At 71.9% G+C, this 49,452-nt stretch carries 39 protein-coding genes; 21 read left to right on the top strand and 18 right to left on the bottom strand.

The genetic code is table 11. The annotated features are described in order from the left end of the window. Nucleotides 1-714: 714 nt before the first annotated feature. The gene (locus SOM11_RS13375; protein WP_320478334.1) at nucleotides 715-2,790 is read left to right on the top strand and encodes a DEAD/DEAH box helicase; all 2,076 of its coding nucleotides are present in this window, start codon (nucleotides 715-717) and stop codon (nucleotides 2,788-2,790) included. A 170-nt stretch (nucleotides 2,791-2,960) separates the two neighbouring features. Here the strand turns inward: SOM11_RS13375 and SOM11_RS13380 are convergent, their stop codons facing one another. Both SOM11_RS13380 and SOM11_RS13385 read right to left on the bottom strand, forming a co-directional pair. Further along, nucleotides 2,961-3,467 (bottom strand): mycothiol transferase, encoded by a 507-nt coding sequence (locus SOM11_RS13380; protein WP_320478335.1) that lies wholly within the window; start codon nucleotides 3,465-3,467, stop codon nucleotides 2,961-2,963. A gap of 33 nt (nucleotides 3,468-3,500) precedes the next feature. Then, nucleotides 3,501-4,004 carry a MarR family winged helix-turn-helix transcriptional regulator gene (locus SOM11_RS13385; protein WP_192060833.1) on the bottom strand — a complete coding sequence of 168 codons (504 nt, stop codon included), beginning with the start codon at nucleotides 4,002-4,004 and terminating at the stop codon, nucleotides 3,501-3,503. Nucleotides 4,005-4,248: 244 nt separating this feature from the next. Between SOM11_RS13385 and SOM11_RS13390 the strand changes: the two genes are divergently transcribed. The 3 genes from SOM11_RS13390 to SOM11_RS13400 all read left to right on the top strand — a co-directional run bounded on the left by SOM11_RS13390 (nucleotide 4,249) and on the right by SOM11_RS13400 (nucleotide 7,890). After that, nucleotides 4,249-4,848 carry a hypothetical protein gene (locus tag SOM11_RS13390; RefSeq protein ID WP_192060832.1) on the top strand — a complete coding sequence of 200 codons (600 nt, stop codon included), beginning with the start codon at nucleotides 4,249-4,251 and terminating at the stop codon, nucleotides 4,846-4,848. A 433-nt stretch (nucleotides 4,849-5,281) separates the two neighbouring features. Continuing rightward, nucleotides 5,282-6,871 carry a signal peptidase I gene (locus SOM11_RS13395; protein ID WP_320478336.1) on the top strand — a complete coding sequence of 530 codons (1,590 nt, stop codon included), beginning with the start codon at nucleotides 5,282-5,284 and terminating at the stop codon, nucleotides 6,869-6,871. A 35-nt stretch (nucleotides 6,872-6,906) separates the two neighbouring features. Beyond that, nucleotides 6,907-7,890, top strand: a complete 984-nt coding sequence (locus tag SOM11_RS13400) for a magnesium and cobalt transport protein CorA (protein WP_192060830.1) — start codon at nucleotides 6,907-6,909, stop codon at nucleotides 7,888-7,890. Nucleotides 7,891-8,014: 124 nt separating this feature from the next. Here the strand turns inward: SOM11_RS13400 and SOM11_RS13405 are convergent, their stop codons facing one another. From SOM11_RS13405 to SOM11_RS13430, 6 genes are all read right to left on the bottom strand, one after another. Continuing rightward, nucleotides 8,015-10,108 (bottom strand): acyltransferase family protein, encoded by a 2,094-nt coding sequence (locus SOM11_RS13405; protein WP_320478337.1) that lies wholly within the window; start codon nucleotides 10,106-10,108, stop codon nucleotides 8,015-8,017. 88 nt (nucleotides 10,109-10,196) lie between these two features. Beyond that, complete coding sequence (locus SOM11_RS13410; protein ID WP_320478338.1) at nucleotides 10,197-12,581, bottom strand: GNAT family N-acetyltransferase; 2,385 nt, start codon at nucleotides 12,579-12,581, stop codon at nucleotides 10,197-10,199. After that, entirely contained in the window at nucleotides 12,578-13,954 is a 1,377-nt protein-coding gene (locus SOM11_RS13415) for a lysine N(6)-hydroxylase/L-ornithine N(5)-oxygenase family protein (RefSeq protein ID WP_320478339.1), read from the bottom strand. Before SOM11_RS13415 ends, SOM11_RS13410 begins: the two co-directional genes overlap by 4 nt. Continuing rightward, on the bottom strand, nucleotides 13,951-15,501 hold the full coding sequence (locus SOM11_RS13420) for a pyridoxal phosphate-dependent decarboxylase family protein (RefSeq protein ID WP_320478340.1): 1,551 nt from the start codon (nucleotides 15,499-15,501) through the stop codon (nucleotides 13,951-13,953). Before SOM11_RS13420 ends, SOM11_RS13415 begins: the two co-directional genes overlap by 4 nt. Before the next feature lie 186 nt (nucleotides 15,502-15,687). Then, nucleotides 15,688-17,868 carry an alpha-galactosidase gene (locus tag SOM11_RS13425; protein WP_192060825.1) on the bottom strand — a complete coding sequence of 727 codons (2,181 nt, stop codon included), beginning with the start codon at nucleotides 17,866-17,868 and terminating at the stop codon, nucleotides 15,688-15,690. Between the two features lie 343 nt (nucleotides 17,869-18,211). Further along, nucleotides 18,212-19,015, bottom strand: coding sequence for a FadR/GntR family transcriptional regulator (locus SOM11_RS13430; RefSeq protein WP_192060824.1), 804 nt, complete (start codon nucleotides 19,013-19,015; stop codon nucleotides 18,212-18,214). 94 nt (nucleotides 19,016-19,109) lie between these two features. On the opposite strand from SOM11_RS13430, the gene SOM11_RS13435 reads away from it, so the two are divergent. From SOM11_RS13435 to SOM11_RS13445, 3 genes are all read left to right on the top strand, one after another. Beyond that, nucleotides 19,110-20,015 (top strand): proline iminopeptidase-family hydrolase, encoded by a 906-nt coding sequence (locus SOM11_RS13435; protein WP_320478341.1) that lies wholly within the window; start codon nucleotides 19,110-19,112, stop codon nucleotides 20,013-20,015. A gap of 109 nt (nucleotides 20,016-20,124) precedes the next feature. Continuing rightward, nucleotides 20,125-21,588, top strand: a complete 1,464-nt coding sequence (locus SOM11_RS13440; protein ID WP_320478342.1) for an APC family permease — start codon at nucleotides 20,125-20,127, stop codon at nucleotides 21,586-21,588. After that, on the top strand, nucleotides 21,585-22,592 hold the full coding sequence (locus SOM11_RS13445; protein WP_192060821.1) for an acetamidase/formamidase family protein: 1,008 nt from the start codon (nucleotides 21,585-21,587) through the stop codon (nucleotides 22,590-22,592). Before SOM11_RS13440 ends, SOM11_RS13445 begins: the two co-directional genes overlap by 4 nt. A gap of 20 nt (nucleotides 22,593-22,612) precedes the next feature. Here the strand turns inward: SOM11_RS13445 and SOM11_RS13450 are convergent, their stop codons facing one another. Continuing rightward, complete coding sequence (locus SOM11_RS13450) at nucleotides 22,613-23,338, bottom strand: hypothetical protein (RefSeq protein ID WP_192060820.1); 726 nt, start codon at nucleotides 23,336-23,338, stop codon at nucleotides 22,613-22,615. A 153-nt stretch (nucleotides 23,339-23,491) separates the two neighbouring features. Further along, nucleotides 23,492-24,655: a M20/M25/M40 family metallo-hydrolase gene (locus SOM11_RS13455; RefSeq protein WP_320478343.1), complete on the bottom strand. Its 1,164-nt coding sequence runs from the start codon at nucleotides 24,653-24,655 to the stop codon at nucleotides 23,492-23,494. A gap of 84 nt (nucleotides 24,656-24,739) precedes the next feature. Between SOM11_RS13455 and SOM11_RS13460 the strand changes: the two genes are divergently transcribed. The 4 genes from SOM11_RS13460 (at nucleotide 24,740) to SOM11_RS13475 (ending at nucleotide 29,765) form a co-directional block, all read left to right on the top strand. Continuing rightward, nucleotides 24,740-25,927: an exonuclease subunit SbcD gene (locus SOM11_RS13460; protein ID WP_320478344.1), complete on the top strand. Its 1,188-nt coding sequence runs from the start codon at nucleotides 24,740-24,742 to the stop codon at nucleotides 25,925-25,927. Then, nucleotides 25,924-29,010 carry an SMC family ATPase gene (locus SOM11_RS13465; protein WP_320478345.1) on the top strand — a complete coding sequence of 1,029 codons (3,087 nt, stop codon included), beginning with the start codon at nucleotides 25,924-25,926 and terminating at the stop codon, nucleotides 29,008-29,010. Before SOM11_RS13460 ends, SOM11_RS13465 begins: the two co-directional genes overlap by 4 nt. 222 nt (nucleotides 29,011-29,232) lie before the next feature. After that, nucleotides 29,233-29,556: an ATP-dependent DNA ligase gene (locus SOM11_RS13470; protein ID WP_320478346.1), complete on the top strand. Its 324-nt coding sequence runs from the start codon at nucleotides 29,233-29,235 to the stop codon at nucleotides 29,554-29,556. After that, nucleotides 29,553-29,765, top strand: a complete 213-nt coding sequence (locus tag SOM11_RS13475) for a hypothetical protein (RefSeq protein WP_192060816.1) — start codon at nucleotides 29,553-29,555, stop codon at nucleotides 29,763-29,765. Before SOM11_RS13470 ends, SOM11_RS13475 begins: the two co-directional genes overlap by 4 nt. A gap of 81 nt (nucleotides 29,766-29,846) precedes the next feature. Here the strand turns inward: SOM11_RS13475 and SOM11_RS13480 are convergent, their stop codons facing one another. Next, nucleotides 29,847-30,116 carry a hypothetical protein gene (locus SOM11_RS13480; protein WP_192060815.1) on the bottom strand — a complete coding sequence of 90 codons (270 nt, stop codon included), beginning with the start codon at nucleotides 30,114-30,116 and terminating at the stop codon, nucleotides 29,847-29,849. Between the two features lie 206 nt (nucleotides 30,117-30,322). Between SOM11_RS13480 and nhaA the strand changes: the two genes are divergently transcribed. The 5 genes from nhaA (at nucleotide 30,323) to SOM11_RS13505 (ending at nucleotide 36,613) form a co-directional block, all read left to right on the top strand. Next, on the top strand, nucleotides 30,323-31,621 hold the full coding sequence (gene nhaA, locus SOM11_RS13485; protein WP_414655468.1) for a Na+/H+ antiporter NhaA: 1,299 nt from the start codon (nucleotides 30,323-30,325) through the stop codon (nucleotides 31,619-31,621). A gap of 64 nt (nucleotides 31,622-31,685) precedes the next feature. Continuing rightward, a complete protein-coding gene (locus SOM11_RS13490; RefSeq protein ID WP_320478348.1) occupies nucleotides 31,686-33,551 on the top strand; it encodes a BCCT family transporter in 1,866 nt (621 codons plus the stop codon). Between the two features lie 146 nt (nucleotides 33,552-33,697). Further along, nucleotides 33,698-34,945, top strand: coding sequence for a DUF2254 domain-containing protein (locus tag SOM11_RS13495; RefSeq protein WP_320478349.1), 1,248 nt, complete (start codon nucleotides 33,698-33,700; stop codon nucleotides 34,943-34,945). A 97-nt stretch (nucleotides 34,946-35,042) separates the two neighbouring features. After that, complete coding sequence (locus tag SOM11_RS13500) at nucleotides 35,043-35,732, top strand: DUF4232 domain-containing protein (RefSeq protein WP_192060811.1); 690 nt, start codon at nucleotides 35,043-35,045, stop codon at nucleotides 35,730-35,732. Between the two features lie 71 nt (nucleotides 35,733-35,803). Next, nucleotides 35,804-36,613 (top strand): CPBP family intramembrane glutamic endopeptidase, encoded by an 810-nt coding sequence (locus SOM11_RS13505; protein WP_244637111.1) that lies wholly within the window; start codon nucleotides 35,804-35,806, stop codon nucleotides 36,611-36,613. Between the two features lie 139 nt (nucleotides 36,614-36,752). Here SOM11_RS13505 and SOM11_RS13510 read toward each other — a convergent pair whose 3' ends face one another. The 4 genes from SOM11_RS13510 to SOM11_RS13525 all read right to left on the bottom strand — a co-directional run bounded on the left by SOM11_RS13510 (nucleotide 36,753) and on the right by SOM11_RS13525 (nucleotide 38,757). Then, complete coding sequence (locus tag SOM11_RS13510) at nucleotides 36,753-37,301, bottom strand: HAAS signaling domain-containing protein (protein WP_192060809.1); 549 nt, start codon at nucleotides 37,299-37,301, stop codon at nucleotides 36,753-36,755. Further along, nucleotides 37,294-37,629: a PadR family transcriptional regulator gene (locus tag SOM11_RS13515; protein ID WP_320478350.1), complete on the bottom strand. Its 336-nt coding sequence runs from the start codon at nucleotides 37,627-37,629 to the stop codon at nucleotides 37,294-37,296. The genes SOM11_RS13510 and SOM11_RS13515 overlap by 8 nt, the downstream gene beginning before the upstream one ends. Nucleotides 37,630-37,751: 122 nt before the next feature. Beyond that, nucleotides 37,752-38,168, bottom strand: coding sequence for a hypothetical protein (locus SOM11_RS13520; protein ID WP_192060808.1), 417 nt, complete (start codon nucleotides 38,166-38,168; stop codon nucleotides 37,752-37,754). Nucleotides 38,169-38,181: 13 nt separating this feature from the next. Next, on the bottom strand, nucleotides 38,182-38,757 hold the full coding sequence (locus SOM11_RS13525) for an RNA polymerase sigma factor (RefSeq protein ID WP_192060807.1): 576 nt from the start codon (nucleotides 38,755-38,757) through the stop codon (nucleotides 38,182-38,184). A gap of 220 nt (nucleotides 38,758-38,977) precedes the next feature. On the opposite strand from SOM11_RS13525, the gene SOM11_RS13530 reads away from it, so the two are divergent. Both SOM11_RS13530 and SOM11_RS13535 read left to right on the top strand, forming a co-directional pair. Next, a complete protein-coding gene (locus SOM11_RS13530; RefSeq protein ID WP_320478351.1) occupies nucleotides 38,978-39,916 on the top strand; it encodes a helix-turn-helix transcriptional regulator in 939 nt (312 codons plus the stop codon). After that, nucleotides 39,913-40,881 (top strand): aldo/keto reductase, encoded by a 969-nt coding sequence (locus tag SOM11_RS13535; RefSeq protein ID WP_320478352.1) that lies wholly within the window; start codon nucleotides 39,913-39,915, stop codon nucleotides 40,879-40,881. Before SOM11_RS13530 ends, SOM11_RS13535 begins: the two co-directional genes overlap by 4 nt. A 119-nt stretch (nucleotides 40,882-41,000) precedes the next feature. Here the strand turns inward: SOM11_RS13535 and SOM11_RS13540 are convergent, their stop codons facing one another. From SOM11_RS13540 to SOM11_RS13550, 3 genes are all read right to left on the bottom strand, one after another. After that, entirely contained in the window at nucleotides 41,001-41,261 is a 261-nt protein-coding gene (locus SOM11_RS13540; RefSeq protein WP_192060804.1) for a DUF6458 family protein, read from the bottom strand. A gap of 436 nt (nucleotides 41,262-41,697) precedes the next feature. Beyond that, nucleotides 41,698-42,471, bottom strand: a complete 774-nt coding sequence (aroD, locus tag SOM11_RS13545; RefSeq protein ID WP_320478353.1) for a type I 3-dehydroquinate dehydratase — start codon at nucleotides 42,469-42,471, stop codon at nucleotides 41,698-41,700. 1 nt (nucleotide 42,472) lies between these two features. Beyond that, nucleotides 42,473-43,426 (bottom strand): shikimate dehydrogenase, encoded by a 954-nt coding sequence (locus SOM11_RS13550; protein WP_320478354.1) that lies wholly within the window; start codon nucleotides 43,424-43,426, stop codon nucleotides 42,473-42,475. A 194-nt stretch (nucleotides 43,427-43,620) separates the two neighbouring features. Here SOM11_RS13550 and SOM11_RS13555 point away from each other — a divergent pair, with 194 nt between their 5' ends. The 3 genes from SOM11_RS13555 (at nucleotide 43,621) to recQ (ending at nucleotide 49,408) form a co-directional block, all read left to right on the top strand. Continuing rightward, entirely contained in the window at nucleotides 43,621-46,170 is a 2,550-nt protein-coding gene (locus SOM11_RS13555; protein WP_320478355.1) for a 5'-nucleotidase C-terminal domain-containing protein, read from the top strand. Nucleotides 46,171-46,300: 130 nt separating this feature from the next. Continuing rightward, complete coding sequence (locus tag SOM11_RS13560) at nucleotides 46,301-47,266, top strand: type II CAAX prenyl endopeptidase Rce1 family protein (RefSeq protein WP_320478356.1); 966 nt, start codon at nucleotides 46,301-46,303, stop codon at nucleotides 47,264-47,266. A gap of 9 nt (nucleotides 47,267-47,275) precedes the next feature. Next, entirely contained in the window at nucleotides 47,276-49,408 is a 2,133-nt protein-coding gene (recQ, locus tag SOM11_RS13565; protein ID WP_320478357.1) for a DNA helicase RecQ, read from the top strand. Nucleotides 49,409-49,452: the final 44 nt, after the last annotated feature.

Genomic DNA, 49,452 nt, shown 5'->3' on the forward strand with positions numbered 1-49,452 from the left:
GGTGTTTGCGGGCGTGTTCGGCGGGGGTGGGCGTGTGGGGGCGCCCGGTGGCGACGGAGTCGCCCGGAGTGGGCCGCGAAGCGCCGCCACAGCCCTGGTGCGGGGGAGATGCGCTCGGCGGGTGGGGCGCGTTGTGTGTGGGGTCGGGGTGGGCGGTTCGGTGTTTGCGGGCGTGTTCGGCGGGGGTGGGCGTGTGGGGGCGCCCGGGGGCGACGGAGTCGCCCGGAGCTGTGGTGTGGAGGAGATGCGCTCGGCGGGTGGGGCGCGTTGTGTGTGGGGTCAGGGTGGGCGGTTCGGTGTTTGCGGGCGTGTTCGGCGGGGGTGGGCGTGTGGGGGCGCCCGGTGGCGACGGAGTCGCCCGGAGTGGGCCGCGAAGCGCCGCCACCGCCCTGGTGCGGGGGAGACGCGCTGCGGGCGCACGGTGTCTTGACCCATGGGGCCCGTCTTCTCGAAACGGGGCGCGCGGCCGCGCGTACAGGGGGCTTTTGCCGGAGGCGCGGGTCGGGTATCGTGGTCCGGTCGGCTCAAGACACCGCGCCTGTGGCGCGACTGCACCACCCGCTCGTCACGACGGGGGTGCGCATGAGGGTTTGTAAGTCTTGTGGGCCGGATTCCCGTCGGATCTCGACGGGATGAATTCACGATGGTGAACGGTCCTGGTCAACGGCTGCCCGGGTATTTCTTCGCGTCATCCGCAAGCCCGGAAAGAAACCCATGCCCCCTTACGACAAGACCCCCTCGCGCGCCAAGAGCAACGATTCGCGCGGCACCGGCTCGAAGAGCCCCAAGCACCGCGGCCACCGCGCCGACGAGGCCGGCGCCCCCGAGCGCAAGCAGCGCTGGAACGCCGACTCCCGCGCCGAGCGACGCGGCGACGCCCCCCGCGGCGCCGGCGCCGGCCGCCCCAACTGGGAGCCCCGCGAGAAGACCGGCAACAGCCGCTTCGCCCCCCGCGACCACGACGCCCGCAACGGCGAGCGCGGCCGTGACGGCGGACGCGACGCCGCCCGCGGCTGGGGCCGCGACGGGGGCAAGGAGGCCGCCCGCGCCGGGCGTGACAACCGCCCCTCGCGCGGCTACGACCGCGCCCCGCGCTCGTACGACCGCGACGACCGCCCGGCCCGTGACGATCGCGCCCCGCGTTCGTGCGACCGCGGCGACCGCCCGGCTCGCGACGATCGTGCGCCTCGTTCCTACGACCGTCCGACGCGCAGCGACCGCCCGGCGCGTGACGATCGCGCCCCCCGTTCGTACGACCGCGACGATCGCGCTCCTCGTTCGTACGACCGCGGCGACCGCCCTGCGCGTGACGATCGCGCCCCCCGCTCGTACGACCGCGGCGACCGCCCGGCTCGCGACGATCGCGCTCCTCGTTCGTACGACCGCGGCGGCCGCCCCACGCGCAACGACCGCGGCGACCGCCCCACGCGCACCGATCGCGCCCCGCGCTCGTTCGACCGCGCCGACCGCGACTCGCGGTCCGAGCGTCCCAGCGACTTCTACCCCAAGCGGAACTCCGCAGCGGGCCCGCACTACTCGCCCGAAGACGACGTCAAGCTCGAGAAGCTGCAGGCCGAGGTCGTCACGGCGGCCGACGTCGAGGGCGTGAGCTTCGGCGACCTCGGTCTCGGCGACAACATCGAGCGCCAGCTCGCGTCGATGGGCGCCGCGGCGCCGTTCGCCATCCAGGCGGCGACGATCCCCGACGTGCTGAAGGGCCGCGACGTCCTCGGCCGCGGTCGCACCGGCTCGGGCAAGACCATCGCCTTCGGCGCCCCGCTCGTCGAGAAGCTGATGGAGAACAACGGCGCCAAGGGTCGCAAGCCGGGCCGCAAGCCCCGCGCGCTCATCCTGGCCCCGACGCGCGAGCTCGCGATGCAGATCGACCGCACCGTGCAGCCCATCGCCCGCTCGGTCGGCCTCTTCACCACGCAGGTCTACGGCGGTGTGCCCCAGGCCCGCCAGGTCGGTGCGATCAACCGCGGCGTCGACATCATCATCGGCACGCCCGGCCGCATCGAGGACCTCATCGACCAGGGCCGACTCGACCTCAGCGAGGTCGTCATCACGGTGCTCGACGAGGCCGACCACATGTGCGACCTCGGGTTCCTCGAGCCGGTGCAGCGCATCATCCGCGAGACCGCCACGGTCAAGCGCGACGGCACCCGAGCTCAGAAGCTGCTCTTCAGCGCCACGCTCGACAAGGGCGTCGCGAAGCTCGTCGACGAGTTCCTGGTGAACCCCGCCGTGCACGAGGTCGCCGGCGAGGACCAGGCCAGCGCCACCATCGACCACCGCGTGCTCGTCATCGAGCAGCGCGACAAGACGGCCGTCATCGAGCAGCTCGCCTCGGGCGAGGGCAAGACCCTGGTCTTCGCCCGAACGCGCGCCTTCGCCGAGCAGCTCGCCGACCAGCTCGAAGACGCGGGCATCCGCTCGACGAGCCTGCACGGCGACCTGAACCAGGCCCGCCGCACGCGCAACCTGCAGATGCTCACGAGCGGCCGGGTCAACGTGCTCGTCGCGACGGACGTCGCCGCCCGCGGCATCCACGTCGACGACATCAGCCTCGTCGTCCAGGCGGACATGCCCGACGAGTACAAGACCTACATGCACCGCTCGGGTCGCACGGGTCGCGCCGGCAAGCAGGGCACCGTCGTGACGCTCATCACGCGTCCGCGTCGCCGCCGCATGGAGGAGCTGCTCGATCGTGCCGAGATCGAGGCCGAGATGATCGAGACGCGCCCCGGCGACCGTCTGATCGACCAGCTCGCCGCCGCGCAGGCGTAAGAGGAGCACACGGAGCCGAGGAGGCGCGGGGCAGGTACCCGCGCCTCCTCGGCTCTTCTGCGTCACGGCGCCCCCTGCGGCGGGTCCGCGTCATCGGCGGCGGGTCAGCGCTGACCCGCCCCGGATGACGGGAACCCGCCGCACTCGGGGGCCGGGTCAGCGGCGCCGGGTCAGCGGCGGTCGAGGAGGCCGCGCACGTACGAGGCCTGCCCGATGTGCTGGCTGCAGTCGCCGAGGATGCTGACGAGGCGGGCTCCGGCGGTGACGGGGGGATCCCACTGGTCGTCGACCACGTCGGTGTACGACGCGGAGTCGAGGCCCTCGAGGTAGCCGCGGGTCCGCAGCGTCACCGCCTCGAGGTAGCCCACCAGCAGCTCGGCCTCGACACGGACCTCGCCCGCCTCGGCGGCGCTCTGCCCGTAGCCCATCTCGCCGGGCGCGAAGGGCAGCGCGAAGGCGTCGACCCAGCCGTCGACCGCCCAGACCTGCTCGCCCGCGGCGAGGTCGGCGATCTGGACGTCCTGCCCGCGGGCGGTGTGCCAGACGAGCCAGGCGATCGAGTTCGCCTCCGCGTCGGGGCGCCACGCCAGGTCGTCGACGGTGAGCCCGGTCACCGCCTCACGGGCGATTGCGGGGAGGCGGTCGAAGGCTTCGATGAGGACGTCGGACGGAGTCATCGCCCCAGGCTACGAGCCGAGGGCGGACCGCGGTCAGTGCAGTTCGTCGAGCCCGGTGCTCGCGCGGTTGCGCAGCGAGTCGGCGAGGGCGTTCGTCACGGTCGCGTAGAACTCGAGGAAGTGGGGGTCGATCGCCTCGCGGAAGGCGAGCCGGTAGACCTGCGCGACGTCGGCGATGGCCTTCTCGCCCCGCGGCGCCAGCTCGAGGACGGTGCTGCGCCGGTCGGTGGGGTGCGCGACACGTCGCACGTAACCGCCCGTGTCGAGCCGGTCGATGAGGCTCGTGGTCGCGCCTGTCGAGAGATCGACGTACTCGGTGACCATCTTGGGCGTGACCTCGTCGGTGCTCGCGAGGAACACGAGGGCGCGGATGTCGGTGACGCCGAGACCGAGCTGGGCCGCCACGAGCTTGATCACCGCGGTGTTGCTCTGCTCGAGTCGACTGAAGGCGCGGACGGCTGCGGTCACGTCGACCCGGCCGTCGTCGTCGCGCGGCGGCGTCGAGCCGCGCTCGGGCTGGGGAGAGACATCGGTCATGGTCGTGCGCCGCTCGTCGGGTCGTTGGTACGGAGGTCAAGTATCTCATTCATCAAGATACCCCCCGCTCTGGGGTCGGCACGCGACTTGCACACGCTTCGATGCGCAAGTATCTTGATTGTCGTACCACTTGGGAGGCGAACAACTCGGGTAACGAACTACTCGAATCTCGTATTACTCGGATTCCGAGCACATCCCACCCCGACTCACACCGACACTTCCCGCTGACCACTTGGAGCACACGATGTCCCGTCCCACCCCCCGCATGACCCGCCTCGCCGCCTGGATCGCCATCCCCGCCGCCCTCGTCGCCAGCGGCGTCGTCGTCTCGCAGGCCTCGTACTCGGCCTTCTCGTCGACCACCGTCAACCCCACCAGCAACTGGACCGCGGGCAGCGTCGCCCTCACCGACGACGACAGCAACACCGCGCTGTTCACCGCCTCGAACCTGAAGCCGGGCTCGACGGGCAGCAACTGCATCGCCGTCACGTCGTCCGGATCGCTCGCCTCGACCGTCAAGCTCTACGGCACGAACGCCAGCACCACCAACAACCTCGCCTCGAACATCACGCTGAGCGTCGTCCAGGGCACGGGCGGCGGCTTCGGCACCTGCGCCGGCTTCACACCCTCGGCCGCCGGTTCGTCGCTCTACTCGGGCACGCTCGCCGCGTTCGGCACCTCGTCGACCAACTTCTCCAACGGAGTCGGCAACTGGGCCCCCACCGGCACCGCCGCCGAGACCCGCGTCTACCAGGTGACCTACACGGTCAGCCCGTCGGCCCCCAACAGCACCCAGGGCGGCACCGCGGCCCTCGGCCTGACCTGGGAAGCCCAGAACAGCTGATCTCCGAGCTCTCGCGAGCTCGTCAGGCTCCCGCCGCCGACCGACCTCCCCCCCCCCCCCCGGGTAGGTCGACGGCGGGGCACACGATCCGACACCCCGAACCGGTCGGATCGACCCCGGCCACGGCGGCCCGAACCGCCGAGGCCACTCCGGTCACGGCGGCCCGAACCGCCGAGACCACCCCGAGCGCGGCGGCCCGAACCGCCGCGCCGCAGCACCACCCCGAGCGCGGCGGCCCGAACCGCCGCGCCGCAGCACCACACGCACCACACGCACCACACGCACCACCCGCACCAGGCACGACCCGCTCCGGCACCACCGCTACCCGCACCGTTCCACCCGCACCGCACCTCCTGCACCATCCGCTCCACCCGCACCACCGCACCACCGCACCACCACTCCCACCCGACAGTCCCGCCGAGAGAGGCGCCCCGTGACCTCGATCGACCTGAAGCTGCGCCCCTCCCGGGCCGCGGCGGCCGCGTCGATGACGGTCCCCCGGGGCGCCTCCGGCTCGTGGCCGCACTGGGTCCGACTCCTGCTCGCGACGCTGGCGCGCACCGTGCTCGGCACGCTGATCGGCCTGCTGCTCTGGGCCGCCGGCCCCGCCATCATCGGCTGGACCCCCACCACCGTGATGACCGGCAGCATGGAGCCCCGCATCAGCCCCGGCGACATCGTCGTGGCCAAGCCGGTCGCCGAGACCGACATCCACCGCGGCCAGGTGCTGCTGTTCGACGACCCCGACAAGGCCGACCACCTGCGTCTGCACCGCTACCTCGAGAACGGCACGGGTGCCGAGATCGTCACGAAGGGCGATGCCAACCCGGCGGCCGACTCGACCCCGATCGCTCGGAGCGCCGTCGTCGGCGTGGGGTTCCTCCGCGTGCCGTACCTCGGCATGCCGTTCGTCTGGGCGGCCGGCGGGCAGTACGGTCACCTGATCGTCGTCGGCAGCCTGCTGCTCCTGCTCGTCGGAGCCTCGCGTCTCGACCGCGACCTGCACCGTGACGCCAAGGAGGCGCGGGTCCCGTCGATCACGGCCACCCGCAGGTGGTTCCCGGCTTCCGCGTCCGCCACCAGCGCCTCCTCGGTGGCCGTGCACCCGGTCGGCGCCTCCGTGCCTGCCGCGTCCTCTTCTGCGGCGACCCGTCGGGCCGTCCGCCGCCGCGAGCGTCGTCTCCGCCGACTGCGCGGTGCCGCCGGTGCGCTCGCCGTCGTGGGTGCGGCCTCGGGTCTCGCCCTCACCCTCGTGATCGGCGGCGGCGCCGGTGCCGCGTACTCGGCGCCCGTCGCGAACCCGACCTCGAGCTACACCGCGGGCAGCAGCTACGACTGCCTCAAGGAGTCGTACAGCAGCGAGACCTCGTACGGGTTCCCGTACAACGAGCTCTCGGGCACGACCACCACCGACGGCAGCACCTTCGCCCGCGTCGGCACGCTGACCTCGGGTGCCTCGTTCGTGACCGGCTCGTGCGCGAGGAACGACAGCCCCTCGCTGCTGCTCGACGGATCGACCGGCCAGGTCACCACGGCTGTGAACCTCACCGGTCAGGCGTCGTTCACCGTCGAGACCTGGTTCAAGACGACCTCGACCCGTGGCGGTGCGCTCGTCTCGTTCACGCCCAACCAGACCGGCACGGCCACCAGCGCCGACCGCGCGCTGTTCGTGACGAACGCGGGCAGGATCGCCTTCGGCGTCCGCCCCACGACCTCGACGGTCAAGACGCTGACGACCGCCGCCGCGTACAACGACGGCGCCTGGCACCACGTCGTCGCCACCCTCTCGAGCAGCACGGGTGCGGTCGTGTACGTCGACGGCACCGCCGTCGCCAGCGACTCGACGTCGCGCACGGCGCAGAGCGCGACGGGTTTCTGGCGTGTCGGCTACGGCCCGCTCGGCAACTACACCGGAGCCCCGACCAGCGCGTTCTTCGCAGGGCAGGTCGACGGCACCACGATCTACAACAACTCGGCCCAGACGGCCGCGACCGTGCAGTCCCGGTTCGCCGCCGGGCACTGACGCGCCGCCTCGCCCCACCCTGCGAGACTCGACGCATGCCCCTTCAGATCAACGACGTCTACGTCGACGGCCGCCTGCACGTCTCGCCCGAGACGCTCGACGACACGTACGCCGCACTCGCCGACACCGGCGGCACGGCGTGGGTCGTCCTCTCGGAGCCGGACGCCGCCGAGCTCGACTCGCTGGCCCGCCAGTTCGACCTGCACGAGCTCGCCATCGAGGACGCCGGGTCTGGGCATCAGCGCGCCAAGCTCGAGCGGTACGGGGCGACGCTCTTCGTCGTCGTCCGCCCGGCGGTCTACCTCGACGACGAGGAGACCGTGGCGTTCGGCGAGATCCACGGCTTCGTCGGCGAGAACTTCTTCGTCGGCATCAACCACGTGTCGCACATCGACGCCCGCCACGTCAGTCGCGGGGTCGCCCGCCTGCGATCGAAGCCCGACCTGCTCGGCGCCGGGCCGCAGGCCATGCTGTGGGCACTGCTCGACGCCGTCGTCGACGCCTACAAGCCCGTCATCGACGGCCTCGAGAACGACATCGACGAGATCGAGCAGCAGCTGTTCGCCGGCGAACCGGGCGTCTCGCGGCGCATCTACGAGCTGTTCGGCGAGGTCGCCGACTTCCAGAAGGCGTCGCGTCCGCTGATCGCGATGCTCGACGGGCTGCTGCGCGGCGGCGAGAAGTACCGGGTCGGCACCGAGCTCGAGCGCCGACTGCGCGACGTGCAGGACCACGTCATCCGCGTCGTCGACCGTGCCGACACGTTCCGCGCCGTGCTGCAGAACGCGCTGGCGCTGAACGCCACCCTCGTCGCCCAGGACTCGAACGAGGTCACGAAGCGCATCTCGGCCTGGGCCGCCATCCTGTTCGCCCCGACGCTGGTCGGCGCGATCTACGGCATGAACTTCGACGTCATGCCCGAGCTGCACTGGGCCTGGGGGTACCCGTTCGCGTTGGGTCTCATGGTCGCCATCGCGGGCGGGCTGTTCGGGGCGTTCCGCTGGAAGCGCTGGCTCTAGCGCTCTCGCGCCCCGTCGCGCGATCGAGTGGTCGGAAGATGCTCTTCGACGCGAGAGATAGAGCATGTTCTGACCACTCGATCCCGTGGTGGGCGAGAGTGGACGGGCGAGCGCATCCGCTCTCTCAGCGGGCGGCGTCGAGCACCTCGTCGAGTCGGGGCCCGAGCATTCGCGCGAAGCCGTCGGTGAGGTGGTTCGTGTCGCGGAAGGCGAGCGAGTTCCAGACCACGGGCGAGCACGTCTCGGTGCACATCCAGTCGAGCGTCGGGACGTAGCGAACCCGCGACCGCTCGGCCGCACCCCGGTCCGCCGCCGTCGCCGGCGCGTCGACGAGCGCCTCCACCGGTGCCGAACAGGCGGCGACGTCGTCGAGATGGGACGAGAGGCAGAGCGGGGGGCGATCGGGCCACCGCGGGACGTCGCCCAGCACGACGACGCGCGTCGAGTCGGGGAGGGCGTCGACGAACCGTTCGAGCCCCGTCGCCCACTCGCGTTCGAAGTCGTCGGGCGACCGCGCGACCAGCCGGTACCCGCTGACGGCGTGCGAGACCACGACCGTGTCGACGGGCTCTTCGACGAGCGTCGCCACGACGTCGTCCCGCCAGCTCGCGCACTCGGTGTAGTCGCGGGCGGCGTGCGGATGCTCGAGCACGAGCTCGACCACCGGGCACGCCAGCTTCGTGTGCACGATCAGCTCTTCGCCCCGTCGCTCGACCCGGTCGCGCAGCGGCGTGAACCACTGCGCGGCGTGCGAGTCGCCGACCAGGGCCGTCGTCGGCCCGTCGGGGTCGCCGAACGAGCAGCCGAGCGCCGCGACGACCTGGTAGTCGGCGTGGCAGCCGTCGGCGTAGATCGTCGGGATCGACTCGTCGACGTCCGCGAGCCCGGGGGAGAGATCGGCGGGCACGACCGTCGCCGCGACCGGCCCGGCCCGGACGTCGTCGGCCGTCGGGGAGGCCAGCACGACGTCCGTGGACAGCATCGGGTCCGCCAGAGCCGCACCCGAGACTCCGGCGACCAGGGCGGCGGTGGTCAGGCCCGCGACGGCGATGGTCCGTGGGCGGCGGGTCGCCAGGCGGGGAGTCAGACGGTTCTCGAGGGTGACGTGGGTGAGCGCCGCCAGGACGACGGAGCAGACCGCGGCCGCGAGGACCTCGCCCGGGCGGATGTCGCGTCCGAGCGCGAGAGTCGGGACGACGAGCAGCGGCCAGTGCCATAGATAGAGCGGATAGGAGATGTCGCCGACCCTGGTCAGCGGCCGCCACGAGAGCACGCTCGAGACCATCGGCAGACGATCCGCCCCGACCGAGTCCGCCGCGTCCGAGTCCGCCGCGACCGAGTCCGCCGCGTCCGAGTCCGCGGCGGCGACCGAGCCCGCCCCGACCGAGCCCGCGGCGATCACCGCGGCCGTGCCCAGCACCGGCAGCAGCGCCGCCGCCCCGGGGAACACCGTCGACTCGTCGAGCAGCACGACGGCCGACACGATGGCGGCGAGCCCGAGCCATCCCACGACCGCAGCCCCCAGCCGGGTCACCTCGCCCAACCGGGGCACCCCGCCCAGCCGTCCGGCGCCGACGGCGAGCAGCGCCCCGGCCCCGAGCTCCCACGCGCGCGACGGCAGCGCGAAGAAGGCCCAGGGCTGCGACACCGTGACCAGCCAGAGGCAGAGCACGAAGGAGGCGGCGGTCGCCACCCCCAGGACGACGGCGAGCAGGCGCCGCCCCGCCACCGCGAGCACGGCGACGAGCGCCAGGGGCCAGACCAGGTAGAACTGCTCTTCGACGCCGAGCGACCAGAAGTGCTGGAAGACCGAGGGCTCGCTCGCGCTCAGGTACCGGGTGCCCGAGCGGGCGAAGTCGATGTTCGCGACCCCGACGGTCGCCAGGAGCGCCTCGCGGGCGGTCGACCGCCAGAGCAGCGGCGGCATCCAGACGACGCACGCGGCGACCGTGGCCGCGACCACCAGCAGAGCCGGCGGCGCGAGCCGGGCCACCCGCCGCGACCAGAACCTCGCGAGCGACACCCGGCCCGTCCGGGCGTGCTCGCGCAGCAGATTGCCGGTGATGAGGAACCCCGAGACGACGAAGAACACGTCGACCCCCGCGTACCCGCCCGAGAGCCCGGGCACCCCGAAGTGGTACAGGAGCACCGCGATGACGGCCACCGCCCGGAGCCCCTGGATGTCGGCGCGACGAGGGTGTGCGGCGGAGACGTGCATCCCGTCAGGCTATAACATCACGACCCCTATGCGTCGACCCGGGTGCCGCCCCCACCTCACCGCGCCCCGCCTCCGCACCCGCCCCGCCTCACCGAGCGATCGGGTTCGCCAGCGTGCCCGCGTAGATCAGCGACGACGACTGCGCCGCCAGATCGACCATCTGCCGGGCGTCGCGCAGCTGCAGCCGGTTGAGGCACGAGTGGTCGAACCGGTCGACGCGCAGGTCGAGCGCGTCGGCCAGCGCCGGGTGCTCGTCGGCGTGCCGGTCGACGCACTCCGCGACGAGCCGCCAGAACTCGCGGGCCGGCAGCACCCCGTCGTCGTCGAGGGCCGCCGCGAGGTAGCGGAACACCCCGTCGAAGACGTCGGTGAACACGGCCAGCGCCTTCTCGCGGTCGTCGACGGGCTGCACGATGCGCTCGACCAGGGGCGGCACGTCGCGGGGAGCCAGCAGCACGACCTCCTCGCCGATGTCCTTCATGAACACCGCCGTCGGCACGTGCCCCTCGAGCACCAGGATGAGATTCTCGCCGTGCGGCATGAACGCCAGCTCGTGGGCACGGAGACAGTGCACGACCGGTCGCAGGTAGGCGTGCAGGTACGAGCGCACCCAGTCCGCGGCGCGCATCCCCGACGCCCGGACGAGAGCCGACGCCAGCAGCCCCCCGGCCGCATCGCGGTGCAGCAGCCCCGCCATCGTCATGAGCCTCTCGCCCGGGGCGGTCAGCGGCACCGGGCTCTCCCGCCAGAGCGCCGCGATCATCTTGCGCTGCGGCGACGGGGTCGTGGTGCGGTGGTAGGCGTCGCCGGTGTAGCCGATGGAGGCGCGCTCCCTCAGGATCCGGAACCGCGCCTCCTGCAGGGTCGCATCGTCGGCGACGAGCCCGTGCACCCAGTCGTTGATCGCGGGCGTCGGCCGCATGTAGGCGGGCGACAGCCCCCGGAGGAACCCCATGTTCTGGATCGCCAGCGCCGTCTTCACGTAGGCCCGCTCGGGGTGCGACCGGTTCGCGAGCGTGCGGATCGACTGCTGCGCCTGGTAGTCGTCGTCGCCTTCGCCGAGCAGCACGAGGTCGCGCCGGGCGACGTCGGGCGCGAACGTGATCGCGACGCGGTGCTGCCACTGCCACGGGTGCACCGGCAGGTAGTGGTAGTCGGCCGGGTCGAGGCCCTTGGCGGCCAGGGTCGCGGCGAACCGCGCGAGGGTCCGCTCGCCGAGCTCGGCGCCGAGCAGCGTCTGCTCGTCGAGTCCGTCGCCGAGCGCGAGATGCGTGCCCGACCGGCGGGCGGCCAGCCAGACGAGGCGGATCGGGGCCGCGGTCTCGGGGGCGTAGGCGCGGAACTCGTCGAGCCCGAAGCCGATCCGGCCGTTCGCGGCGACGAACGCCGGGTGGCCCTCCGTCATCGCCGCCTCGATGGTCTGGAAGTCGGCCGTGGTCAGCTGCTCCGCCGTCGGGCCGCCCTGCAGGCGCTTCGCGGCCGCGCTCGCGAGCGTCGACGAGAGCTCCTCGAGGTAGACGGCCATCAGCTCGTCGGGCAGCCCCAGCACGCTCTGCAGCTCGGCGATCAGCTCGAGCGCGTCGAGCTCGGCGGGTGCTCCGTCGATCTCGCGCGCGACGCTCGGCTCGTCGACCACCCAGTGCTCGAGCTCGTGCACCCGGGCGCGGAACCGGTAGACGACGACCGGGCGCGCCGACGCCGCCCCCACCGAGGAGGCGCGGGTCGGGTCGCCGGGGCCGCCCACCCCCTCGACGGTCAGCGACCACCACCCGCCGCCCTCGTCGCGCGGGGCGACGAGTCGCTCGTGCGAGAACTCGGACAGCGACTTGGCGACCAGGTGCCGGTGGGCCCAGCCCATCGGCCCGGGTGCGAGGTGGGCGGCCGCGGCGTCGTCGCGGGTGAGCACCGACAGCCGTGCGCGCTTGTCGGGCAGATCGACGTCGCCGACCGCGCGGAACCCGACCTCGTCGTTCTTCACGGCGATGCGGATGTTCTCGACGTCGGGCTCCACCACGATCCGCCGCGCGTCGAGCCGCTCGAACACGAAGCGCACCACCGTCGCCATGATCGCCGACGTGAGACCCGGCACCCGCTGCTCGGGCGGCGGCGCCGGCGCGACGAGCAGGTGCATCCCCACGTCGCCCGGCTCGGCGTCGTGCACCTCGGTCAGCAGCACGTGGGCCGGATCGTAGGTCTCGACGAAGAACATCGGCTCGCCGTCGACGCGGCCGAGCCAGGCGTCCTGGTGCGGGTCGGCGGTCACCGCGGCGACGTACCGGCGCACCTCGTCGGTGCTGACCCCGACCATGCCCCACGACTCCGACGCCGGGTGCGACAGCCAGCGACGCAGCGGCACGGCGAACGGCTCGGGGTCGAACGGCTCGAGGGTGACCAGACCGCAGGAGGCGCGGTGCGAGAACGGCGCGACCCGCGCCTCCTCGGCGACGACGGGCGGGGCGGTGAGGACGCTCATCGGGCGACCTCCCCGGTGGGCAGGCCGAAGGTCTGGAAGACCGTGCGGCGTTCGACGGCGTAGACCTCGCGACCGGTGATCGCCGCGATGATGCTCGAGGCGCGCCAGGCCGCGAAGCCCAGGTCGGGGGCCGTGAGGCCGTGGGTGTGCTCCTCGGCGTTCATGACGAGGAGGCGGCCGGCGCCGGTGGCGTCGATCGAGTAGTCGCGGGCGACGGCGAGGCGGCCCCGCCCGTCGCGGGCCACCCGGTCGCCGAGCGGATCGAGAAACCCCGGCACGCGCGGCGCGTACCCCGTCGCGAGCACGAGCGCGGCGGTCTCGCGCAGGGTCGTCGTGCCGAGCTGGGCGTGCCGCAGGGTCAGGGTGAAGACCTCGCGGTCGGCGTGCCACTCGGCGGCGACGAGCTCGGTCTCGGTCAGCAGGGTCGTGTCGAGCGGGCCCGCGAGGGTGAGCCGGTAGAGCGTCTCGTGGATGTCGTCGACCAGCTCGCCGCTGATGCCCTTGTAGAGGCTGCGCTGCTCGCGACCCAGCCGATCGCGCTCGTCGGGCGGCAGCGCGTGGAAGTGGTCGGTGTACTCGGGGCTGGTCAGCTCGAGGGTGAGCTTCGTGTACTCCATCGGGAAGAACCGGGGCGAGCGGGTGACCCAGTCGAGGCGGTGACCGGTCTGCGGCGCGGACGCCGCGCCTCCTCGGGTCGTGTCGAGCAGGTCGCGGTAGATCTCGGCGGCGGACTGCCCGCTGCCGACGATCGTGACCGAGTCGGCGTCGCGCAGCCGCTCGCGCTCGCGGAGGTAGCCGGCGCTGTGCACGACCGGGCCCTCCAGCCCGCGGACGGCGTCGGGGAGGCGCGGCTCGGTGCCGATGCCGAGCACGACGTGCCGGGTGCGCCACGCCTCGCGCTCTCCGGTGGCGGTGCGCTCGGCCTCGACCAGCAGGGTGCCGTCGTCGAGCTCGGTGACCGCGGTGACGCGCCGTCCCCAGCGCAGGGTGTCGAGCTGATCGGCGACCCAGCGGCAGTAAGCGTCGTACTCGGCGCGCAGCGGATAGAAGCTCTCGCGGATGTAGAACGCGTAGAGACGACCGGTCGCCTTGAGGAACGCCAGGAACGAGAAGCGCGAGGTCGGATCGGCCATCGTCACGAGATCGGCGAGGAACGGCACCTGGATCGTCGCGCCCTCGATCATCATCCCCGGATGCCAGCGGAACCCGTCGGCGGCGTCGACGAAGACGGCGTCGAGATCGTCGAGCGGATCGGTGAGCGCGGCGAGACCGAGACCGAAGGGGCCGATGCCGATGCCGACGAGGTCGTGGACGTGGTCGGGGATGCGTGCGGCGTCGGCCCGTGCTCGGTCGGCGGTGCGTGCGGCGGTCATCGGGCCGACCCCTCGGTGGTCGACGCGGTGGCGGCGAGGTCGTCGCTCTCGAGCAGGGCGGCCGAGGAGGCGCGGATCAGGTCGAGCACGTCCGTCACGTCGGTGAGACGCGACTCGGGATCCAGCAGCGTCAGCTTGAGGCAGGGGCGCCCGTCGACGACCGTCTTGGCGACGACGGCCCGACCCGACTCGAACAGCACCCGGCGGACGAGCGGCACGAGCCGGTCGGCGGTCCCGTCGTCGACGTGCGACGGCTGCCAGCGGAACAGCACCGTGCTGAGCTGGGTCTCGGCGAGCAGATCGAACTCGTCGTCGTCGCGGAGGACCCCGTGCACCTCCGCGGCGAGGTCGACGACGCGGTCGACCAGCGCGCCGACCTCGTCGGCGCCGAGGGCGCGGAGGGTCGCCCAGAGCTTCAGCGCGTCGAAGCGGCGGGTGGTCTGCAGAGACTTCGCGACCTGGTTCGGCTCGGGGTCGGCGAGCGGGTTGAGGTAGTCGGCGTGCCAGGCGACCGGGTCGAGGTCGCGGCCGTCTCGCACGACGATCGCGCTGGACGACACCGGCTGGAAGAACGTCTTGTGGAAGTCGACCGTCACCGACCGGGCGCGCTCGATGCCGTCGAGCAGCCGCCGACGGCTGGGCGACACCAGCAGGCCCCCGCCGTAGGCGGCGTCGACGTGCAGCCAGACGCCGGTGCGGTCGCAGACGTCGGCGATGGCCGCGAGCGGGTCGATGCAGCCGCGGTCGGTGGTGCCGGCCGTCGCGACGACGGCGATCGGCAGATGCCCGGCCTGCACGAGCGCGTCGAGCGTGACGTCGAGGGCGTCGGGGCGCATCCGCCCGGCTCCATCGGTGGGGACGGTGACCACGGCGTCGTCGCCGAGACCGAGCAGACGCGTCGACTTCTGCACGCTGAAGTGGCTCTCGGCCGTGGCGATCACGACCATGCGGGCCAGCAGATCGTGCAGCGACGGGGAGCGCGGGGCGGAGCGGCGGCCGGGGGCCTCCTGCTGCTGGACCCGCGCCTCCTCGGCTCGGGCCTCGGCTCGGGCCGTCGCGGTGGCACGCTCACGGGCGAGGAGGAGCGCGTGCAGGTTCGACTGCGTGCCTCCCGAGGTGAAGACGCCGTCTCGGGTCGCCGGGTCGAAGCCGATGCGGCCCGCGGTCCAGTCGACGAGTCGGCGCTCGATCAGGGTGCCGACGGCGGACTGGTCGTAGGTGTCGACCGACGGATTGATCGCGGCGAGCACCGCCTCGGCGGCGACCGCGGGGATCGCGACCGGGCAGTTGAGATGCGACTGGTAGGCCGGGTCGTGGAACCAGACGGCGTTCGCGGCGAAGAGCTCGTCGACCTCGCGGAGGGCGTCGGCCGTGCCGGTGCCGGGGGCGTCGAGGTCGACCGCGTCGACGCGGCTCTGCAGCTCGGCGCGGCTCTCGCCCGAGAAGGGCTGCCGGGTCGTGCGGAAGCGGTGCGCGAGACGGTCGACGACGGCGGTCGTCTCGGCGGCGTAGGCATCGGCGGTGGAGGCGTTCAGCAGATCGGACACGGGGCTCCCGGTGGTGCGTGGACGCCGCCAGGCTCTCTGACGGCGCCGCCCAGGTTAGGTAAGGCTCACCTAAGTGTCAAGCGCGGGGTGCGGCTGCTGCGGCGTGTCGCGGGATGATGAAACCGGCTCATGATCAGGGGTTCAGGTGATGTCCTCCGAAAGGGCGACGAAGGGGTGCGCACGGGGTCAGACGGCTGTGACCTCCAGCAGCACGAGGCTCTCGGGGAACAGCACCGGCGCCTGCACCCCGCCGAGGCGGAGGGCGCGCCCCGGCACGACCACGCCCTCGACGGCCCACGTCAGCGCCGACTGCCCGGGCCCGCCGAGGGCTCCGGTCGGCTCGGCCAGCGCGACGCGGTACATCCGCTCGTCGTCGAGGCCGGGCAGGGTCATCGGCCCGGGCGGGTAGCTGGCGCTCGCCGTCACCTGCGTGAACGTGTAGAGCGCATGCCGCCGGTCGGGCGACACGACGCCGCGCAGGTCCATCGACGCGTCGGGCAGGTCGGCGTGCACGGCGGTGCCGTGGTGCAGCAGCTCGCGGTGGCGCTTGTGGGTCGCCACCCAGCTCGTCAGCTCCGCCTCGACCTCGGGGTCGAGGCTCGAGATGTCCCACTCGATGCCGAAGTGCCCGGGCAGCGCGACGCCCGCGCGCAGCGACAGGTCGTGGCGGCGTCCGGTCGAGTGCGACCTGGGGCCGCTGACATGGGCGCCCATCAGCTCGTAGGGCACCAGCAGGTTCGTGTACTTCTGGATCGTCAGGCGCTCGATCGGGTCGATGCAGTCGCTCGCCCAGATCCGATCGGTCCGGGCGAGGATCCCGAGGTCGACCCGCGCTCCACCCGATGCGCAGCTCTCGATCTCGACCGCAGGGTGCCGGCGGCGCAGCTCGTCGAGCAGTGCGTACAGCGCGACGACGTTCTCGTGGACCGCGGGGTGCGCGGGCGACCCGGCCCCCGCCTCCATCAGGTCCCGGTTGTGATCCCACTTCAGGTAGGCGATGTCGTTCTCGCGCAGCAGCGAGTCGAGGCGCTCGAGCAGGTAGGCCGACACGTCGGGGTTCGACAGGTCGAGCACCTGCTGCTGGCGCCCGGACATCGGGAGGCGCGGGCCCGGCCCGAGGATCCACTCGGGGTGCGCACGGGCCAGGTCGGAGTCGGGGCTGACCATCTCGGGCTCGACCCACAGGCCGAACTGCAGACCGAGTCCGGTGACGTGCTCGATGATCGGGGCGAGGCCGTCGGGCCAGACCTCGTCGTCGACGTACCAGTCGCCGAGCGCCGACGTGTCGTCGCGGCGACCGCGGAACCAGCCGTCGTCGAGCACGAAGCGCTCGGCGCCGACCCGCGCCCCGGCGTCGGCCAGGGCGCTCAGGCGGGCGAGGTCGTGGTCGAAGTAGACGGCCTCCCAGGTGTTTAGGGTGACGGGCCGCGTCGACGACGGATGCTGCGGACGGGAGCGCAGGAGGCGGTGGTACCGACCCGAGAGCTCGGTCAGCCCGTCGCCCCACGAGCCGAGCGCCTCGGGGGTCTCGTAGCTCTCGCCCGGGCCGAGTCGGACCTCGCCGGGGGCGAGCAGCTCGGACACCCGGGTGACGACCGCGCCGGCGATCGTCTTCTCGACGCCGACACGGTGGTTGCCGCTCCAGGCGAGGTGGACGGCGTGGACGAGACCGCGCTCGAAGCCGAAGCCGGGGGTGCCGGCGGCGAGCACGAGGGTGGCGTCGGCCCCGGGGCGACCGCGGCGGCTCTCGCGGTCGTAGCGCCCGACGGTCAGCGCGTGGCGCTGGGGGGTGCGCTCGCGCAGGTGCCGACCCGTGGTGTCGAGCACTTCGCTGGCGTTGTGCGGCAGCGGGAAGCTCGCGGCGAGCTCGTGCAGGTCGTAGACGTCGTCGCCGGTGTTCGTCAGGCGGAGGGTCTGGTGCAGCAGGCCGTGCTCGTCGAGCCGCAGATCGACGCCCAGACGGAGGCCCGCGTCGTCGTCGTCGGCGGTGATGGTGAGCGCGGTGACGGTGGGCGCCGCGCCGACGGAGGCGGCGTCGGCGTCGGTGTCGGTGGCGGTCTCGGTGACGGTGAAGGCCGGAGCGAACGCCGCACCCGCGCGACTGCCGATCAGGCCCGGAGTGCCCTGCCAGCCCTCGTGCTCGAGCGGCAGCACCGTCAGGCGCGCGGGGTGGTCGAGACCACCCGAGACGCGCTGGGGGCGGGCCGCTGCGACCAGGCCGACCAGCGCCTCCTCCGAGATGTCGCCGAGATCGGGGCCCCAGTAGACGAAGCCGGGCAAGGCGCCACGGGGGACGTCGAGCACGACGCTCGTGCCGCCGAGCCGGAGGTGCAGGGCAGGGGTCGAGTCGTCGTCGCGTCGTCGCATGGATTATTTCTATGGCGAAACGAATAGGCGTGTCAAGTCACGAGGGCAGGTTCGTCGCACGTCTCGTCCCCCATAAGGGGGACTCGATACTCGTGAGTATCGACTGCTATCTTCTGAACCGACGGCGGTGTAGCCACGCGGATATCCGGCCCGAACCGGATGTCCTCCCCCTGCGTGACGCCCGCCCGACGATCTGCACGACCCTCGAACCCCCGCGAGGTCGTGAGTTCGGATCGACGGGCACTCGCCGTCCGTGGCGGTCGCCGCCGAGAAGGGCCTTACCCACCCGCTCGGCGGCGCCGCACACCCTCACTCGACGCTGCGAGCCCGCGAGAGGCGGGCGTCAGTCGCGGCGGTGCAGCACCCGCTCGAGCAGCTCGAGGTCGATCTTGACGTGCTCGCGCGCGATGCCCGCCGCCTCCGTCGCCCGACCGCCGCAGATCGCGTCGACCAGCGCCTCGTGATCGCCGAGCGCCCGCAGCTCCATCTCGCGCATGCCGTCGGGGCCGCCCCAGAGGTGGGCCGGCGCCGCGATGCTGACCCGCGCCTCCAGGGCGAAGAGGACCTCGCGCAGCGTCGTGTTGTGCGCCGCCTCGGCGATCGCCACGTGCAGCAGGGCGTCGGCCCGCTGCGACGCCCGGCCCGACTCGGCTTCGCGGTAGCCCTCGAGGCGCTCGCGCAGCTCGGCGGCGTCGGCGGGCGTGTGGTTCTCGGCGGCGGCCTCGGCGATCGTCCCGTGCAGTCGCCCGATCGCCTCGCTCGTGTCGCTGAGGTCCGCCCAGCGCGCCCCGAGGGTCCGCTGCGCGATGGCGTCGGACGACGTCGTGTGCTGCTCGCGGACGAACGACCCGCCACCGCGCCCGCGCTGGGTCTCGATCATGCCCTGCTCGACGAGTCGGGCGAGCGCGGCCCGGACGGTCATGCGCCCGGCGCGCAGCGATGCGGCGAGGTCGCGCTCGGGAGGGAGGCGCTGGCCGGGCAGGTACTCGCCGGTCGCGATGGCGGTCACCAGCCGGTCGGTCACGTCGTCGACGCGGCTCGACGACTCGACGGGCGCGGCGAGGGCGCCGGCGGGGGCGGAGGGGGCGCTGTCGGACGCCCCGGACGCCCCGGGCGCCCCGGCGTCGGCGGCCTCGCGTGGCGTCATGCGTCGACCCTCCCGAGCGGCGTTTGTTACACCCACGTTAAGTCATCGGCAAAGGTCTAGGCGCGAGACCTTTACGTGACGCACACTGTCCCGCATGTCGACGAGCACCTCCTCCACCCTCCCGTTCCGCGACGGCGTCACCTGGTACCAGGTCACGACCCCCGACCGCCCGACGCCGGGCGCGCTGCCCCTGATCGTGCTGCACGGCGGCCCGGGCATGGCCCACGACTACCTCCGCAACCTCGCGGCGCTCGCCGACGAGACCGGTCGCACCGTCGTGCACTACGACCAGTTCGGCTGCGGCCGCAGCAGCCACCGCCCCGACGCCCCCGTCGAGACCTGGAGCCCCGCCCTGTTCGTCGCCGAGTTCGACGCGGTCGTCGCGCACCTCGGGTTCGAGCGGTTCCACGTGCTCGGCCAGTCGTGGGGAGGCATGCTCGGCGCCGAGATCGCCGTGCGCCAGCCCGCGGGTCTCGCGGGTCTCGCGATCTGCAACTCGCCCGCCTCCATGCAGCTCTGGGTCGAGGGCGCGGCCGAGCTGCGGGCGCTGCTGCCGGTCGACGTGCAGGAGGCGCTGGAGCGTCACGAGGATGCGGGCACCACCACGGACCCGGAGTACCTCGCCGCGACGCAGGTGTTCTACGAGCGGCACGTCTGCCGCGTCGTCCCCATGCCTCAGGACTTCGTCGACAGCGAGGCGCAGATGGAGGCCGAGCCCACCGTCTATCACACGATGAACGGGCCCAACGAGTTCCACGTCATCGGCACGATGCGCGACTGGAGCATCGTCGACCGGCTACCCCGCGTCACCGCCCCCACCCTCGTGGTCGCCGGCGAGCACGACGAGGCGACCCCGGCCACCTGGCAGCCGTTCGTCGACGGCATCGCCGACGTGCGCTCGCACGTCTTCGCCGGCGCGAGCCACTGCTCGCACCTCGAGCAGCCCGAGGAGTTCCGAGCCGTCGTCGGCGAGTTCCTCGCGGCGCACGACGCGGCCTGACCGGCACCGCGCCTCCCGCGCCGCGCTTCCCGGCCCGCGCCTCCTGACCGACCCGACCCGCACCTCCCCGGCTCCACCCCCGCATCCCACCCGAGCGAGAGAGCACACCATGTCCACTGGAACGACGACCGGCACCCCCGGCGGCGAGCTGAGCAACCAGCAGCAACTCGAGCAGTACGGCTACAAGCAGGAGCTGAAGCGGTCGGTCACGACCGTCGATCTGCTCATCTACGGCCTGATCTTCATGGTGCCGATCGCGCCCTGGGCCATCTTCGGCACCGTCTATAACGCGTCGTCGGGCATGGTGCCGCTGGTCTACCTGATCGGCCTCATCGCGATGATCTTCACGGCGCTCGCCTACGCGCAGATGGCGAAGTCGATCCCGCTGGCCGGTTCGGTGTTCTCGTACGTCGGTCGCGGCATCCACCCCATCGCCGGGTTCTTCGCCGGCTGGGCGATCCTGCTCGACTACCTGCTCGTGCCGACGCTGCTCTACGTCTTCGCCGCCGAGTCGATGATCGGGATCTTCCCCGGGAGCGCCCGGTGGATGTGGGCGCTGATCTTCGTCGCGATCAACACCGCGATCAACCTGCTCGGCATCAGCTCGATCAAGCTGATGAACCGGGTGTTCCTGGCCATCGAGGTCGTCTTCGTCGTGATCTTCGTCATCATCGCGGTCATCGCGCTGAACGACGGCACGATCCCCGGCGCCGAGTTCACCGCCGACCCGATCTGGGACTCCAGCAAGGTCACCGCGCCGCTCCTCGCGTCGGCGCTGTCGATCGCGGTGCTGAGCTTCCTGGGCTTCGACGGCATCTCGACGCTGTCGGAGGAGAGCACCGGCAAGCGCGGCGGAGCGGGCAAGGCCATGATCATCGCCCTGGTGATCGTCGCCACGCTCTTCGTCGTGCAGACCTGGCTCGCCAGCGCCCTCGCCGCCGGTCGCGACTCCTTCGGGAAGGACGAGGTCGGCAACGCGTTCTTCTCGCTGGTCGAGGCGGCGTCGAGCAGCGGCTGGTCGACGGCGTTCCTGGTCGTCAACGTGCTCGCGATCGGCATCGCCAACGCGATGGCCGCGCAGGCCGCCACCTCGCGTCTGCTCTTCTCGATGAGCCGCGACCGTCAGCTGCCCGCGTTCCTGTCCACCATCAACAGCCGCCAGGTGCCGCAGGCCGCCATCCTGCTCGTCTCGGCGCTGTCGGCCGTGCTCGTGCTGTTCTTCGTCGGACAGATCGACCTCATCGCGTCACTGGTGAACTTCGGCGCCCTGTTCGGCTTCATGCTGCTGCACGTCTCGGTCGTCGTGCACTACGTCGTCAAGAGGAAGTCGCGCAACTGGCTGCTGCACCTCGTCGTGCCCGTCATCGGGTTCCTCATCATCGGCTACGTGCTCGTGAACGCCGCCCCCGAGGCCAAGATCGGCGGACTCGTCTGGCTCGTGCTCGGCGCAGGCGTGTTCCTCTACTACCGGAGCCGAGGAGGCGCGGCGCCGGTCATCCCGTCCGGTGCCGACCACGGTGCGACGCCGGCCACGGCCGCACCCGCCGCCGACTCCGAACGGCACGACGCATGAGCGGGGTGGAGGCGACCGCCTCGGGGGCCGGCGGGGGCGCGGGCGACCCGACCCGCGCCTCCTCGGCGGGACGTGTCGACGGTGTCGACCACTTCCTGGGCAAGGAGCATGGGCGCCCCGGCTTCACCGCCGACGTCGAGCCCGCCCTGCGGATCACCCCCGGCACGGGCGAGCGCATCGGCTTCGAGACCAGTGACGCCGTCTACGCCGAGCTGCACGAGCACCGCGACCTCGCGAAGCTGTCGGTGCCGATCAACCCCGTCACCGGCCCCGTCTACGTCGAAGGTGCGATGCCCGGCGACGCGCTCGCCGTGACCGTGCACGAGATCCGGCTCGTGGCGCACGGCTGGTCCGTCGCATTGCCCGGGTCGGGCGCACTGCAGCACGTGATGGGCGACGAGATGTTCACGCGCCGCGTGCCCATCGACGACGAGGGGGTGCACGTGACCGACCGGCACGTGTTCGCACCGCGGCCGATGATCGGCTGCATGGGCACCGCCCCGGCGACCGGCGAGAACTCGACGATCATGCCGGCGTACGCGCAGGGCGGCAACATGGACGTCACCGAGAACCGCGTCGGCTCGACCGTGTACCTGCCCGTCATGGTCGAGGGCGCGTACCTCTCGATCGGCGACGTGCACGCGATCATGGCCGAGGGCGAGTCGTCGTTCGTCGCCATCGAGGCGGAGGGCACGGCGGTCGTGTCGATCGACGTCGTGAAGGGGCTCTCGCTGCGGGCCCCTCGGATCGAGACGGCCGACGACTGGATCTTCGTCGGGCTGGGCGAGCCGGTGCAGGAGAGCATCCGGCGCGGGTACGAGGACGCGTTCTCGTTCCTGGTCGACGACCACGGCTGGACCCGCGGCGACGCCTACGCGGTGCTCAGCGCCGTCGGGCACTCACGGCTCGGCGGGCCGACGGGGTCGGGCGCCCCGGACCCGCTGCACCCGTTCGACGCGGTCGGCGCCGTGACGCTGCACCGGGTGCCGAAGAGCGTGCTGTAGCGCGCGCTGCGGCTCGGTGCTCAACTCGCGGTGTGCGCCAGGATCGAGCCGAGCAGATCGTTCGTCGGGAAGTTCGACTGGAAGACGTGCACGAACAGGTCGCCGCGCACGAAGTACGTGTCCGTGATGTCGGTCTGGTACTGCTCCGCCGTCTCCGACTTCTGGCACAGCCGGCCGCCCTGGGCGTCGCTGCAGGTCGCACCGTCGGCTGCCGCCAGAGACAGCAGGGAGGCGCTGGTCGCCTGATCGAGGCGCCCCATGGTCACGCCGAGACCGGTGATGTCGGCTCGCGGGTCGCGCCACAGGCAGTCGAGCGCGGCGGCCGAGTCGACGATCTGCACGAGGGTCGCGTCGGCAGGCGGCACGGTCGGCGTCCGGGCTCCTAACGGGGTGCCGTCGCGCCGGAGGTAGCCCTCGGGGTTCAGCGGGGTCTCGCCCATCGTCGCCGCGTAGGTCGCCGAGTCGACGATCTGCGTGCAGTCGGTGGGGATGTTCACGGGAGACGCGGCCGGCGTCTCGGAGGTCGTCGGGGTCGGGGTCGCCGCGCCGGTCGGCGTCGGGCTCGACTCAGGCGGAGCGGTGGGCGTCGCCGTCTCGCCGTCGTCGGGAGTCGCGCCGGCGCTGGTGCTCATGCTCGGGGTCGGGCTCGGCGTCGTGCCCCCGGACGGGCCGCCGGCGCATCCGGCCAGAGACAGCACGACGAGCGCCGAGGCTCCGAGGGTGTGCAGAGTGCGTGCGCGTGTCATGACGGATCCGTTCCCCAGGGGCCCGTGAGATCGGGCTCGCACCACCGTATTGACGAACGCGCAGCTGGCTCGTCAGTCGCGGGGATGAGTTCGCCTGCGCCGAGTCACGATCGCATCACGCCGCTGTGCGCCCTCGCGTGACGTCGGGTCGGGTCAGGCGAGGTCGGCGAAGAGGGCGGAGACGAACTCGGTGCGCTCGACCATTCCGGCCAAGCTGATCCACTCGTGGCGGGCGTGCGCCCCGCCGCCGACGCCGCCCACCCCGTCGAGCACGGCGCAGCCGAGGGCCGCGGCGAAGTTGCCGTCGCTCGCCCCGCCGACCGAGACCTCGCGCAGCTCGAACCCGAGCGTCGCGGACACCCGGGCGGCCCGCTCGTACAGGGCCGCCGTGACCGGGGTGCGCTCCATCGGAGGGCGGTTCCAGCCGCCGGTGACCTGCACCCGGGCGTTCGGGTCGTGGGGGGCGAGGTCGGCCAGCACCTGCTCGATGCGGGTCACCTCGGACGCCGACGTGACGCGCACGTCGACCGAGGCCCGGGCGTGGCCGGCCTTCACGTTGGTGCGGGTGCCGCCCTGCACGATGCCCACGTTGAGCGAGGTGCCGGCGTCGATGTCGGCCGCGGCGTGCAGCTGGAGGATGATCCGCGCCATCTCGTCGATTGCGCTCGCGCCCGACCGCGGGTGCAGCCCCGCGTGCACCTCGACGCCGAACGTCTCGACCTCGAAGATGCCGACTCCCTTGCGGGCCGTCTTGACCGCTCCTTCGGCGGCGGACTCGAAGACCAGCACCGCGCCTCCTCGGCCGACCTCGGCCTCGATGACCGGCCGCGAGGCGATGCTGCCGACCTCCTCGTCGCCGTTCAGCACGATGCGGACGCCCGGCCGCGGCAGACCGAGCCGATCGGAGACCGCGATGGCGTGACCGAGCTGGATCAGCCCGGACTTCATGTCGAAGACGCCGGGCCCGGTCATGACGTCGCCGTCGATCGTCACCGGCCAGTCGGCGAGAGTGCCCTCCGACCACACCGTGTCGTAGTGGCAGAGCGCGCTGACCCACTCGGCGGAGCCCGTGGGCGAGGGGTACTCGAGCGTGACCGAGTCGCCGTAGCCCTCGACGACGTGCACCCGTCGGGCGGCGGCCGGGCCGGCGGTCGCCGTCAACCAGGACTCGATCCAGGCGAGGCCGACCGCGAGCAGGTCGACGTCGTCGGACGGCGTCTCGAGGGAGGCGTACGCCACGAGGTCCGCGATCATCCGATCGTGACGCGCCTCGACCTCAGATCGGAGGGCGGACGGGTCGATGGTGTCGTCGTTCACGGTGCGGTTCTCCTCCGGCGCTGCAGTGTCGGACCTCGACGCTACAGTGACGACGACCCACCGGCACCGCTGAGAAGGAGACCCGTGCTGATCCTGCACACGAGCGACTGGCATCTCGGTCGCACGCTGCACGGCGTCGATCTGCACGAGCACCAGTCCGCGTTCGTCGACCACCTCGTCGAGCTCGTCCGCGATCGCGGCGTCCGGGTCGTCGTCGTGGCGGGCGACGTGTACGACCGGGCGGTGCCCGCGGTACCCAGCGTGCGCCTCCTCGGCTCGGCCCTGCAGCGGCTCAGCGAGCTGGCGACCGTCGTGCTGACGCCCGGCAATCACGACTCCGCGGTCAGGCTGGGCTTCGCGGCCGAGCTGATGCGACCCGGGCTGCACCTGCGCGCCCGGGCCGACGAGCTGGCGACACCGGTGGTCGTCGACGACGCCGACGGGCCGGTCGCGTTCTACGGGGTGCCGTACCTCGACCCCGACACCGTGCGCCACGCGCTCGCCGACGGTGCCGGCGCTGGTGCCGGTGCCGGCGACGACGGCCCGCTCGCCCGGTCGCACGAGGCGGTCGTCGCCGCGGCCATGCGCCGGGTGCGCGCCGATCTCGCCGGGCGGCCCGGCACGCGGTCGGTCGTGATCGCCCACGCCTTCGTATCAGGAGGCGCGGCGAGCGAGAGCGAGAGAGACATCCGTGTCGGCGGGGTCGACTCCGTGCCCGCGGGGGTCTTCGACGGCGTCGACTACGTCGCGCTCGGGCACCTGCACGGGGCTCAGCGCGTCGGGGCGGTCGACGCCCGACCGGTCGTCCGCTACTCGGGGTCGCCGCTGGCGTTCTCGTTCGGTGAGCGGGGGCACGTCAAGTCGTCGACGCTCGTCACCCTGGCGGCCGACGGCGGTGCCACGATCGAGACCGTGCCCACCCCCGTGCCGCGGCCCCTCGTCGAGTTCGCCGACACGATCGATCGTCTGCTCGACGGGCGGTACGACCAGCACAGCGAGGCCTGGTCGCGCATCACGGCCACCGATCCGGTGCACCCCGACCGTCTCTACGCGCGCGTCCGCGAGAGGTTCCCCAACGCCCTCGCGATCCACCACGTGCCGGTGGGCGCCGTCGACGCGCCCGCCCTGAGAGCGGTGACGGTCGAGACCGACCCGGTCGAGGTCGCCGCCGACTTCGTCGCCTTCGCCTCGGGCGCCCGGGCCGACGAACTGGAGCTCGAGATCGTCCGATCCGCGTACGAGGCGGCCAGGGCGACGGAGGGCGGCGAGTGATCCTCCATCGACTCACGCTGCGCGCCATCGGGCCGTACGCGGGCGAGCACAGCATCGACTTCGCGGCGCTCGGGGCCTCGGGCGTGTTCCTGCTCGAGGGGCCGACCGGGTCGGGCAAGTCGACGATCATCGACGCGCTCGTCTTCGCCCTCTACGGCGGTCTGGCCGGTTCGACCTCCAGCCCCGACCGGTTGCGCAGCCATCACGCCGCCCCCACGGTCGAGCCGTTCGTCGAGGTCGTCTTCGAGACCGCGGCGGGCATCCACCGGGTCAGACGGACCCCGGCCTACCGCCGGCCGAAGGCCCGTGGCACGGGTACGACCCCGCAGAACCAGACCGTGACCCTCGTGCTGTTGACCTCGCCCGATGCGGTCGAGGGCACCGTCGTCTCGACGAGCGCCCAAGAGACCGGGGCCGAGATCGCGCGCATCCTGGGGCTCACCCGGCAGCAGTTCGTGCAGACCGTCGTGCTGCCGCAGGGCGAGTTCGCGGCTTTTCTGCGCTCGACCGGCGAGAAGCGCAAAGAGGTGCTGCAGTCGCTGTTCGGCACCGAGATCTACGAGAAGACGACGGCACAGCTCGTCGAGCGACGGGTCGCCGCGCGCGCCTCGATAGCCGCCGCCGAGCGCGAGGTCGAGCTCGCGCTCGGGCGACTGCGCGAGGCGACGGGGGTCGACGACGAGGTCTTCGCCGCGGCCGCGGCCGACTTCGGGAAGCCGGGCGGGCAGCAGGGCTCAGATGGGCCGGAGGGGCGCGACGGGTTGGGCGGTCTGGTCGCCGGGCTGGCCGCGACCGCCGTCGAGCTCGAGGGTCGGCGGGCCGCGGCGGTCGGCGATCGCGACGCGGCCCGGTCTCACCTCGACGCGCAACGGCGTCTGCAGCGGGCGCTCGAGCGACGCGCGGCGCTGCTCCGTCGCGAGGCGGCGGCCCGCGAGGTCGAAGCCGATGTGCAGGAGGCACGGGGCCGGGTCGACGACGCACGCCGCGCCTCCTCGGTGACGGTCGCCGTCGAGGGGCTCCGCCGGGCCGACGAGCGGCTCTCGACCGCCGTCGAGCAGGTCGGTGCGGCGCGCGAGTCCGGCGACCTCGACGCGGATCTGACCGAGACGACCGACCGCGACTCGGCGGCGGCTCGACGCGACGCCCTGACGGCGGAGGCCGGGTCGTCCGCCGAGAGCGCCCGGCTCGAAGCGACCCTCGTCGACCGCCGGGCCGCGCTCGACGTGCTCGAGGCGCAGGTCGCGGCCGAGGTGGCGCGCGTCGACGAGCTCGAGCGTGCCCAGGCCGAGCTGCCCGCGGTCCGCCGAGAGCTCGAGGCGGCGCTAGGTGCGTTGATCGAGGCCGTCGTCGCCGTGGGGCCCGCCGAGGCCGCGGTGGCGGAGGGGCGCAGGCGACGTGACCTCATCGACGGGCTCGACCGCTTCGAGGACGAGCTCGACCGCGCGACCGCCGATCTGCACGAGGCGGCCCGGGTGGCTCTCGACGCCGCCGGGGTCGAGAACGACCTGCGCCGCCGCAAGATCGCCGGGATGGCGGGCGAGCTCGCGGGCGACCTCCTCGTCGGCGAGCCCTGCCCGGTCTGCGGATCCGAGCACCACCCGGCTCCGGCCGTGACCACCGCCGACCACCCCGACGACGACGCCGTCGACCGGGCGACCGACGAGCGCGTGCGCTGCGAGTCGGCCCTCGCTGCCGCCGCCGCACGTCGTTCGGTCGCCGTCGCCCGGCGAGACGAGCGGGCGACCGAACTGGGCGGCGTCACCCGTGCCGAGGTCGAGGCGGAGCTCGACGCGGCGCTGGCCCGGGTCGAGGCCGCGCGCCGCGTGGCGGGCGATCGCGACGCGGCCGCGCTCGCGCTCGACGCCCACGACGCCGAGACCGAGCGCCGACGCACCGAGCTCGAGGAGGCGCGGGTCGACACCGCCACGGCCGTCGCGCAGACGGTGGCCGACCGTCGACGACTCGACGACGACACCGCCGCCGTCGGACGGCACCTCGGGGGGCGGGCCGACAGCGTGGCGGAGCTCGTCGCGGTCATCGGGCGCCGGCACGGCGCCGTGGCGCGCCTCGTCGAGGCTCTCGACGCCCAGGCGATCGCGGTCGACGAGGTCGCGAGGCGACGCACCGACCTCGACGCGTCGCTCGCCGACGCGGGCTTCGCCGACGTCGAGGCCGTGGCCGCAGCCGTGCTGGATCGTGCCGAGGTCGGCCGGCTCGATGCCGTGATCGCGGCGCACGACCGCGAGCTCGCCGTCGTCGCCGCCGGGCTCGGCGAGCCGGAGATCGCGGGGCTCGACGACGCATCGGGCGAGGGCCTGGGCGACGATGCACGTGTCGGGGTCGAGGCCGCGGTCGAGCAGCGGGTCGCCCTGGCGACCGAGCGTGCGGCGGAGACCGAGGCCGCGGCGACGTCGATCGCCGCCGAGACCGCCCGGGCGCGCGACCGGGCCGAGCGGTCCTCGGCAGCCCTCGTCGCGCTGCGGCAGGCCGCGGCCGTCGGGGACGACGCGGCGGAGCGTGCCCGGGCGATCGTGCGGATGGCCGACCTGGCCAGCGCCTCCTCGGCGGTCAACGTGAAGGGCGTGACGCTCGGCACGTACGTGCTGCTGCGGCGGTTCGACGATGTCGTCGCGGCGGCCAACGTGCGGCTGTCGGTCATGTCGAGCGGTCGGTATCAGCTCGAGTCGTCCGACGAGCGCGAGGCGACGTCGAGGTCGCGCAAGACCGGGCTGTCGCTGGCGATCCGCGACCACGCGACCGACACGACCCGCGACCCCGGCAGCTTCTCGGGCGGCGAGACGTTCTACGCGTCGCTCAGCCTCGCTCTCGGACTCGCGGACGTCGTGCAGGCCGAGGCCGGTGGGCTGCAGCTGGGCACCCTCTTCGTCGACGAGGGCTTCGGATCGCTGGACCCCACCACGCTCGACGCGGTGATGACCGAGCTGGGCAGGCTCTCGGCCGCGGGTCGGGTCGTCGGCATCGTCAGCCACGTCGACGAGCTCAAGCAGCGGATCGCCGACCGCATCGAGGTGCGCCGCCTGCCCGACGGGTCGTCGACCCTCCGCTCGACCGTCGGGGGCTGACGACCCGCCCGCCGCGGTCGCTCCGTCGTGTGCCGTGAGATCCGGTGTCGGCGGACGCTTCCGTGCTCTGCGAGCGGGCGAGTGGCGGAGCGCCAGAGCGCCCGCCTCGGATGACGCGGATGGGGCGCTAACGTATTGATGACTCTCCCGTCTGGGACGCAGGGGATTCGAAAGCCAGCACCCGCATGACGGGCTGCGTGTTAGCCGAACGAAGAAGGTGCCGTGGGAAAGCTCATCTACGACCAGACGCTGACGGTCGACTTCGATGACCGGACCTTGGCTCACCTGCAGGTCGTCATCGGCGTCAAGCTCCGCCGCGGGGAACCGTTCTACTTCTCCTGGAAGGACGACCAGCAGATCGGCGACGGGCGCACCTCGATCTGGCTGCACCCCACGATCCCTCTGGTGTTCAAGTTCTACGGAAGTCGTGTGCCCCAGATCAACCCGCGCTGGATCCGTGCCCTGGAACTGACCGCGAACACCCACACGGGCTTGCACATCATCGACGAGGACACCGCCAACGGCACCGAGACGGGTGCACCATGAAGCGCGTCGACGTCCACTACGGCGGCTTCGCCTACACGATCCCGGACACCACCCTCGACGCGGTCCAAGCGCAGATCATGTCCGCGCTCCGCGACGGGGAGACGCTCTGGCTGACGGTCAACTACGGTTCGGGGTCCGTCCTCGCGACGGACCTGCTCATCACCTCGGGGACCCCGGTGGCCCTGGCTGAGATCGACGACGCCGAGTAGCGCCACCGTCGACCTGGACTCCGAGGTGTCCGCTCCGCTGCGACCGGGGCATCCCTCGGTGCAGGGGGCTGCGCTCGCGCCTCAGTCGTGGACCAGCGGGTCGTAGTCCACGACGGGTGGGTTGTGGTTCCACTCATCGATCTCCTCCTGGCTGCGCTCGAGGACCTCGAACCGAGCACCCATCTGGGGTGTCATGAGGACGGATACCTCGCCGTGGCCGATCGCGGTGAAATCGATGAACCGGGGCCCTGCGGAGGCGGCGGCGATGATCTCCCGCTTCAGGGTCGCGGTGTCCTGATCTTCGTCGAGGTGGAAGAACTGGCCGTCGATGCGCAATCTGGTGATTCTCATGGCGCCCTCAATGACTGCCTGGTTCGAGGTTCCTCGATCCACCGGGGTCCGGGTGAACGTGAGTCATCTGGACAGCCACTGACAGTGTCCGCTCCGTTGCTTGGCGCCAGATGGTGGTGGAATCATCCACGGTCGTGACGGCCGCCTCCCGGGGATCCCTGCCTGATGGGGTGTCGGTCTGCCGATGTCTGATAAGACAAGGGGCGATGCCACACGACGACCTGCCCCCTCCCCGCCCACCCGCTGCAGCTGCCCCTGGACTGTTCGCCGAGGACACCTCCTTGGAGTCCACCCGCCTCGGGGAGATCCTCCGCAAGGAGACCGTGGGCGGCATCGTCCTGGTCATCGCGGCGGTCGTCGCCGTCGTGTGGGCGAATTCGCCGCTGTCCGGCGCGTACTTCGCGCTTCGCGACTTCGAGTTCGGCCCCGCGGCTCTGGGTCTGCACCTGAGCGTGGGGGAGTGGGCCGCCGACGGGCTGCTGGCGATCTTCTTCTTCCTCGTCGGCCTGGAGCTCAAGCGGGAGTTCGTCGCCGGGGAGCTCCGGAGGATCAGCAAGGCCATCGTGCCGGTGGCCGCCGCGTTCGGCGGAGTCATCGTCCCCGCCCTGATCTTCACCGCCATCAACGCCGCCGACCCGGAGGCGGTGCGCGGGTGGGCGATCCCCACGGCGACCGACATCGCCTTCGCCGTCGCGGTCCTCGCGATCGTCGGCTCGAGACTTCCTGCTGCGCTGCGGATCTTCCTCCTGACCCTCGCGGTCGTGGACGACCTCATCGCCATCGGGATCATCGCCTTCGTCTACACCAGCGCCATCGAGGTCCTCCCCCTGGTGCTCGCGATCGTCCCGCTCGCCGCCTACGTGTTCCTGACGCAGAGGTTCCGCCGGTTCTTCGGCCTGCATCCCGCAGCGAACTGGTTCATCCTGCTGCCGGTGGCCGTCTCGGTGTGGGTTCTCATCCACGCCTCGGGCGTCCACGCCACCGTCGCCGGGGTCCTCCTCGGCTTCGCCGTCCCCGTCATCCGCAGCCAGGCCAGCGGCGGACCGGGCACCGGCCCCGGGCTCTCCGAGGTCTTCGAGCACCGCTTCCGGCCCATCTCCACCGGCTTCGCCGTCCCCGTCTTCGCGTTCTTCTCCGCCGGCGTCGCCTTCGGCGGCCTCGACGGGCTGAGGACGGCGCTGTCGAGTCCGGTCACGATCGGCATCATCGCCGCTCTCGTCCTCGGCAAACCCATCGGCATCCTCGCCACGACGTGGATCACGACCCGCATCACCCGGGCCGAACTCGACCGGACGATCACCTGGATCGACCTCACCGGTGTCGCCCTCCTCGGGGGTATCGGCTTCACCGTATCCCTGCTCGTCGCGGAGCTGAGCTACGGGCTGGGCAGCGCTCACGACGACGACGCCAAAGTCGCCATCCTCATCGCGTCGGTCGTCGCCGCGGGCCTTGCGACGGCCGTTCTGAGGCCGCGCAACCGGCGCTACAAGCACCAGGACGCCTGACCTCCCGGGGCCGGGATCACCTCCGTATTCGGCCTCGGCCTCGCTGAACCGGCACCATGGACGAATGGCTACGACAACACCTCCCCCCTCGGGGCCCACCGCCGACCATCCCGCGTCCCTCACGGAGACCGTCTCGACGACTCCGCAGCTGCGCCGCTGGGTCTTCTGGCCTGCGGCCGTCGTCGTGCTCGGCTTCGTCGCCTTCACTCTGATCGCGCCCGCATCGGCCGAGGCGCTGTTCCTCGGTCTGCAGAGCGGCATCGTCAAGAACTTCAGCTGGTACTACGTCCTGATCGCGGCGTTCTTCGTCGGCTTCAGCCTGTTCATCGGCTTCAGCCGGTTCGGCGGCATCAAGCTCGGCAAGGACAAAGACGAACCCGAGTTCTCCACCGGATCGTGGTTCGCGCTCCTCTTCGCCGCGGGGATGGGCATCGGCCTCGTCTTCTACGGCGTCTCCGAGCCCCTCAGCCACTTCGCCTCTCCCCGCCCCGGTGTCACGGGCACCGAGGACCAGCTCGCACAGCAGGCCCTGACCCAGACGTTCCTGCACTGGGGGCTGCACGCCTGGGCCATCTACGTCGTCCTCGGCCTCGCCCTCGCCTACGCGATCCACCGCAGGGGCCGGCCGGTCTCCATCCGGTGGGCACTCGAGCCCCTCCTCGGCAACCGCGTCCGCGGCGGCTGGGGCAACCTGATCGACGTCATCGCCCTCGTCGGCACCCTGTTCGGTGTCGCGACCTCGCTCGGCCTCGGCGTCATCCAGATCGGCGCCGGCCTGGAGGCTGCCGGCATCGCCGAGAGCAGCATCGTGAGCCAGATCTCGATCATCGCCGTCATCACCGCGGTCACCATCGTGTCGCTCGTCACCGGCGTCACCAAGGGCATGAAGATCCTCTCGAACTTCAACCTGATCCTCGCCGCAGCCCTTCTGCTGTTCGTCCTGATCGTCGGTCCGACCCAGTTCCTGCTGCGCGACTTCGTGCAGTCGATCGGCGCCTACCTGCAGAACGTCGTCGGTCTGTCGTTCAACGTGACCGCCCAGCAGGGTGCCGCCGGCGAGGAGTGGCAGGGCGCCTGGACCACCTTCTACTGGGGTTGGTGGATGTCGTGGGCGCCGTTCGTCGGCATCTTCATCGCCCGCATCTCCAAGGGCCGCACGGTCCGCCAGTTCGTGTTCGGCGTGCTGCTCGTCCCGACGGCGCTGACGTTGCTCTGGTTCGCCGTCCTCGGCGGCGCCGCGATCCACCAGCAGACCGACGGCGCCGGCGGCCTCGTCGGCGCCGACGGCTCGGTCGACGTCGAGGGGTCGCTGTTCGCCCTGCTCGGCGGCCTGCCCGCCGGGACGGTCCTGACCTTCGGTGCGATCCTGCTCATCGGGGTGTTCTTCGTCACGTCGTCGGACTCCGGCTCGCTCGTCATGGCGATGATCGCGTCCGGCGGCGACATCGAGCCGAAGAACTGGCTGCGCGTGTTCTTCGCTCTGGTCGCCGCCCTGCTGGCTGTCGCGCTCCTCCTGACGGGTGGGCTCGACGCCCTGAAGACCGCGGCGATCACGACGGCGTTGCCGTTCAGCATCGTGCTGCTGCTGACGTGCTGGTCGACGATCATCGCCTTCAACCGCGAACGCCGCGCGTACGACAAGGCCGAACGAGACGTCCTCCTCGAGCACGTGGGCGCCTACTACGGCCTCGAGGTCGACGCGCCCACCCAGGCGAGCAGCAAGGGTCTGGCCCGACCCTGGGAGGCTGTCAAGCGCCGTGTCCGGGGCACCCGTGCGGGCTCCGTCTCGGGCCCGGAGGCGTCGGCCTCCGCGGTCGTCGCCGAACCGCCGTTGCGGGTCGACGTCGTGTCGCCCGACCCGGCCATCGACGGCCGCCTCGACGAGGGCGCACCCGGCACGACGGACCAGGACGACTCGACAGGGCGCTGACCCGTCCGTGTCGGCCCGACGGGCGTCGTCTCTCCGGAGGCGGCGCCCGTCCGTCGTTCCCGTCCCGGGCGGCGCCGATGCGCCCTGCTGACTACGCTTCGGGGTGTCTTCTCCAGCCTCGGAGATCCGACAGGAAGCAGTCGCTCATGCGCACCGTCACGCTCCGGCTCCGTGAGTCGTTCTGGTTCTTCCCCGCCGTCCTCGGGGTCTTCGCGATCGTCGTCGCACAGCTGCTCGTCGTCGTCGACCAGGGGATCGTCGATCGGGGCGCCTCGATCCCCATCCTCGACGCTCTCAGCGCCAGCGGGGGTCGAGCCATCCTGACGACGATCGGGACGGCGATGCTCACCGTGGCGGGGACGTCGTTCTCCATCACCATCTCGGTCCTGGCGACGACGTCCTCGACGTACGGTCCACGCCTGGTCCGCAACTTCATGGCCGACCGGGCCAACCAGTTCGTCCTGGCGGCTTTCACCTCCACCTTCCTCTACTCCATCGTCGTCCTCCGCTCCGTCCACACAGCCATCGACGACGGCACGGCCTTCGTCCCCGTCATCGCCATACACGTCGCCGTCGCCCTCGGGGTCGTCGATGTCGCCGTGCTCGTGTTCTTCATCCACCACATCGCGTCGAGCGTGCAGATCACCTCCCTGCAGAAACAGGTGCAGGAGGACCTCGAGACCGCCGTGAGCCATGCGTATCGGTTCGACGGTGACAGCGACCGTGACGGTGACGGCGACGGGGTGAGCGTGCAGCCACAGCCCGACGGTGGCGTGGCGTGGTCCATCGTCGAGTCGCAGAGCGACGGGTACGTCCAATCCGTCGGATGGGAGCGGCTCGTGTCGTGGGCCCACGACCACGATCAGGTCGTCGATATGACGGCCATGCCGGGAGACCATCTCATCGAGGGCGACTGCCTGCTCCGCATGGCCCCGCGTGACGGAGCGCACGGTCGTCCTGTGCCGGAGGCCGATATCGACCGGCTCCGCAGGATGGTCACCCTCGGTGCGGCACGGACGCCGTTCCAGGACGTCGGCTTCGCACTCCAACAACTCGTCGAGATCGCCGTCCGCGGTCTCGCGAGCGGGACCAACGATCCGTACACGGCTGTCAGCGCACTCGACCTGTCGGCGACGGCCCTCGTGCCTCTGTGGGCCGAGCGGCAGGCCATCACCGCCTACCTCGACGAGGATGCCGTCGCCCGTGTCCTGCCGCATTGGCCGGAGCCGGAACAGCTCGTCGACACGGTCTTCGACGGTGTCCTCACCTACGGGGTCGAGCACCCCATCGTCCTCGACGCGGCCCGTCGCCTCCTGGCCCGCCTCGGCGACGTCGCGTCAGGGCCCCGGGCCGTGCATCTCGGCGGCATCAGAACCAGGCTCGACCGGGTCTGAGCGGCGACCCGGGTGGGCAGCCGACTGAAGACCGTCGGACGCATCGTGACAGCCGCCCCTGAGCATGTTCCCCCCGCGGCGTGCCAGTGTGGAGTGCATGCGTTTTCGTTCCAAGCCCCTCACCGTGACCGTGTCCGCTGCAGCGCTGGTCGTCATGCTGGCCGGCTGCACGCCCGACGCCTCGGAACCGTCTCCCGGCACGGAGACCGTGACCGCGACGGTGACGCCGACGCCGACGTCCACGCCGACGCCTTCCGCAGCTCCCGCGCCACCGGCGACGTCGACACCCGGCCCGGACGGTGAGTCCGGGGGAGGGGGCGATCTCGGCGACGGGACGATCGGGGCCGCCGCGGACCGGTGCACCGTCGACGAGCTGCAGGGCGCGATCGACGACGGAGGTGGCGGAGCTGCGGGCAGCTACGGTGTCGCTCTGATCCTCACGAACACCGGCGACCGCACCTGCGAGTTGCAGGGCTGGCCGGGTGTGTCGTTCGTCGGAGGCGGTGACGGCACCCAGCTCGGGGCCTCGGCGACTCTGGATCGGGCGTCGGAGCACCCGACCGTGCAGATCGCTCCCGGTGGGTACGCCCAGGCGATCCTGACCATGGTGCAGGCCGCGAACTACGATGCCGCCGAGTGCCAGCCGCAGCAGAGCGAGGGGTTCCGGGTCTACCCGCCCGGGTCGACGGCGTCTCTGTACATCGGAGCCGGCGGAGATCTCTTCACCGCCTGCACGTCCTCCAGCGTCCAGCAGCTCTCGGTGGGGGCGATCCAACCCGGCCCGTGAGCGCCAGACTTGAGTCTGCCTCGAAGCTGATGGTTGACTGAACCCCGAACGAGGGGATCATCATGAGAGACATGGCTGCACGATCAGGGTGGACGCGGTTCTGGGAACAGGGCCGGTGGTGGAAGGCGCTGATCCTCGCCGTCGGCTACCTCGCCATCTACGAACCCGCATCGCTCCTGATGGCACCGTTCGTGCCGTTCATCGGCGACGCCGGCTCCGCCAGCTACGTCCTCGTGCTCATCGTCGTCCCGGTCCTGATCGGCAGTCTCATCCTGATCGGCTTCGGTGCCAGCCTGGGCTGGCTGAGAGGTCTCTTCGCACGCCGGGGAGCTCCAGGTCGAGGCTGGATGTGGATCGCCGTCGCCGTAGTGCTGCTCTTCAACGTGCTGCGCTTCGCGAGCATCGACTACGAAGCCGCGGGCTTCGACTGGGTCGCCGCCTGGCTCCTGGCAGGACTGGTCATCGGCTTCTCCGAAGAATTGCTGACTCGTGGATACGTGGTCCGCATCATGCGTTCGGCCGGCCGTTCGGAGGTCGCCGTCGGGCTCGTCTCGGCGGCGTTGTTCTCGCTGTTGCATGCGACCAACCTCTTCACCGGTCAAGCGCTGATCCCCACGATGCTGCAGATGCTCTACACGTTCTTCTTCGGCCTCTGCATGTACCTCGCCTTGCGGGTGACCGGAACGATCATCGCTCCGATCCTGCTTCACGCGAGCACGGACCCGAGCATCTTCATGCAGGCCACGTACCCCCTGCAGGGCGGCCTCGGGTCCTTGGCTCAGCTCGGCAACATCGTCGTCGTCCTCGTCGGCGTCGTGCTGCTCGTCGTCTTCCTCGTGACGGAGCGCCGCGCGGCACGTCACGAGCAGCAGGTCGCCTAGCTCTCCACCTCGATCGACTGGTCCTCCGGGGCATCACGCGATCGCGCCCTGGAATCGGTTTCCGTCCTCCTCGTGATCGATCCGCAGGGCGGAGTCCTTCGGGAGCCGATCGCCGCGTGGTCAGGTACCGCCCGCAGGGTCAGGGGCGCCAGCCTCGCGACCGGGCTCGAACGGCCAGCGCGATGCCCTCGAGGGGGAAGACGAGGTAGCCGACCAGGACGACGACGTGGGCGCCGCCGAGGTCGGCCGAGGCCATCAGCGCCACGGCCGCCAGCGCGAGGAGGGCGACGCCCACGGGTGCGAGCCAGGCTGCGGTCTTCTCTCGGCGGGTCCAGGCTCTGGACTGGCTGACGAAGACGAGCCCCGCCAGAGCGCCCACGACGGGCACGAGCAGCGAGCCGGCGATGAGGACGACGACTGCGACGATCGAGAAGGTCCGGCCGGGAACCGGCGGATCCGCAGCGACGCCCGGGGCGTCGACCTGGACCTCGCTGCGGGCCTCGGCGGCGATGAACGCAGGGTCGCCGAGCTGATGGATGCGAGCGGCGGCGGCCACGGTGTCGAGACCCTCGAGCTCCTCCCTGATCCCCGCGAGGATGTCGTGGTGCAGTTGCGGGGGGAGCTGAGCGAGTTCGGTGTCGAGCTGCGCCAGGTAGGCCGTGGTGATCTCGGGCCTGGTGTCAGTCATGAGTGTCCTCTCCGATGAGTCGATGCACCGAGGCGGTGAAGGAGCCCCACTGGAGGCGGAACGCAGTCAGCTGACTGCGCCCCAGCGGAGTGAGGCGGTAGTACTTCCGGACTGGTCCCGTCGCCGACGGCTGATCGAACGCCGTGACGAGGCCCTGCGTCCGGAGGCGGCCGAGGAGGGGGTACAGCGTGCCTATGCTGGCGGCCAGGCCCGCTTGGACGAGCTGCTCGGAGAGCTGCCAGCCGTACATCGGCTCGCGATCCAGGAGCCCGAGGATGCAGTACTCGACGACGCCCTTCCGCAGTTGCGCACCGATGTCCACTGGCATGCGTCACAAGGTACCTTGCGGTGCAAGGTACATCAAGGCGGTGATGCCGGCTCACCCCAGCCGACCGATGCGTGCCACTGAGCCATCGGCCGCCGGTGCGGTCGGACCAGGGCTCCGCGGGGCTATCGGAGTCCGATGACGTCCATCACGTCGACGCTGTTCGCCCGAGCGACGTCGGCGCGGCATCGGTCGATGTCGTCTGCGAAGCGGAGCTGCTGGTAGCCGTTCACGGAGAAGTGGATGCTGTCCGCGGTGGGGTCGAGACCGTCGGACGGGGCCAGCCACACGTTCCAACCTGCGGTGTCGAGGCACGACGACACGGCCGAGATGTACGGTGCGGCCCCGTCGACTTCGCCTTTGGTCTGCGGAGGGAGCAGCGCCGATGCGGCCGCGACTCCCGTCACTCCGAGCACCGCGACGCCCGCGGCCATCGCCCCGCGGTGGAGTCGCCTCCGACCTCGTAGCTTCCGTGAGAGGGCGTGCTCGATCCGACCTGCGGCGGCATCGAGGTCGGTGTCGGACCAGTTCGTGTTCGTCATGTTCGCCCTGCTCTCAGTTCTCGTACTGCGTGCCGGTGGTGGCTGTGCGGAAGGAGCGCAGCCGGCCGCGGATGCGCTGGATGCGTTTGCGTGTCGCCGGTGGCGTCAGGCCGAGCGCGGCCGAGGCTTCGTCGTAGGAGAGTCCTTCGATGAAGCAGAGACGGACGAGCTCGCGGTCGTCCGGTGGGAGACCGTCGAGGGCCTCCTGCAGATATGCGAGCTCCTCCGCTGCCGCGCGTCGGTCTCGACCGCGTTCCCATTGGTGGAGGTGGTCCACCGTGTCGAGATCGCCGGCCTCCTGTCGGACGGCCCGACGGTTGGTCGCGACTGCGATGTGGCGCGTCGTCACGAGCAGCCACGGCAGCAGAGAACGTTCCGGGTCGAGATCCGCTCGACGGCGCCACGCCACGAGCAGGACCTCCTGGGCGACGTCCTCGACACTGCCGCGATCGGTCACCACCGAGGCTGCGTATCGGAGCACGCTCCTGACGTGCAGACGGGTCAGCGCCTCGAACGCATCGATGTCCCCGCCGCGCGCACGAGCCACCAGATCGTTCTCGGTCTCGCCCGGTGTCGATCGTCGTCTCATCGGTCGTCCTCACTTCCGCTCTCAGTAGTGAAGTGCCGGGTGGGGCAGTTCTGTGACCAGGCAGAACGGTTCTCCTCCGCTTCGGGCGGCCCGCTTGTCCATCACGCTCGATGCGCACGATACTGAAGTGCTCGCCGTCCGCGCCGGCAGGAGATCCCGGATCAGGGGTGCTCCAGCGGAACACCCCTGAGCGCGCTCTCCGTGTCGTACGGTCGATCCCATGGACAACAGGAGCGAGGTACGCGACTTCCTGACCACGAGGCGGGCCCGCGTGACCCCTGCGCAGGTCGAGCTGCCCGGTGGTCCGGGGCGGCGCGTGCCCGGTCTGCGGCGGGCCGAGGTGGCCATGCTCGCCGGCGTCAGCGTCGAGTACTACTCGCGCCTCGAACGCGGCGACCTCGGGGGAGCGTCCGAGGCTGTGCTCGAGGCGATCGGCGGCACGCTGCTGCTCGACGAGGCCGAGCGATCGCACCTGGCCGACTTCGCGCGCGCTGCGAACGAGTCGCCCGTCCGGGCTCGGTCGAGGTCGCGTGCGCGTCCCGACGGCGTCTCGCGCGCCCTGCAGCTGGCCCTCGACTCCGTGGCCTCGGGGCCCGCGTTCGTCCGGAACGGACGGATGGACGTGCTGGGCGAGAACGCTCTCTTCCGGGCGCTCTACTCCGACCTCTACGCCCTCTCCGACCGTCCCGTCAACCTCGCCCGCTTCGTGTTCCTGCACCGCGAGCTGGCCGAGGCCTTCTACCCGTCGTGGTCGATCGCCGCCGACATCAACGTCGCGATCCTCCGTACCGAGGCCGGCCGCGACCCTCATGACAGGGCCCTGCACGACCTCGTCGGCGAGCTGTCGACCCGCTGCGACGAGTTCCGCACCCGGTGGGGCGCGCACGAGGTGCGGCATCACGCCTCGGGGAGCAAATCGTTCCGGCATCCCGTCGTCGGCGATCTCGACCTCGTCTACGCGGCCATGGAGCCGATGGGCGAGCCGGGGCTGAACTTCCTCATCTACAGCGCCGAGCCGGGCACGCCGACCGAGGAGCGCCTCCTTCTCCTCGCCAGCTGGGGCGCCGGCCCGGTCGATCCGCAGTCTCGAGATCCAGCGGGCCCCACCGACGGGCATCGCACGCGAGACGACGCACGACGAGAGGACAGCTCACGATGAGGTACGGACGACTCGGGACGACCGGCCTGCGGATCAGCCGCATCGGCCTCGGCTGCATGAGCTACGGCGATCCGACGCGGGGCCTGCACACCTGGACCCTCGACGAGGAGGCCTCCGCGCCCCTCTTCCGCCAGGCCGTCGAGCTCGGCGTCACCTTCTGGGACACCGCCAACGTGTACCAGCAGGGCACCGGCGAGGAGTACGTCGGCCGCGCCATCCGCGAGTACTCGCGCCGCAAGGACATCGTGCTCGCGACGAAGGTCAGCGGCCGGATGCACGACGGGCCGGGCGGGTCGGGCCTCTCGCGCAAGGCCATCCTCGAGCAGGTCGACGCGTCGCTCTCACGCCTCGGCACCGACCACATCGACCTCTACCAGGTGCACCGCTACGACGACGAGACCCCGGTCGAGGAGACGATGGAGGCGCTCCACGAACTCGTCCGGGCCGGGAAGGTCCGCTACACGGGCGCGTCGAGCATGTACGCGTGGCAGTTCGCCAAGATGCAGACCGCGGCCGTCGTGAACGGGTGGACGCCCTTCGCGTCGATGCAGGATCAGTACAACCTCCTCAAACGGGAGGAGGAGCGCGAGATGATCCCGCTCTGTGCCGACCTCGGCGTCGGGCTCGTGCCGTATTCGCCGCAGGGCAAGGGGCGGCTCACGCGCCCCCGCGACGTGACCACCGGCCGCTCGGCCGTCGACGAGGTCGCCAAGGCGTTCGACACCGACGCCGACGGCCCGATCATCGATGCCGTCGAGCAGATCGCGGCCGAGCACGAGGTGCCGATGGCGCAGATCGCGGTCGCCTGGGTGCTCCGCAACCCCGTGGTCTCGGCCCCGATCGTCGGGGCGACCAAGCCGCACCACCTCGCCGACGCGGTCGCCGCCCTCGAGGTCGAGCTCAGCGACGACGACGTCCGCCGCCTCGAGGAGCGCTACGTGCCGCAGGCGCCCTTCTGGTGGTGACCGGTCGGTGACGGACGCTGGCCACGACGGCCGACGGGCGGACGCCGGACGGCCGGACGGCCCCGCACCCTGCCGGTCAGGCAGGGCACGGGGCCGTCGGGGGTGTGGGCGGGTGCCGGTCAGACGACCGGGCCGCCGCCGTCCTCGGTGGAGCGACGCGTGACGCGCTCACCGGTCACGGGGTCGACCGCCGAGCGCGAGGTCGAGGTGACCTGGCGCCGACGAGTCAGGAACACGATGCCGAGGAGGGTGATGACGACCCCCGCGGCGATCAGGATGTAGCCGACCAGCTGGATGTCGATACCGGCCACCTGCAGGTCGAGTGCGAACGCGAGGATCGCGCCGATCACGATCAAGGCGATTCCGCCGCCGATGCTCATGGGTTCTCCTTCGTCACGCATCCTGCGAGTGCCGAACGGGCTCGTCCCGATCGACCGGATGCTGTCTGAGGCCCACGCTACGCACGAGACGGCCGCCGTGTTCCGCTCGCCCCCGACTGGGGGTGCCCGCCCGCCGGCCGGTGTCGCCCCGCCTGCGGGCCCCTGTCGCCCCGTTCGCCGCCCGGTGCCGCCCCGCCCGGCGGCTCGACCGGGTGCCCTCCCTCGCGCTACTGTCGTCTCACTCCGAGGCGAGCCCGACCCGACGGCCCTCGTTGAGCGACGACCGTCGCTCGTTTCCCGGTGGTGGGGCCGCGGTCGGCTCCCTCGGAGGCCCGCACCCGACGGCCGCTCACCCACGACGCCAGAAGATGGATTTGACGCCAGCAAAAAACCTGGCGTCGTGTCCGCATCCTGGCGCAGTGCCCGCGCCCCGCCGCTACCCGCGGTGCAGCAGCTCGAGCGTCGCACGCAGCCCGGCGGCGTCCAGCTGCCCCGGCGCGCTCGACTCGCCCACCGTGCCGAAGGTCAGACACGAGCCGAAGGCCTCGCCCGCCACGCGCGACACCGCGCCGAGCGGCCCCATCGACATGGTCACGGCCGGCACCAGCCCCGCCCCCGCCCTGAACTCGAGGGTCGCCGCGAGCAGCGTCAGCACGTCGTCCGCCGACCGCGGCATGGCGGCGAGCTTCACGACGTCGGCGCCGAGCTCCTGCTGCAGCAGCAGTCGCGAGACGATCTCGTCGCGCGTGGGTGTCGCGGCGAAGTCGTGCGACGACATGACGACCGCCACCCCCGCCGCGTGCGCGGAGTCGACGACGGACTCGAGCACGTCGGGCTGCGTGAACATCTCGACGTCGACGGCGTCCGCCGCGCCCGTCCCGATCAGGGCGCCGAGCAGCAGGCCGTAGTCGTCGGGGGTGATGTCGCGCTCGCCGCCCTCCTGCTTCGTGCGGAAGGTCGCGATCACCGGCACGTCGTCGGGCAGGGTCGCCCGGACGGCGACGAGCGCCGACATGGCCTGAGCGATGTCGTCGACCGCCGTGAGCCAGTCGACGCGCAGCTCGACGACGTCGTACGCCTCGCGGGGGAGTGCGGCGGCCGTGGCAACCAGCGCCTCCTCGGTGCGACCGGTGAGCGGCACGCAGACGGCGGGTCGGCCGTCGCCGAGCACGACGGACCGCAGGGTCACGGGGCGAGGGGTCGGGATCATGTCAGCGCCTTCCGTCGTCGGAGGTCGAGGCGGAGCCCGACGACGATGCCGAGGAGGCGCGGGTCGACCCCGAGAGCGACCCCACCGCCCGACGCATCGCCTCACGCACCCGCGCCGCCTCGCGCGGTTCGTCGACCGCGGTCGTGGCACCCCCGCCGTCATGCCCGGCCCGCGCCTCGCCCTCGCCGCCGTCGGCGAAGAGCGCGACCTGCGAGATCGCCTGCTCGACGAGCATGTCGAGCCCGTTCAGCACGAGCCCGCCGGCGTCGGACCAGCGGGAGGAGGCGCGGGTCGGCCAGGGCTCGTAGGCGACGTCGAACAGCAGGGAGGCCCCGTCGACCGGTGCGAGCGGGAGGTCGTCCGCCGCGCCTCCCGGGAGGGTGCTGATGACGAAGTCGAGAGGGCCGAGACCGGCGAGCGCCGTCAGCGGGTGGATCTCGAGGTCGACCCCGAGATCGGACGCGAGCGGCGCGAGCTCGCCGGCGCGACGGGGGTCGCGGACGAGCACGGCGACCGAGCGCACCCCGAGGCGCCAGGCGGCGGACAGCGCCGAGGCGGCCGTGGCGCCCCCGCCGAGCACGACCGCGGAGGTCGGCCGGGCGTCATGCCGCAGGGCGACCGAGCGGACGATGCCGTCGACGTCGGTGTTGTGACCGTGCCGTCGCCCGTCGGCGTCGAGGACGACCGTGTTCGCGACGCCCAGCCGGCGGGCGAGCGGCGAGACGGTGTCGAGCAGCGGCAGCACCTCGCGCTTCAGCGGCATGGTGAGACTGAGGCCGCGCCAGCTCCGATCGAGGGAGGCGACGAAGCCGCCGAGCGCCCCCGAGGCGACCTCGACGCGGTCGTACTCGTAGGGCAGACCGAGGGCGTCGTAGGCGGCCCGGTGCAGCACGGGCGAGAGCGAGTGGGCGATGGGCGAACCGAGCACGGCGAGGCGGGTGCGGGGTGTGGTCACGCGGGCACCTCCGGGCTCGATCGGCGGACGCCTCAGCCTAGCGATCCCTCCCCAGACGCCCCTGCGTGAACAACACGTGACGTTCCTCGGCGGATCCTTGCCCGATTCCCAGCCGAAACCTAGGCTCTCGATGTCGACCCTCGTTCAGGGGAGTCGTCGGCCCCGACCGCCACGTACCAGGAGCACAGACGCCCATGCGCACAAGCCCCCCGTCCTCAGAGAACCGAAGCCAGGGAGGCGGTCGTCGCGTCCGCGGAGTCGCTCTCGTCGGCGTCACCGTCGCGGCGCTCGGTCTCGGCACGCTCGTCGCCGTCCCGGCCCAGGCGGCCACGACCACGATCGACATCCTCGGCATCAACGACTTCCACGGGCGTCTCGCTCAGGAGGCGAGCCCGACCGCGGGCGCAGCGGTCATGGCGGGCAAGGTCAACGAGTTCCGTGCCGCGAACCCGAACACGCTCTTCGTCTCGTCGGGCGACAACATCGGGGCCTCGACGTTCACGTCGTTCATCCAAGACGACGAGCCGACCCTCGACGCCCTCAACTCGATGGGGCTCGACGTCAGCACCCCGGGCAACCACGAGTTCGACAAGGGTCGCGTCGACTTCGACGACCGCGTCGTGCCGCGCAGCGACTTCCCGTACGTCAGCTCGAACATCCTCGACAGCGCGACCGGCGAGCCCGTGTACGACCCCTACTACGTCGAGGAGGTCGGCGGTGTGAAGGTCGGGTTCATCGGCGCCATCACCGAGCTGATGCCCGAGCTGGTCAGCCCCGCCGGCATCGAGGGGCTCGAGTTCGGCGACATCGTCGACTCGGTCAACCTGGCCGCCGCCGAGCTCACCGACGGGGTCGACGACGCCGACAACGGCGAGGCCGACGTGCTCGTGCTGCTCGTGCACGAGGGCAACGCGACCGCCGTCGAGGCCGACGCGACCGGCGACTCCGACTTCGCGGACATCGCGAAGAACGTCTCGCCCGAGGTGGACGCCATCCTCTCGGCGCACACGCACGCGACCTACGACTTCGAGAACATCGTGCCGACGGGCGGCACGAAGCCCCGTCCGATCGTCCAGACCGGCAGCTACGGCGCGAACCTCAGCCACCTGACCGTCACCTACGACACCGTCACCGACGAGGCGTCGGTCACCGGCGCGCTGGTGCCCCTCTACCAGTCGGCGACACCCGACCCGGCCGTGGCGAAGATCGTCTCCGACGCGGTCGCCGTGGCCGCCGTCGAGGGTCGCAAGCCCGTCGGCACGATCACGGCCGACGTCCTCCGGGCCAAGCAGCTCGACGGCAGCGAGAACCGCGGCGGCGAGTCCACCCTCGGCAACCTCGTCGCCGACGCCCAGCTCGCCGCGACCGTCGAGAACGGCGCGCAGATCGCGTTCATGAACCCGGGCGGTCTCCGCGCCGACCTCAAGTACGCCTCGAGCGGCGACGCGACGATCGACCCCGACGGCCGCGTGACCTTCCAGGAGGCCGCCGCCGTCCAGCCCTTCGCCAACACCCTCGTCGTCTCGACGCTGACCGGTGCGCAGATCCGTCGCACGCTCGAGCAGCAGTGGCAGCCCGCGGGCTCGTCGCGGCCGTTCCTCAAGCTCGGCGTCTCGAAGGGCCTCAGCTACACGTACGACCCGACGGCCGCCGCCGGCTCGCGCATCGGTCAGATCCTGTTCCAGGGTCAGCCGCTCGACGAGACCGCTAGCTACAAGGTGACCGTCAACTCGTTCCTCGCCTCGGGCGGCGACAACTTCACCGCCCTGAACGGCGCCTCGGCGAAGGCCGACAGCGGCAAGGTCGACCTGCAGAGCCAGGTCGACTACTTCGCGGCGAACCCCGTCGTCTCGCCCGACCTCGCGCAGCGCTCCGTCGGCGTCACCGTCCCGGCCGCGCCCGAGGGCGGCTTCGCCCCCGGCGACACCGTGTCGCTCGGTCTCTCGTCGCTGCTGTTCAGCAACGGCGGCCCCACCACGGGCACCGTCACGGCGGCGTTCGACGGCACGCGGGTCGGGTCGGCCCCCATCGACGGCACCGTGGTGACCGGCACCGACGAGCAGGGCCGCGCCACGCTCGAGGTGACCGTGCCCGAGGGGCTCGAGGCGGGCACCCGCCAGCTGACGATCTCGGTCGAGGGCACGAGCACGACCGCGACCGTCCCGCTCGAGATCGCCGCGCCTCCTGCCGTCCCGATCGAGTCGGTCACGGCGCCCCGCATCACGGGCGACGCGGTGGTCGGCCGCACGCTCCGCACAGACGGAGGCGAGTGGAGCGTCGACGGCGTGACCCGCGCCTACCAGTGGACCCGCGACGGCGCGCCCATCGCCGGCGCCACCGGCGACCGGTACCGCCTCGTCGCGGCCGACGCCGGCCGCTCGATCGCGGTCACGGTCACCGCGACCGCCGAGGGCAGCACCGAGGCCTCGGCGAGCTCGTCGGCGGTCACGGTCGACAAGCTGTCGTCGCGGGTCCGCGGCGGCGCCTCGGCCCTCCTGACCACCTCGCGTTCGCCGGTGAGCTACACGGCCACGGTCACCGGCGCGGTCACCCCGACCGGCACCGTCGCCGTGCGCGACAACGGCCGCACGGTCGGCACCGCCACCGTCGGCCCCGATGGCAAGGCGACCGTCCAGGTCGGCAAGCTCGGCCGCGGCATCCACCTGCTGACCAGCGAGTACAGCGGCGACGCGGCGCTCGACGGCTCGGCCGGCGGGCTCGCGGTCGTGATCGTCCTGTTCTAGCAGCCCTCACCGGCCCGACGGCCCGTGTCGTGCGTCCCTCGCGGGCGTCGACGCGGGCCGTCTCGGCGTCCGGACGGCGGGCCGCCGGGTCGCGCGGGGGACTGTCGGGGGCGCCCCTTACCCTCTAGTCGTGACCGTCGCCTACCACCGCATGTTCCGCGCACTGCCGACGTACCGCTGGTACCGGCCCGTGCTGGCCGCCGTGCTGGCGGTCGTCTTCTATCTCGTCCTCTCGAACGCCTTCGTGCTCGCCGCGACGGCCGTGCTGCGGGTCGTGGCCGGGGCCGACGCGGTGGGTCGCGTGTACCGGGCGCTGCAGGCCGATCCGCTCGACGCCTCCGAGCCCCTCGTCATGCTGCTGACGCTCGGGTCGATCGTCATGATGCTGCCGTCGGTGCTGCTCGCGACCCGCGCGGCGGGGCTCGGCGGGCCGGGGCGCCTCTCGAGCGTCGCGGGGCGCCTGCGCTGGGGCTGGTTGGCCCGCTGTCTCGTGCCGGCCGCCGTGTTCATGGGGCTGACGGTGCTGCTGAGCTCGTTCGCCGTGCCTCTGCTGACCGGCGCGTCGATCGGTCTCGGGCCCGTGACGACCCCGCCTGAGGCGCTCGTCTGGTCGCTGGTGGTCATCGTGCTGCTGGTGCCGCTGCAGGCGACGGCCGAAGAGTACGCGTTCCGCGGGTTCGCGATGCAGGCCCTCGGCTCGTGGATCGCCTGGCCCGCGGTCGCGATCGTGCTGCCGACCATCGCGTTCGCCGCCGCACACGCGTACAACCCGTGGGGGCTCGCCGACGTCGCCGTCTTCGGGGTGGCCGCGGCCTGGCTCACCTGGCGGACGGGCGGGCTCGAGGCCGCCATCGTCGCCCATGTGCTCAACAACGTCGTGCTGTTCGTGCTGCTGGCGCCGTTCGCGGGCACCCCGTCGAGCGACGGCAGCCCGCTGGGCCTCGCGGTCACCGTCGTCACGACGCCGCTGTACGTGTGGCTCGTCGTGCGGGCGTTCGACGCGGCGGGGCTCGATCGGTCCTCCCCAGACGGTCTCGTCGGGGTGGTTCCCACCAGGAGGCACGGGGCCGACGAGCCTGTCGGTCGCGCCTCTTAGACTCGCCTGGTGACCAACGCTCCCACCACCTCCGCCGTCGCCCGACCGGCCTCCGCCGCACCCCTCGACGTGCTGCAGCGGGTCTTCGGCTACGACGACTTCCGGGGGCAGCAGGCGGCGATCATCGAGCAGGTGGTCGGCGGCGGCGACGCTCTCGTGCTGATGCCGACCGGTGGCGGCAAGTCGCTCTGCTACCAGGTGCCCGCTCTCGTGCGAGAGGGCACGGGCATCGTCGTCTCGCCGCTGATCGCACTGATGCAAGATCAGGTCGACGCCCTCGAGGCGGTCGGCGTGCGTGCCGAGTTCCTGAACTCGACCCAAGACCCCGACACGCGGCGCGAGGTCGAGCGGGCCTTCGTCGCCGGCGAGCTCGACATGCTCTACCTGGCACCCGAGCGGCTGCGGCTCGATTCGACCAAAGACCTCCTCGACCGTGCGCGACTGTCGCTCTTCGCCATCGACGAGGCGCACTGCGTCGCGCAATGGGGCCACGACTTCCGCCCCGACTACCTCGAGCTCTCGGTGCTGCACCAGCGCTGGCCCGACGTGCCGCGCATCGCCCTGACGGCGACGGCCACCGAGACGACGCACCGCGAGATCTCGGCCCGGCTCGAGCTCGACGCCGCCGCGCATTTCGTCGCCGACTTCGACCGGCCCAACATCCAGTACCGCATCGAGTCGAAAGACGGCCCTCAGCAGCAGCTGCTGCGGTTCATCCGCGCCGAGCACGACGGCGACGCCGGCATCGTCTACTGCCTGTCGCGCAAGTCGGTCGAGGGCACGGCCGAGTTCCTGGTCAAGCAGGGCATCGCCGCGCTGCCGTACCACGCGGGTCTCGACGCGGGCGTGCGGGCCCGCAACCAGTCGAGGTTCCTCCGCGAAGACGGCATCGTCATGGTCGCGACGATCGCGTTCGGCATGGGCATCGACAAGCCCGACGTGCGCTTCGTGGCCCACCTCGATCTGCCGAAGTCGGTCGAGGGCTACTACCAAGAGACGGGGCGAGCGGGTCGCGACGGCCTGCCGTCGACCGCCTGGCTCGCCTACGGGCTGCAGGACGTCATGCAGCAGCGCCGCATGATCGACCAGTCGGAGGGCGACGCCGACCACCGGCGCAAGCTCAGCGCCCACCTCGACGCCATGCTCGCGCTCTGCGAGACCGTCGAGTGCCGGCGCGTGCAGCTGCTCGGCTACTTCGGCCAGACGAGCACCCCGTGCCACAACTGCGACACCTGTCTGACGCCGCCCCAGGCGATCGACGGCACCGTCGCCGCGCAGAAGCTGCTCTCGACGGTCGTGCGCCTCAAGCGCGAGCGCGACCAGCAGTTCGGCGCCGGTCAGATCATCGACATCCTGCTCGGCAAGACGACCCCGCGCATCACGCAGAACCGGCACGAGCAGCTCGCGACGTTCGGCATCGGCTCCGAGCTCACCGAGATCGAATGGCGGGGCGTCGTCCGGCAGCTGCTCGCCCAGGGCATCCTCGCCGTGTCGCCCGACGGCTACGGCACGCTGCTGATCACCGATGCGGCGGGCGAGGTGCTCTCGGGGGGCAGGCCGGTGCGGCTCCGCAAGGAGCCCGAGCGGGCACCCCGTGCGGCTCGATCGCGTTCGGGGTCGGCCTCGGGCGCGCGGGGTTCGCGAGCGGGCGCCGGTGCGGCCGATCTCGACGCCGCCGATCAGCCCCTCTTCGAGACCCTGCGCCAATGGCGGGCCGGCATCGCGAAGGCTCAGGGTGTGCCCGCTTACGTGGTCTTCGGCGACGCGACCCTCCGCGGCATCGCGTCCACCCGTCCGACCTCGTTCGACCAGCTCGCCACCATCAGCGGCGTCGGTCAGAAGAAGCTCGACACCTACGGCCAGCAGGTGCTCGACGTCGTCGGCGGCACGTCGCCCGAAGACGCGGCTGAGGCGGCGGCTTCGGCGGCCTCGGCCGGGTCGAGTGGTGCCGAGGCGCCCCGGGCCGAGCCGACTCGCACCGCGCCGACTCCGGCGCGCGCCAGTCGGGCCGAGCCCGCTCGCGCTCGGCCCGCGCCGGCGCGCCCGCCTCGCGACGAGCCGCCCCTCGACGACGTGCCGCCGTACGACGAGCCGCCGTTCGACCCCTACGACGAGAGCGTCCCGCCCGACGACTGGCGCTGAGTCGTCGGCGCGCCGAGCCGACCGGCGCGCCGAGCCGACCGGCG

The sequence above is a fragment of the Frigoribacterium sp. CFBP9029 genome (genome assembly GCF_034045305.1).
Classification (GTDB): Bacteria; Actinomycetota; Actinomycetes; order Actinomycetales; family Microbacteriaceae; genus Frigoribacterium.

Bases quoted from the DNA above. Each gene is read 5' to 3' on its own strand.
- SOM11_RS13375 (WP_320478334.1), top strand. From the start codon at position 715: ATGCCCCCTTACGACAAGACCCCCTCGCGCGCCAAGAGCAACGATTCG.
- SOM11_RS13380 (WP_320478335.1), bottom strand. From the start codon at position 3,467: ATGACTCCGTCCGACGTCCTCATCGAAGCCTTCGACCGCCTCCCCGCA.
- SOM11_RS13385 (WP_192060833.1), bottom strand. From the start codon at position 4,004: ATGACCGATGTCTCTCCCCAGCCCGAGCGCGGCTCGACGCCGCCGCGC.
- SOM11_RS13390 (WP_192060832.1), top strand. From the start codon at position 4,249: ATGTCCCGTCCCACCCCCCGCATGACCCGCCTCGCCGCCTGGATCGCC.
- SOM11_RS13400 (WP_192060830.1), top strand. From the start codon at position 6,907: ATGCCCCTTCAGATCAACGACGTCTACGTCGACGGCCGCCTGCACGTC.
- SOM11_RS13405 (WP_320478337.1), bottom strand. From the start codon at position 10,108: ATGCACGTCTCCGCCGCACACCCTCGTCGCGCCGACATCCAGGGGCTC.
- SOM11_RS13410 (WP_320478338.1), bottom strand. From the start codon at position 12,581: ATGAGCGTCCTCACCGCCCCGCCCGTCGTCGCCGAGGAGGCGCGGGTC.
- SOM11_RS13415 (WP_320478339.1), bottom strand. From the start codon at position 13,954: ATGACCGCCGCACGCACCGCCGACCGAGCACGGGCCGACGCCGCACGC.
- SOM11_RS13425 (WP_192060825.1), bottom strand. From the start codon at position 17,868: ATGCGACGACGCGACGACGACTCGACCCCTGCCCTGCACCTCCGGCTC.
- SOM11_RS13430 (WP_192060824.1), bottom strand. From the start codon at position 19,015: ATGACGCCACGCGAGGCCGCCGACGCCGGGGCGCCCGGGGCGTCCGGG.
- SOM11_RS13435 (WP_320478341.1), top strand. From the start codon at position 19,110: ATGTCGACGAGCACCTCCTCCACCCTCCCGTTCCGCGACGGCGTCACC.
- SOM11_RS13440 (WP_320478342.1), top strand. From the start codon at position 20,125: ATGTCCACTGGAACGACGACCGGCACCCCCGGCGGCGAGCTGAGCAAC.
- SOM11_RS13445 (WP_192060821.1), top strand. From the start codon at position 21,585: ATGAGCGGGGTGGAGGCGACCGCCTCGGGGGCCGGCGGGGGCGCGGGC.
- SOM11_RS13450 (WP_192060820.1), bottom strand. From the start codon at position 23,338: ATGACACGCGCACGCACTCTGCACACCCTCGGAGCCTCGGCGCTCGTC.
- SOM11_RS13475 (WP_192060816.1), top strand. From the start codon at position 29,553: ATGAAGCGCGTCGACGTCCACTACGGCGGCTTCGCCTACACGATCCCG.
- SOM11_RS13480 (WP_192060815.1), bottom strand. From the start codon at position 30,116: ATGAGAATCACCAGATTGCGCATCGACGGCCAGTTCTTCCACCTCGAC.
- nhaA (WP_414655468.1), top strand. From the start codon at position 30,323: ATGCCACACGACGACCTGCCCCCTCCCCGCCCACCCGCTGCAGCTGCC.
- SOM11_RS13490 (WP_320478348.1), top strand. From the start codon at position 31,686: ATGGCTACGACAACACCTCCCCCCTCGGGGCCCACCGCCGACCATCCC.
- SOM11_RS13495 (WP_320478349.1), top strand. From the start codon at position 33,698: ATGCGCACCGTCACGCTCCGGCTCCGTGAGTCGTTCTGGTTCTTCCCC.
- SOM11_RS13500 (WP_192060811.1), top strand. From the start codon at position 35,043: ATGCGTTTTCGTTCCAAGCCCCTCACCGTGACCGTGTCCGCTGCAGCG.
- SOM11_RS13505 (WP_244637111.1), top strand. From the start codon at position 35,804: ATGGCTGCACGATCAGGGTGGACGCGGTTCTGGGAACAGGGCCGGTGG.
- SOM11_RS13510 (WP_192060809.1), bottom strand. From the start codon at position 37,301: ATGACTGACACCAGGCCCGAGATCACCACGGCCTACCTGGCGCAGCTC.
- SOM11_RS13515 (WP_320478350.1), bottom strand. From the start codon at position 37,629: ATGCCAGTGGACATCGGTGCGCAACTGCGGAAGGGCGTCGTCGAGTAC.
- SOM11_RS13520 (WP_192060808.1), bottom strand. From the start codon at position 38,168: ATGACGAACACGAACTGGTCCGACACCGACCTCGATGCCGCCGCAGGT.
- SOM11_RS13525 (WP_192060807.1), bottom strand. From the start codon at position 38,757: ATGAGACGACGATCGACACCGGGCGAGACCGAGAACGATCTGGTGGCT.
- SOM11_RS13530 (WP_320478351.1), top strand. From the start codon at position 38,978: ATGGACAACAGGAGCGAGGTACGCGACTTCCTGACCACGAGGCGGGCC.
- SOM11_RS13535 (WP_320478352.1), top strand. From the start codon at position 39,913: ATGAGGTACGGACGACTCGGGACGACCGGCCTGCGGATCAGCCGCATC.
- SOM11_RS13540 (WP_192060804.1), bottom strand. From the start codon at position 41,261: ATGAGCATCGGCGGCGGAATCGCCTTGATCGTGATCGGCGCGATCCTC.
- aroD (WP_320478353.1), bottom strand. From the start codon at position 42,471: ATGATCCCGACCCCTCGCCCCGTGACCCTGCGGTCCGTCGTGCTCGGC.
- SOM11_RS13555 (WP_320478355.1), top strand. From the start codon at position 43,621: ATGCGCACAAGCCCCCCGTCCTCAGAGAACCGAAGCCAGGGAGGCGGT.